This is a genomic window from Nioella nitratireducens (assembly GCF_001879715.1).
Lineage (GTDB): Bacteria > Pseudomonadota > Alphaproteobacteria > Rhodobacterales > Rhodobacteraceae > Nioella > Nioella nitratireducens.
In genome coordinates, this window is the sequence record NZ_MNBW01000015.1 from 1 (window position 1) to 57,671 (window position 57,671).

47 protein-coding genes and 2 pseudogenes (1 of these 49 running past the window's edge) are annotated in these 57,671 nt (G+C 62.3%); 31 read left to right on the forward strand and 18 right to left on the reverse strand.

Annotated elements, in window-relative coordinates:
* Positions 1-232: 232 nt before the first annotated feature.
* Complete coding sequence (locus tag BKY27_RS14755) at positions 233-1,501, reverse strand: IS256 family transposase (RefSeq protein ID WP_071675260.1); 1,269 nt, start codon at positions 1,499-1,501, stop codon at positions 233-235.
* 553 nt (positions 1,502-2,054) lie between these two features.
* Between BKY27_RS14755 and BKY27_RS20525 the strand changes: the two genes are divergently transcribed.
* The 8 genes from BKY27_RS20525 (at position 2,055) to BKY27_RS14795 (ending at position 10,372) form a co-directional block, all read left to right on the forward strand.
* Positions 2,055-2,189, forward strand: coding sequence for a hypothetical protein (locus tag BKY27_RS20525; RefSeq protein ID WP_267888894.1), 135 nt, complete (start codon positions 2,055-2,057; stop codon positions 2,187-2,189).
* 270 nt (positions 2,190-2,459) lie between these two features.
* Positions 2,460-6,722, forward strand: coding sequence for a strawberry notch family protein (locus BKY27_RS14765; RefSeq protein WP_071675261.1), 4,263 nt, complete (start codon positions 2,460-2,462; stop codon positions 6,720-6,722).
* A 122-nt stretch (positions 6,723-6,844) separates the two neighbouring features.
* The gene (locus BKY27_RS14770) at positions 6,845-7,231 is read left to right on the forward strand and encodes a DUF6878 family protein (protein ID WP_071675262.1); all 387 of its coding nucleotides are present in this window, start codon (positions 6,845-6,847) and stop codon (positions 7,229-7,231) included.
* A gap of 1 nt (position 7,232) precedes the next feature.
* Positions 7,233-7,694: a DUF6915 family protein gene (locus tag BKY27_RS14775; protein ID WP_071675263.1), complete on the forward strand. Its 462-nt coding sequence runs from the start codon at positions 7,233-7,235 to the stop codon at positions 7,692-7,694.
* Positions 7,695-7,794: 100 nt separating this feature from the next.
* The gene (locus BKY27_RS14780) at positions 7,795-8,097 is read left to right on the forward strand and encodes a hypothetical protein (RefSeq protein ID WP_071675264.1); all 303 of its coding nucleotides are present in this window, start codon (positions 7,795-7,797) and stop codon (positions 8,095-8,097) included.
* 124 nt (positions 8,098-8,221) lie between these two features.
* Positions 8,222-8,950: a DUF736 family protein gene (locus BKY27_RS14785; protein WP_071675265.1), complete on the forward strand. Its 729-nt coding sequence runs from the start codon at positions 8,222-8,224 to the stop codon at positions 8,948-8,950.
* A 284-nt stretch (positions 8,951-9,234) separates the two neighbouring features.
* Positions 9,235-9,642, forward strand: coding sequence for a hypothetical protein (locus tag BKY27_RS14790; RefSeq protein ID WP_071675266.1), 408 nt, complete (start codon positions 9,235-9,237; stop codon positions 9,640-9,642).
* A gap of 130 nt (positions 9,643-9,772) precedes the next feature.
* On the forward strand, positions 9,773-10,372 hold the full coding sequence (locus BKY27_RS14795; RefSeq protein ID WP_233491851.1) for a rhomboid family intramembrane serine protease: 600 nt from the start codon (positions 9,773-9,775) through the stop codon (positions 10,370-10,372).
* 221 nt (positions 10,373-10,593) lie between these two features.
* Here the strand turns inward: BKY27_RS14795 and BKY27_RS14800 are convergent, their stop codons facing one another.
* Positions 10,594-11,205 (reverse strand): recombinase family protein, encoded by a 612-nt coding sequence (locus tag BKY27_RS14800; RefSeq protein WP_036563082.1) that lies wholly within the window; start codon positions 11,203-11,205, stop codon positions 10,594-10,596.
* A 120-nt stretch (positions 11,206-11,325) separates the two neighbouring features.
* Between BKY27_RS14800 and BKY27_RS14805 the strand changes: the two genes are divergently transcribed.
* On the forward strand, positions 11,326-14,208 hold the full coding sequence (locus BKY27_RS14805) for a Tn3 family transposase (protein ID WP_071675267.1): 2,883 nt from the start codon (positions 11,326-11,328) through the stop codon (positions 14,206-14,208).
* Between the two features lie 44 nt (positions 14,209-14,252).
* Positions 14,253-14,663: pseudogene (locus BKY27_RS19775) on the forward strand (ISKra4 family transposase); the annotation flags it as partial.
* A gap of 541 nt (positions 14,664-15,204) precedes the next feature.
* Here the strand turns inward: BKY27_RS19775 and BKY27_RS14815 are convergent.
* The 8 genes and pseudogenes from BKY27_RS14815 to BKY27_RS14850 form a co-directional block, all read right to left on the reverse strand.
* Positions 15,205-16,290 (reverse strand): annotated as a pseudogene (locus BKY27_RS14815) (IS110 family RNA-guided transposase).
* Between the two features lie 88 nt (positions 16,291-16,378).
* Positions 16,379-17,545, reverse strand: coding sequence for an acyl-CoA dehydrogenase family protein (locus tag BKY27_RS14820; protein ID WP_071675269.1), 1,167 nt, complete (start codon positions 17,543-17,545; stop codon positions 16,379-16,381).
* Positions 17,542-19,548 (reverse strand): acetyl/propionyl/methylcrotonyl-CoA carboxylase subunit alpha, encoded by a 2,007-nt coding sequence (locus BKY27_RS14825; RefSeq protein ID WP_071675270.1) that lies wholly within the window; start codon positions 19,546-19,548, stop codon positions 17,542-17,544. Before BKY27_RS14825 ends, BKY27_RS14820 begins: the two co-directional genes overlap by 4 nt.
* Positions 19,545-20,339, reverse strand: coding sequence for a crotonase/enoyl-CoA hydratase family protein (locus BKY27_RS14830; protein WP_071675271.1), 795 nt, complete (start codon positions 20,337-20,339; stop codon positions 19,545-19,547). Before BKY27_RS14830 ends, BKY27_RS14825 begins: the two co-directional genes overlap by 4 nt.
* Positions 20,340-20,349: 10 nt before the next feature.
* Positions 20,350-21,948, reverse strand: a complete 1,599-nt coding sequence (locus tag BKY27_RS14835) for an acyl-CoA carboxylase subunit beta (RefSeq protein ID WP_071675272.1) — start codon at positions 21,946-21,948, stop codon at positions 20,350-20,352.
* A gap of 3 nt (positions 21,949-21,951) precedes the next feature.
* Entirely contained in the window at positions 21,952-22,581 is a 630-nt protein-coding gene (locus tag BKY27_RS14840) for a TetR/AcrR family transcriptional regulator (protein WP_071675273.1), read from the reverse strand.
* 181 nt (positions 22,582-22,762) lie between these two features.
* Positions 22,763-23,593: an SDR family NAD(P)-dependent oxidoreductase gene (locus BKY27_RS14845; protein WP_071675274.1), complete on the reverse strand. Its 831-nt coding sequence runs from the start codon at positions 23,591-23,593 to the stop codon at positions 22,763-22,765.
* A gap of 24 nt (positions 23,594-23,617) precedes the next feature.
* Positions 23,618-24,802 (reverse strand): lipid-transfer protein, encoded by a 1,185-nt coding sequence (locus BKY27_RS14850; RefSeq protein WP_071675275.1) that lies wholly within the window; start codon positions 24,800-24,802, stop codon positions 23,618-23,620.
* Between the two features lie 278 nt (positions 24,803-25,080).
* On the opposite strand from BKY27_RS14850, the gene BKY27_RS14855 reads away from it, so the two are divergent.
* Positions 25,081-25,692 (forward strand): acyltransferase, encoded by a 612-nt coding sequence (locus tag BKY27_RS14855; protein WP_071675276.1) that lies wholly within the window; start codon positions 25,081-25,083, stop codon positions 25,690-25,692.
* 118 nt (positions 25,693-25,810) lie between these two features.
* On the opposite strand, the gene BKY27_RS14860 is transcribed toward BKY27_RS14855, so the two are convergent.
* From BKY27_RS14860 to BKY27_RS14880, 5 genes are read right to left on the reverse strand one after another with little or no spacing between them, the layout of a single operon-like run.
* On the reverse strand, positions 25,811-27,418 hold the full coding sequence (locus tag BKY27_RS14860; protein WP_071675277.1) for an acyl-CoA carboxylase subunit beta: 1,608 nt from the start codon (positions 27,416-27,418) through the stop codon (positions 25,811-25,813).
* 2 nt (positions 27,419-27,420) lie between these two features.
* Positions 27,421-27,924, reverse strand: a complete 504-nt coding sequence (locus BKY27_RS14865; protein ID WP_199559111.1) for a biotin/lipoyl-containing protein — start codon at positions 27,922-27,924, stop codon at positions 27,421-27,423.
* Entirely contained in the window at positions 27,924-29,393 is a 1,470-nt protein-coding gene (locus BKY27_RS14870; RefSeq protein WP_071675279.1) for an acetyl-CoA carboxylase biotin carboxylase subunit, read from the reverse strand. Before BKY27_RS14870 ends, BKY27_RS14865 begins: the two co-directional genes overlap by 1 nt.
* Complete coding sequence (locus BKY27_RS14875; RefSeq protein ID WP_071675280.1) at positions 29,390-31,204, reverse strand: acyclic terpene utilization AtuA family protein; 1,815 nt, start codon at positions 31,202-31,204, stop codon at positions 29,390-29,392. The genes BKY27_RS14870 and BKY27_RS14875 overlap by 4 nt, the downstream gene beginning before the upstream one ends.
* Before the next feature lie 21 nt (positions 31,205-31,225).
* Positions 31,226-32,011, reverse strand: a complete 786-nt coding sequence (locus BKY27_RS14880; RefSeq protein ID WP_071675281.1) for an enoyl-CoA hydratase-related protein — start codon at positions 32,009-32,011, stop codon at positions 31,226-31,228.
* Between the two features lie 136 nt (positions 32,012-32,147).
* Here BKY27_RS14880 and BKY27_RS14885 point away from each other — a divergent pair, with 136 nt between their 5' ends.
* From BKY27_RS14885 to BKY27_RS14910, 6 genes are read left to right on the forward strand one after another with little or no spacing between them, the layout of a single operon-like run.
* Positions 32,148-33,362, forward strand: coding sequence for an acyl-CoA dehydrogenase family protein (locus tag BKY27_RS14885; protein WP_071675282.1), 1,215 nt, complete (start codon positions 32,148-32,150; stop codon positions 33,360-33,362).
* 14 nt (positions 33,363-33,376) lie between these two features.
* Positions 33,377-34,576: an acyl-CoA dehydrogenase family protein gene (locus BKY27_RS14890; protein WP_071675283.1), complete on the forward strand. Its 1,200-nt coding sequence runs from the start codon at positions 33,377-33,379 to the stop codon at positions 34,574-34,576.
* 11 nt (positions 34,577-34,587) lie between these two features.
* On the forward strand, positions 34,588-35,442 hold the full coding sequence (locus tag BKY27_RS14895; RefSeq protein WP_071675284.1) for an SDR family NAD(P)-dependent oxidoreductase: 855 nt from the start codon (positions 34,588-34,590) through the stop codon (positions 35,440-35,442).
* Complete coding sequence (locus BKY27_RS14900; RefSeq protein WP_071675285.1) at positions 35,435-36,238, forward strand: enoyl-CoA hydratase-related protein; 804 nt, start codon at positions 35,435-35,437, stop codon at positions 36,236-36,238. Before BKY27_RS14895 ends, BKY27_RS14900 begins: the two co-directional genes overlap by 8 nt.
* 11 nt (positions 36,239-36,249) lie before the next feature.
* The gene (locus tag BKY27_RS14905) at positions 36,250-36,732 is read left to right on the forward strand and encodes a PaaI family thioesterase (RefSeq protein ID WP_071675286.1); all 483 of its coding nucleotides are present in this window, start codon (positions 36,250-36,252) and stop codon (positions 36,730-36,732) included.
* A complete protein-coding gene (locus BKY27_RS14910; RefSeq protein WP_071675287.1) occupies positions 36,732-37,133 on the forward strand; it encodes a PaaI family thioesterase in 402 nt (133 codons plus the stop codon). The genes BKY27_RS14905 and BKY27_RS14910 overlap by 1 nt, the downstream gene beginning before the upstream one ends.
* Positions 37,134-37,151: 18 nt before the next feature.
* Here BKY27_RS14910 and BKY27_RS14915 read toward each other — a convergent pair whose 3' ends face one another.
* Positions 37,152-38,522, reverse strand: a complete 1,371-nt coding sequence (locus BKY27_RS14915) for a TetR/AcrR family transcriptional regulator (RefSeq protein ID WP_233491852.1) — start codon at positions 38,520-38,522, stop codon at positions 37,152-37,154.
* A 91-nt stretch (positions 38,523-38,613) separates the two neighbouring features.
* On the opposite strand from BKY27_RS14915, the gene BKY27_RS14920 reads away from it, so the two are divergent.
* The 5 genes from BKY27_RS14920 (at position 38,614) to BKY27_RS14940 (ending at position 43,461) form a co-directional block, all read left to right on the forward strand.
* Positions 38,614-39,375 (forward strand): glucose 1-dehydrogenase, encoded by a 762-nt coding sequence (locus BKY27_RS14920; protein ID WP_071675289.1) that lies wholly within the window; start codon positions 38,614-38,616, stop codon positions 39,373-39,375.
* Positions 39,376-39,486: 111 nt separating this feature from the next.
* Positions 39,487-41,424, forward strand: coding sequence for an AMP-binding protein (locus BKY27_RS14925; protein WP_071675290.1), 1,938 nt, complete (start codon positions 39,487-39,489; stop codon positions 41,422-41,424).
* Positions 41,421-42,275: an SDR family oxidoreductase gene (locus BKY27_RS14930; protein ID WP_071675291.1), complete on the forward strand. Its 855-nt coding sequence runs from the start codon at positions 41,421-41,423 to the stop codon at positions 42,273-42,275. Before BKY27_RS14925 ends, BKY27_RS14930 begins: the two co-directional genes overlap by 4 nt.
* Positions 42,259-42,984, forward strand: coding sequence for a helix-turn-helix domain-containing protein (locus BKY27_RS14935; RefSeq protein ID WP_071675292.1), 726 nt, complete (start codon positions 42,259-42,261; stop codon positions 42,982-42,984). The genes BKY27_RS14930 and BKY27_RS14935 overlap by 17 nt, the downstream gene beginning before the upstream one ends.
* A 21-nt stretch (positions 42,985-43,005) precedes the next feature.
* Complete coding sequence (locus tag BKY27_RS14940) at positions 43,006-43,461, forward strand: PaaI family thioesterase (protein ID WP_071675293.1); 456 nt, start codon at positions 43,006-43,008, stop codon at positions 43,459-43,461.
* Between the two features lie 27 nt (positions 43,462-43,488).
* Here the strand turns inward: BKY27_RS14940 and BKY27_RS14945 are convergent, their stop codons facing one another.
* On the reverse strand, positions 43,489-45,009 hold the full coding sequence (locus BKY27_RS14945; protein ID WP_071675294.1) for a class I adenylate-forming enzyme family protein: 1,521 nt from the start codon (positions 45,007-45,009) through the stop codon (positions 43,489-43,491).
* Between the two features lie 22 nt (positions 45,010-45,031).
* A complete protein-coding gene (locus BKY27_RS14950; protein ID WP_071675295.1) occupies positions 45,032-47,065 on the reverse strand; it encodes an NADPH-dependent 2,4-dienoyl-CoA reductase in 2,034 nt (677 codons plus the stop codon).
* A 94-nt stretch (positions 47,066-47,159) separates the two neighbouring features.
* On the opposite strand from BKY27_RS14950, the gene BKY27_RS14955 reads away from it, so the two are divergent.
* The 9 genes in view from BKY27_RS14955 to BKY27_RS14995 are tightly spaced (at most 26 nt apart) and all read left to right on the forward strand, a layout consistent with a single transcriptional unit that may run on beyond the window.
* Positions 47,160-48,341: an acyl-CoA dehydrogenase family protein gene (locus tag BKY27_RS14955; RefSeq protein ID WP_071675296.1), complete on the forward strand. Its 1,182-nt coding sequence runs from the start codon at positions 47,160-47,162 to the stop codon at positions 48,339-48,341.
* On the forward strand, positions 48,338-49,117 hold the full coding sequence (locus BKY27_RS14960) for an enoyl-CoA hydratase/isomerase family protein (protein WP_071675297.1): 780 nt from the start codon (positions 48,338-48,340) through the stop codon (positions 49,115-49,117). Before BKY27_RS14955 ends, BKY27_RS14960 begins: the two co-directional genes overlap by 4 nt.
* A gap of 7 nt (positions 49,118-49,124) precedes the next feature.
* Positions 49,125-50,285 (forward strand): acyl-CoA dehydrogenase family protein, encoded by a 1,161-nt coding sequence (locus BKY27_RS14965; protein ID WP_071675298.1) that lies wholly within the window; start codon positions 49,125-49,127, stop codon positions 50,283-50,285.
* Positions 50,286-50,311: 26 nt separating this feature from the next.
* On the forward strand, positions 50,312-51,703 hold the full coding sequence (locus tag BKY27_RS14970; protein ID WP_071675299.1) for a phenylacetate--CoA ligase family protein: 1,392 nt from the start codon (positions 50,312-50,314) through the stop codon (positions 51,701-51,703).
* The gene (locus BKY27_RS14975) at positions 51,700-53,307 is read left to right on the forward strand and encodes an acyl-CoA carboxylase subunit beta (RefSeq protein ID WP_071675300.1); all 1,608 of its coding nucleotides are present in this window, start codon (positions 51,700-51,702) and stop codon (positions 53,305-53,307) included. The genes BKY27_RS14970 and BKY27_RS14975 overlap by 4 nt, the downstream gene beginning before the upstream one ends.
* 10 nt (positions 53,308-53,317) lie before the next feature.
* A complete protein-coding gene (locus BKY27_RS14980) occupies positions 53,318-55,327 on the forward strand; it encodes an acetyl/propionyl/methylcrotonyl-CoA carboxylase subunit alpha (RefSeq protein ID WP_071675301.1) in 2,010 nt (669 codons plus the stop codon).
* 1 nt (position 55,328) lies between these two features.
* A complete protein-coding gene (locus BKY27_RS14985; protein ID WP_071675302.1) occupies positions 55,329-56,288 on the forward strand; it encodes a hydroxymethylglutaryl-CoA lyase in 960 nt (319 codons plus the stop codon).
* Between the two features lie 12 nt (positions 56,289-56,300).
* Positions 56,301-57,215 (forward strand): SDR family NAD(P)-dependent oxidoreductase, encoded by a 915-nt coding sequence (locus tag BKY27_RS14990; RefSeq protein ID WP_084667988.1) that lies wholly within the window; start codon positions 56,301-56,303, stop codon positions 57,213-57,215.
* Positions 57,215-57,671 carry the 5' portion of a citryl-CoA lyase gene (locus BKY27_RS14995; protein WP_071675304.1) on the forward strand. 338 nt of this gene lie beyond the right edge of the window, so only the first 457 of its 795 coding nucleotides appear in the window; the start codon lies at positions 57,215-57,217; the stop codon falls past the right edge of the window. The genes BKY27_RS14990 and BKY27_RS14995 overlap by 1 nt, the downstream gene beginning before the upstream one ends.

Sequence of the window (57,671 nt, forward strand, 5' to 3'; positions counted from 1 at the left end):
CCTCCGAACAGTGTTGAAGCTTGGTAACTCCAACCAACTCGGTCAGGATCGAATGGACAACCTGTTGAAAGCTCACACCTAGAGCGCCAATTTAGGGTGTGTACCTGCGCGCTGTTGAAAGCATTTAGCTGCTCCAATTTTGCAGCGGTCTGAACGGTCTTTGGTACGGCGAGCCATGAATTCGCCCCCGGCTTCTTGCGAGCTATGCGGGATTTTGGGTGATGCGGCCTGATCAGGCGGCGCGGTTTTCAGTGTCGTTTGTGGCAACACCGTCAGTGAATGTGACGCCTTTGATGACCAAAGGCAACTGGTTTGCGCCCTTCAGGCGCCGCCATGTCTTGGCTGCGGCCTGAACGAGCTTGAAGACCATCAGCTTCGCCGTCTTCTGCGACAATGCTCCCTTGGTGCGCACGGTCCGATGTCGGACGGTGGCGAAGACGCTCTCGATCGGGTTGCCCGTGCGCAGGTGATCCCAGTGTTCGCCCGGGAAGTCGTAGAAGGCGAGAAGCGCCTCGCGGTCCTTGGTCAGGCATGTGACCGCCTTGTCGTATTTGGCTCCGTATTTCTCGGCGAAAGTGTCCATGGCGGTTTCCGCTGCGGCACGTGTGTCGGCCTGCCAGATTTCCCGCAGATCGGCCTTCACCGCCGGCTGCATGGATTTCGGGAACTTGTTGAGCACGTTGGCGATCTTGTGGACCCAGCATCTTTGATGGCGCGTGCCCGGGAAGACCTCGTCGAGCGCCTTCCAGAACCCCATGGCCCCGTCGCCGACCGCGATCTCGGGAGGCACCGCGAGGCCGCGCGCCTTGATGTCGACCAAGAGCTCCCGCCAGCTCTGGGCACTTTCTCGCAGGCCGACCTGGAAGCCGACGAGTTCCTTCTTGCCTTCCGGTGTCGCCCCGAGAATGACCAGCATGCACTCGGCCTGCGGCTCCATCCGGGCCTGCAGATACACGCCATCCGCCCAGATGTAGACGTATCGACGGGCCGAGAGGTCGCGGCGCTGCCAGCGGTCATAGTCCTGCTGCCACTCCCCGGTCAGCCGCGAGATCACGCTCGGCGACAGGTTCGGTGCATCCTTCCCCAGGAGTGCGGCCAGAGCCTCCTGGAAGTCGCCTGTCGAGATGCCGCGCAGATACAGGACCGGCAGCAGCGCATCGAGGCTACGAGAGCGGCGCGCCCATTTGGGCAGGATTGCCGAGGTGAACCGGATCTTCTGGTCAACTGGCACGTCGGTGGCGCGGTCGCGCACCTTCGGGCGCTGGACGTCGAGCGCCCCGATCCCCGTTTGGATGCTGCGCTCCGGCCCGTAACCATGTCGCACAACGCGCTGGCGGCCGTCCGGCAGGAGGTCTTCTGCGAACTCCGCAACGAAGGCGTCGGCCTCTGCCCGCAGCGCGGCAGCCAGCATGCGGCGCGCACCATCACGGGCAATCTCGGTCAGCGGGTCATCGACAGATTCAGGCTGACGAAGGGCGATGATGTCTGTAATCTTCTCCATGGCGTATCGTTCCTCTTGGAAGTTCTGGCAGGCTTCAGCACCCGCCACGATACGCCACCCTCTCAAACCCCGTCACCCAGTTTCCTGCATAGCTCGCTTCTTGCAGCGACCAGAATGAGTGACCGGTTCTCCCGCTGCACTGCGGCACAAGCATTTTTGCTCGTGCAACATTTTTCACGCTGCGAGCGCGCGCAGCGAAAACTAAAGACTTCTGCAATGGGCTCGTTTGAGACCTTCGCGGCATCCCGCCTTAACGTCGGCAATGGCGTGAAAGGGCGTCTGTGCGCAGATGTTTTGGTCATCCCCATAATGTAGAGATCTCAAGAGTCTTATCGTCCGGGAAGTTTTGCTGTAACGTTCGATCGTCGCGTGAACGGGGACTCTGAGTTGAAACAACCTTCAGATCGTAAACAGGCCTGCGACAAAGTCGATCTGTCCAAGGTCCATTCCTCCGACAGCCGATCTCGGGTCGCTCTGAGTGTTGCCGATATGCCTAGAGACCTAGGCGAGCTGCTGGATAGGGGCCTTGAGGACCATTTCCGTGACCGCTGACATGAAATCTCATTATGCCTGGTTTCGGTCCAAGGTGGAGGAGGCGCTGAATGACCAGCAGGCCGCGACACCTCATTCCAACGTAATGAATCTTGTGCAGGCGGTGATTGATGAGAAGCGCCGCCAACAGTCTTGAACAGTGCGTTCTGGTCTTACCTGGTACCTTCGTGCGTTTCGGGGTGTTTTGGTGGGTTGCCGCCGCTTCTTCTGTCAAAAAAAGTGTTTGCCGATCGGCTGCGTGACTTAGCCTTTGATTCGGACAAGGGCGGGTCGCGCTCGTAATCTGAAATTCTGCACTCACTCTCGTTGCCCAACCTCCGTCATAGCTTTCGGCGGAAACCCCAAAAAGTGTAGAGCGGGCTTTTTGTCCTTTGGAACTCAGACCCTGATCCAAAGGAAAATCCCCATGTCCAAACCCAGAACGGCCAACCCGGCTCTCGCAATCTCCGAAGCCGATCTCGCCTCTGCGCTAGCGCTTATCGGCACAGAGATCCACCACCAACCCCTGCGCAGCTCAGCGCTCGCGCGCGTCATGCGCGAGACGTTTCATGGCAGCGATGCCGGCGGTGCCTGGGACTGGCGTATGGCATATGACCTGATGCAGGCCGCGGCTGTCCAGGTGCTGCTGCGTGGGGACGGCGTGGCAGGTGATGTCGCCGCTGCAAAGCTGCTTGCCTCGCGGCTGCTGACGGAAACCCGCCGCTCCGAGCAGCAGATCCGGCTACAGCAGTTTTCCACGCCGCTGCCAATTGCGGCGCTGGTCTTGCGGGCCACGGCGATCCGCAAGGGCGAGACCGTTCTGGAGCCCTCGGCTGGCACCGGTGCCCTGGCCGCTTTCGCCGCCCGGGCCGGTGCCACGCTTTTGCTCAATGACATCGACCCCTTTCGCCAGCGTCTCCTGCGCGCGGTTTTCGGCGGCGAGGTCACAGGCCATGACGGCGAGCATATCGATGATCTGCTGCAGACCCCGGTTCTACCCGACGTCGTGGTGATGAACCCGCCCTTCGCTTCCTCGGTCGACCGCTCCCGGGACAGGCACATCGCTGCCAAACATCTTATCGCGGCTGCAAAGCGCCTGGCACCAGGTGGGCGGCTGGTGGCGATCATGCCGCCGGGATTCACACCCGAACGCGATGCCGCGCATTGGTCACGCGCCTGCGGTCTCCTGACGCCGCGCTTGGCGTTGACGATGCCGGGGCAGGTCTACCGCAAGCTCGGCACATCTGTCGAAACCCAGCTGATGGTCTTCGACAAGGTGCAGGAGGACGGCGAAATGATCCGCGTCCCTGTGCGGGATCTGGATGAAGCCTTGGCATATGTCGATGCCGTGGCCGCAACACGGACCGAGATGCGCCCGGCCCAACGGGTTGAAGCGATCCCTCACGGGCGGCCGGTTCGTCCAGTAGCTGCCCCACGCAAGACCGCCGGTGCGCCTTTCGCCGCCTCCAAACCCCGCGCCAATGCTGCCATCCCGCTCAGCTTCACAAGCTTCGATGTCCCGCGCGACAACACGCCTGTCTCGGACATCTATGCGCGCTACCGTCCGCAGCGGATCGAGATCGCGGGTGCGCAGGAACATCCCACGCCGCTGGTCGAGAGCATCGCCATGGCCTCTGTCGCGCCGCCGGTGCCCTCAGGCGCGGCCAGTGCGGAATTGCGCCTGCCCGCACGGTTGATCGAGGAGGGACATCTCTCCGAGGCGCAGCTGGAAACCATCATCATGGCGCATGACGCCCATCGGCGCGACCTGCCCGGTCGGTTCGCGATCGATGACGACCAGACCAAGCTGACGCGCGCCGATGATGACCCGGATGCACGAGCCTATCGCCTTGGCTATTTCCTCGGCGACGGCACCGGTTGCGGCAAGGGGCGCGAATGCGCGGGCCTCATCCTTGTCAACTGGCTGGCCGGACGCAGAAAGGCGATCTGGGTCTCCAAATCCGCCACGCTCATCGAGGACGCGATCCGCGACTGGACTGATCTCGGCGGCTCGCCAGCCGACATTCAGCCGCTCTCAAAATGGAAACCCGACCAGCCCATCCCGATGGGCAACGGGATCCTCTTCGTGACCTACGCCACGCTGCGGTCCGCGGGCAAATGCGGCACCACACGGCTGAGCCAGATCCTCGACTGGATGGGCGAAGACTTCGACGGCGTGCTGGCTTTTGATGAGGCCCATGCCATGCAGAATGCGGCGGGGTCTGAGCAGGGCAGGGGGGTCAAACCCTCCCAGCAGGGCCTTGCTGGCCTCCGGCTGCAACTGGCAGCACCCCGCGCTCGCGTCTTCTACATCTCGGCCACGGGTGCGACGAGCGTCCACAACCTCGCCTATGCCGCGCGGCTGGGGCTCTGGGGGCAGGGCCCCGAATACCCTTTCCCGAGCCGCGAGAGCTTTGTGTCGGCGATGGAAGCCGGCGGTGTCGCCGCCATGGAGGTGGTCGCGCGCGATCTAAAGACGCTCGGGCTTTACACAGCGCGTGCCCTCAGCTTCGACGGTGTTGAATACGATGTGCTGGAACACGCGCTGACCCCGGCCCAGATCGAGGTCTATGACGCCTACGCCGGAGCGTTTCGCACCATCCACCACAATCTCGAAGCCGCGCTGATAGCGACCGGCGTCAACGACTCCTCGGGAGAGACCAATGCCTCGGCCGCACGCGCCTCGGCCAAGTCCCGCTTCGAAAGCACGAAACAGCGCTTCTTCAACCATCTCCTGTTGGGCATGAAGGCCCCGACCATCATCCGCGCAATCAAGGACGATCTGGCGGCGGGCAAGGCTTGCGTCATCCAGGTGGTCTCGACGGGTGAGAGCCTGTTGAAGCGTCGGCTTGAGACGATGGACCCGGAGGATGAACTCGTCGAGGGTGCCTTGACGCCGCGCGACTACGTGCTGGGCTACCTCGAACAGGCTTTCCCGATCCATGCCCAAAAGCTCGTGGAGATCGACGGCAATATGGTGGCAGAACCTTTGCGGGATGAGACTGGGGTGCTGGTCGTCTCGCGCGAAGCGCTCGCTTTGCGTGATGCGGCGATGATGGAGTTGATGACGCTGGCGCCGATCCCCTCTGCGCTCGACCAGATCCTCTGGGCCTTTGGCGACGAGGCCGTTGCTGAAGTCACGGGGCGGTCCGTCCGCCCTTTGAAGGCCGAGGATGGTCATCTCTTCATCGAGAAGCGCTCCGCCAGCAGCAATTCCTCCGAGACCCAAGCCTTCATGGACGGCGAGAAGGATATCCTTATCTTCTCCGATGCGGGCGGCACGGGACGGTCCTATCACGCGGCGCAAACGGCGAAGAACCAGAAACGGCGGCGACACTACCTGCTGGAGCCCGGCTGGCGCGCGGATGCGGCCATCCAGGGGCTGGGCCGTACGCATCGCTCAGCTCAGGTCAGCGCGCCCTTCTTCCGCGTCTGCACCTCGGATGTGCATGGCGAGAAACGCTTCACGTCAACTATAGCCAAACGCCTCGACCAGCTGGGGGCCCTGACCAAGGGTCAGCGCGAGACCGGCTCGCAGGGCATGTTCCGCGAGGAGGACAATCTCGAAAGCCCGATCGCGCGGGCGGCACTGCGTGGGTATTTCGCCGATCTTGCCGCCGGGCGCGCTGAGGCGATGAGCTACGAGAGCTTCACCGACTGGACGGCCCTGCGGCTGATCGACAAGGACGGGGTGCTCCTTGAGGAGCTTCCCCCGATCCAGCGGTTTCTCAACCGGGTGCTTGCCCTGCCCATCCACATGCAGAACGCGCTCTTTGCGGAATTCATGAGGCGGATCGCTGATCAGTCTGAGCGGGCGCGGGCGGCGGGCACGCTCGATCTCGGCGTCGAAACCCTGCGTGGCGAAAAGATCGAACAGGTCTCCACAGAGGATCTCTGGACCTGCCCGAAATCCGGCGCCGTGACGCGGATCATCGGGCTCGAGGTGACGGACCCAGTCCATGTCCTGGGCGCCGAAGAGGCCATAGCGCGCAATCCGGACAAGCTGCCGATGGTTAATCGCGCCTCCGGTCGCACGGCGCTCATCTCGGCGCGCCCTATGCAGATGTATGACGAGGACATTGTCACGCTGATGCGCAAGGTGGTGAGGCCAAACGGGTCCAGCTATCTGGAGGAGACGCGGTTTGAGTCTTCTGCCTGGGAAGACATCGGAAGGCCCGAGTTTGCAAGGCTTTGGGATGCCGAGGCAGCGTCCCTGCCAAAAACCACCACGACCAAGCTCTACCTGCTGACCGGGCTGCTGCTGCCCATTTGGAAGGACATTCCGACCACCAATGAGCGCATCTACCGGGTCACGCCCGATGGGGCGACCGCCATGATCGGGCGCACGCTGAGCGAGGAAGGGGCGGCCGCGCTGCGCGCCCGCTTCCTCGTCTCCAACCCGCAAACACCGCAGGAGATGTTGACCGCCGCCCTCGGCACCACCGCGCCTGTCGATCTGGGACGGGGTCTCACCCTGACCCGTCGCCGTGTCGCAGGCGAGATGCGCCTTGAGTTGTGCGGCGTGGACAGGGGCATGATTGATGGCCTCAAGGCCCTCGGCTGCTTCACCGAGATCATCGCCTTCCAGCTACGGGTGTTCCTGCCGCATGGGGACGGGATCGACACGGGAAGCATTCTGGCTCGGATCGTCGGGCAGGGAACCACCAAAGCGGCAGAACAAGCCGCCTGAAAAGTCAAAGCGGGCTTCCGGTCGGGCGTCGCGGATCTGGGTTTCACCAGTCTGCGCTTTCCGGGCGCGCGCAGACCAATGCCACGCCCGGCCCCCCCAACTTCAGACAAGAGGACAGACCCATGACCAATCCCCAGATCGATTATGCCGTAATGGCGGCTCAGTGGCGCGCGGAGCGTGAAACCACCTTGAAGGCATCCCGAGTGGAGCTGCTCGCGCAACTACGTGCGCTTGGCATCAACGAGGTCGCTGCCGAATACGAAGGCTATGGCGACTCCGGCAATGTCGAGGATGTGACGGTGCAGCCTGCAGAGATCCAACTGCCGGAGCCGCTTGCCACAGAGGTTGGCGACTTCGCCTGGTCGCTCGCCTATCACCATCACCCGGGGTTCGAAAACAACGAGGGCGGCTACGGCACGCTGACATGGGACATAGCACTAGACAGCATCATCCTCGATCACGCGGACCGCTATGTCGAATGCTCGCACAGCTATGTCGAGGGGCTGTGAGATGGCCCATCCGCTTCATCATGCTGAAAGCTCTGCCCAGAAATTCGGCGGGGTGCCATCTGACTATCAGTCTGTGCACGATTGGTTTGACGCCTCGAAAGAGCACCTCGCGCTCTTCACGCACCGAGCCATGCGCCACCATGCACAAGGCCTGTTCGAGGCCGAACGTGTCTTCGGCTTGACCCTGACCAATAGCGCGGGTCGGGACATACCCGTGCGCTGGATCGGCGAGCAGCATATCCGCGAAGACTGTCAGGGCCGTATCCCGAGCATGGCGGACTGGCTGCGACGGATCCAGCCCGAGCCATGGATGGCCAATGGCCATATCGACCGGCATTCTGGCGATGAGCCCTGCGGCGACCGAAGGGTCGCCTGGGCCTCCGAGGTTGCCGCCGGACGAACGGTTCTTGGCCTGAAAGATTGGATGGCGGCGCGCGCGACGCGGGCCACGCAAAGCGCCTGACAGCTCTCGGCCGTTTGCCAAACGAATACTGTATGGAAGCCCGGTTGGAAGATCGGGCTTCTTGCGTCGTTTCCCCACCATTCTTCTTGAGGAGGATCGCATGACACTCAATGATATCAAGGCGGCCGTCGATGCGGGCCAGACCGTGCATTGGGCCAATACCGGCTACATTGTCCACAAGGACAGGCTCGGTCAGTACCTGATCACCTATCAGCCGAACGGTAGCTGCATCGGCCTGACCGACCGGAGCGGGCACCGGTTGAACGGAAAAGAAACGGAGTTCTTCATCGCGCGATCGAAGGACAGCGCGGAAAATCCGGGCAGCCAATCAAGACAAGACGGGCAGGGGAGGGGCGCAGCACCCGGAGGCGCGGTTGCACACCCACTCGGAGGGCGGCCCTGACCCGCGGGCGGGGCTGAAAGGAAAGCAGGCTTTCTGATTTGTGATCCCACGAGGGGTCGAGAAAGCAATCCCGGATGCGCTGGCAAGGACGTCAGACACCGGCCAATCCAAAAGGAACCATCCCATGTTCGCAGGAACCATCACCCGCAATGTCGAGACCGCAGCCGCTCAGTACACCGGCATGATCCACTCGACGCGCTTTGACATCGCCATCCAGCTTGAAACCCGCCCGAAGATGTCCGCGCGCAGCCCGGATTTTGACGTGACGGCGATCAACAAATCAGGCCGCAAGGTGCGCATCGGCACGGCCTGGAACGAGACCGGCAATATCAGCGGCAACCCCTACATCTCGATGCAGATCGATGTCGGCTTGGGCCCGTTCCGGGTCAACGCGGTCCAGACGAAAGAGGCGCGCGCGGCCCAGAGCAGCGAGTTCGAGATCATCCCGCTGGTCTCGAACGGCCTGATGAAATCCGGCTCGATCTCAGGCGAGCTCACCGCCATGGACGCCGACAACGCGTTCACCGGCTACATCGCCAACATGATGTTCGATCTGGAGTTCATGCTGATCGAGAACAGCTACAAATCCGAGGAGACCCACCCGGATTACCGGATCGAGGTCAGCTCGCCCCGGGGTAAACCAATCCGCGTCGGCTCGGCGTGGATGGCCAAAAGCAGCCGCACGGGCAATGACTACCTGTCGCTGCTGATCAACACGCCCGATGGCGACCTGCGCGTCAACGCCGTGCAGAACGAAGAACAGCGCGGCGGGCAGACCTTCTCGATCATCCCGTTCATCGACAGCGGTGAGCAGCCGCAGGACGCGGGCGCGGGGCTCTCCTTGGTCGCCTAATCGGCGCGCGAGGGGAGACGATCTGAATCGAAAGGGGAGCCGTGGGATCACGGTTCCCCTTTTTCCATGTCCGTTTGCGTAAAGGACGTCACCCGCTTGCGATCTGGTGTAAATGCGATACAATAATATATTAACGCAATATCGAGGGCGAGCGCGTGGCGGCTAGATCAGGGACGGTTCCATGGTTCGAGAGCTTTGATGTTGAGGCAGAGGTTGCAGAACTCCTTGCTCATATCGAGCGCTGCACTGGATTTTCGCTACCCGCCCGAAAGCGTGAAGTCATCATGACCCATGCAAGGGCGAAGCTCGACAGGACAAGGCAGGCATATCAGGAGGCCAAGCCGGTGGGAAAGTCGGTGTCCACCTCGCGGCGTGCGTATCTGACCGACCTGCAGGACACGATCTTCATGGCGATCCCGGAAGAGAACCTCGCGCTGATGCCGCTAAGCCAACAGGTCCTGAACGACCCTTCATTTTACGCGGACGCCATGCATAGCGCCGCCGCGATCAGCGAGGATGAGCTCTTCATGGCGTTGTCCTCATCGCTGAACGATATGACGGTCCAAGACGCTCGGGCGTTTGTCTCGAAGCTGTGGCACAGCACGATCGATGACAATGCCCGCAAATACGCCGAAGCCCTGAAGCGCCCCGAGCGTGAAATCATGCCGCTGCGGCCTGGGAACACTGTGTAAGATCGAAGCGATTCTCCTGGCTTGAGCCGTACCGAGGTTGGCCGCCTCAAACCCCCTTTCTCGGAAGGGGCACCCTGTGCAGCGCGCGAAAGCTGTTGAAGGCGCTGTGGGGACGTCTACTGTCGCGAACATGATGAAACGGGATCACATGCGCGCTTTCTTGCGGCGCGCCGCAACGCTTGCCGCTTTTGTCGCGCTGCTCTGGGCGGTTCAGGTCGTCAATTGGATCACCGGCTACGGTTTGAACCCGGCCTTCGGCCTGATCCCCAGGCAGCTCGATGGTTTGGATGGCGTTGTCGCCATGCCGCTGATGCACGGAAGCTTCGCGCATCTGATGGCCAATACGCCGCCTCTCCTGGTGATGGGTGGGCTGCTGGTTGCCACGACCACGCGAGCCTTGCTGCCGGTGAACGCAGTGGTGATCGGCCTCGGCGGCGGACTCGTCTGGCTGTTCGGAAGCTCCGCCATCCATATCGGTGCGTCAGGGTTGGTCTTCGGCTGGTTTGGCTTCCTCGTCGCGCGCGGCTTCGTGGATCGCTCCCCGATCACGCTGGGCGCGGCACTACTGGTCGGTGTCCTCTATAGCTCCATTCTCTGGGGCGTTCTTCCGGGCCAACCCGGCGTCTCGTGGGAGGCGCATCTCTTCGGCGCCATCGCGGGCGCTGTCGCTGCATCCCTTGTCCGGACGCATGTCCATGTGCCGCGCCTCGGCGGTGTCGATTTGGACTGAAGCAGTACACCCTACGTTGTCGGCCCATAGCTGCCGCTCGGCGAGCTGTCCGGCGCTGGAGCGCAGCTGCACTAGAACGGTCATTTGCATCGGCGGCAGAATTTTCAATGGGTAAGCATCAGCAGACTGGGATAAAATGCCATTTCGCTGCGGTTAATCGACCGACTTGGCTTTACTCTCAACTCAAAGGGGTCTGATGCCGGAGAGTGCAGAATCCTACGCTAAGCGGTGAGAACCCGTTTCCCGTAATCGCGCAGATTGCCGTTCGGGTCGACATATCGGTAGAGTGTGACCGGTTTGACCCCCAATTCCTTACAAAGTTCTGAAACCGATGTGTCGCGGCTGGCCATAGCGGCCTGCGCCATTCGCACCTGCGCTTTTGTCAGAGCAAATTTCCTTCCACCTTTCCGGCCGCGGGCGCGGGCGGCTTGTAACCCCGCCATTGTGCGTTCGCGTATCAACTCGCTTTCAAATTCGGCGAGAGCGGCAAAGATGCCGAATGAAAGCCGTCCTGCGGCAGTTGTCGTGTCGATTTGCGCCCCTTGCCCAGTGAGAACCTTGAGGCCGACGCCGCGCTCGGACAGCATGTTGACGGTTTTGACAAGGTGGCGGAGGCTGCGCCCCAAGCGGTCGAGCTTCCACACAACCAGCACATCGCCGTCACGCAATGCTTTGAGGCAGGCCTGCAAACCGGATCGGTCATCCTTCTTGCCGGACGCCAGGTCTGAGTAAATCTGTTCTTCTTCTACAGCTGCACCGATCAGGGCATCCCGCTGCAGGTCTAGGGACTGGCTGCCGTCGGTTTTTGAGACGCGGGCATAGCCGATCAGCATGTTTCACAAACGTTCGTTTGAGACGACCTGGAAAACGACGCGCTTTCAGCCATCCGAACAATTCCTTATTCAGTATCTTAATCATCAATACGCAAACCATATGCAGAAAGCAAAAGGAACATGGCGCATCGTACTATCCTCACCGAGCGTCAGCGCTCAGTACTTTTTGATCTTCCGACCGATGAAACGGCGATGTTGCGCCACTACACCCTTGCGGACGACGATCTGGAAATCATCCGCGCCCGCCGCCGCCCCCACAATCGTTTTGGGTTTGCTCTCCAGCTTTGCGCATTGCGCTATCCCGGTCGGTTGTTGACCCCGGGCGAGGTCATTCCAATGGAGATCACGCGCTTCCTGGCTGCGCAGCTTGGGCTGAAGTCAGACGATCTGGCTGGATATGCAAGCCGCGAAGAAACGCGTCATGAACATCTGGCGGCCCTGCGGGAACTCTATAGCTACAAGATGTTCACTGGCCGAGGATCGCGCGACCTGAAGGCCTGGCTGGAGAGAACAGCCGAAAATGCCCGGTCGAACGAGGACTTGGCGCGGCGTTTCGTGGAACAATGCCGGGCGACCCAGACCATTCTACCGGGGATCACGGTTATCGAACGCCTTTGCGCGGATGCACTCGTTGCTGCAGAGCGACGGATCGACGCTCGGATTGCCGACCGGCTGGACGATGAGATGTGCAGCCGACTTGACGCGTTACTGACGGAAACGGCGGACGGCTCTGTCACCCGCTTTGTCTGGCTGCGCCAGTTTGAGGTGGGCCAGAACTCGGCCGACATGAACCGGCTGCTCGGCCGGTTGGAATTCTTGCAGACCATGGCCGTGGACCGAACCGTCCTGTCGGGTGTGCCGCCCCACCGTATCGCGCGCCTCCGACGGCAAGGTGAACGTTACTTCGCCGGAGATCTGCGGGATATCTCCGGCGACCGTCGCCTTGCCATCCTCGCGGTCTGCGCTCTGGAATGGCGCAGTGCCATTGCCGATGCCGTGGTTGAAAGCCATGACCGGATTGTGGGGAAGACGTGGCGCGAGGCGAAACGCGTATGCGATGCTCGGGCAGATGACGCCAAGGCTGCTTTGAAAGACACCTTGCAGGGCTTCTCAAATTTTGGATCAGCTCTGCTGGAAGCACATGAAGATCAGGCCTCCCTTAGCGACGCGGTTCAAAACGCCGGAGGCTGGTCATCGCTGAGGGGGCTTGTTTCCACCGCCGCCCAACTGACCGACACATTGGCGGCTGATCCACTGGCACATGTTGTTCACGGGTATCATCGCTTCCGACGCTATGCGCCGCGCATGCTGCGGGCGCTCGATATTCAGGCGGCGCCGGTGGCCGAACCGTTGCTTGCCGCCGCCGACATCGTCGCGGGTACGGAAACGACGACTACCCGGCCACTGACCTTTCTGCGCCGGGCTTCGAAATGGCATCGACACTTGAATCACGACGATGGGAACCGGCTTTGGGAGGTGGCGGTCCTGTGCCACCTGCGCGACGCATTCCGTGCCGGCGACATCTGGCTCACACATTCCCGCCGATATGGCGATCTCAAGGACGCGCTGGTTCCGACAGAAGTTGCCACGGCCACGCCAAAACTGGCCATGCCGTTTGAACCGGAGCTCTGGCTCGCGGATCGAAAATCTCGCCTGGCAGATGGCTTGGAACGACTGGCCCGCGCCGCCAGGGCGGGTGCCATTCCGGGAGGTTCTATCGAAGGTGGCGTGCTCAAGATCGACCGTCTGACGGCGGCTGTCCCCGATGAGGCCGATGCCATGGTGCTCGATCTTTACAACCGCCTGCCGGAGATCAGGATCACAGACCTCCTGCTCGAAGTGGATGACGAGATCGGCTTTACCGAGGCCTTCACCCATCTGCGCACCGGCGTTCCATGCAAAGACAGGGTCGGCATGTTGAACGTGCTGCTGGCTGAAGGGCTGAACCTTGGCCTCAGCAAAATGGCTGGGGCCACGAACACCCATGATTATTTCCAGCTCTCGCGCCTGTCGCGCTGGCATGTGGAAAGCGAGGCGATGGCACGCGCCCTGGCCATGGTGATCGAAGGTCAATCTGCCTTGCCGATGGCCCGGTTCTGGGGCGCAGGGCAGACCGCTTCGAGTGACGGGCAATTCTTCCCGACCACGCGCCAGGGCGAGGCGATGAACCTGATCAACGCCAAATACGGCCATGAACCCGGTCTGAAAGCCTATACCCATGTCTCCGACCAGTTCGGCCCTTTCGCCACCCAGACCATCCCGGCCACGGTGAACGAGGCCCCTTACATCCTGGACGGCCTGTTGATGACAGACGCAGGCCAGAAAATCCGCGAACAGTATGCCGACACGGGCGGCTTCACCGACCACGTCTTCGCCGTCACCGCCCTTCTGGGCTTTCAGTTCATCCCCCGCATCCGGGATCTGCCATCCAAGCGCCTCTACCTCTTCAATCCGGCATCCTGCCCGAAAGAGCTGACGGGCTTGATAGGCGGCAAGGTCAGGGAACCTGTCATCAGCTCGAACTGGCCCGACCTCCTACGCGCAGCGGCCACCATGGTTGCGGGCGCGATGCCGCCAAGCCAACTCTTGCGAAAATTCGCTGCATATCCCCGACAGCATGAACTTGCGGTAGCATTGCGCGAAATCGGCCGGATCGAACGGACGCTGTTCATCATCGATTGGCTGCTGGATGCCGACATGCAGCGCCGTGCCCAAATCGGCCTGAATAAGGGCGAAGCGCATCATGCGCTGAAAAACGCCCTGCGCATTGGTCGCCAAGGTGAAATCCGTGACCGAACAGCCCAAGGCCAGCACTTCCGAATGGCCGGGCTGAACCTGCTCGCCGCTATCATCATTTACTGGAACACCAAGCACCTTGGCCAAGCTGTCACGGCGCGCCAACGCGACCGTCTGGATTGTTCACCAGATCTGCTAGCGCACATCTCGCCACTCGGATGGGCCCACATCCTTCTCACCGGTGAATACAGGTGGTCAAAAAAGTGATCAAATCGCCTTAGCGTAGGATTCTGCACTCTCCGGCATCAGACCCCGTGCTGTTCCAGCGACCCGCGAAAAGCCTCCGCTGGTGGCTTTGGCATGGCAGAGCACGGGTCGCGGAAACATATCTGAAGGGGCTCATGCACGATTGCACCCGCCTTGCGGAAGAACCACTGGCTGTCCGCACCGCTGCCGCTCGTGTGCGGGCCCGATGCGAGACACTGTACACCTATCTCGCGAACAACATGGAATCCCTCGTCGACTATGGCCGACGATACCGTAACGGGCTGCCCATCTCGTCATCTCGTGCCGAAGGATCAGTCGATGATATTGCCAATGCCCGCATGGGAAAGCGCAGAAGGATGCGGTGGTCGCCCAAAGGGGCTCACAGAGCAGCCGTCACAAGGGCCGCAGTTCTCGATGGTCGGCTGACCGTCGCAAACAGAAAACGCGCTGCATGACCCCCATGTTTTGTCCACTCCCCCCTTTGATTTTGTTGATTTTCCTATACTGCATTTAAGGGCTACGCGACACTCACAAAACTATCTTCACGGGACGAATCACCATTGATGAAGACTCCCGCGAGTTCCAGAACCGCTGGCCCGCCTTGATCCGCGCCGCCAAGGCGGCCCTGCCCTGCTGGGACATCGACCCAAGCCACATCTGGGAGCGATTCATCGCCTTCAACCGGGCGCGCGGGAATACCCATGTTCCGGCCGGGTATCTGCTGGGATTCATGCGAAAGTGGCGGACGGCGGCGCGGTCGATACCGGCGGAAGCGAAACCTGTGGAGGAACCAGTGGCCTTGGACACTGAAGAACGCGTGCTCCTCGCCCTCACTCGCGCCGCACCCGTTGCAAACCGGCAGTTCCATGCTGCCGACCTTGTCCGCAAGATCGGGGCCCAAGGCTACGAGGCCCGGGTGGCGGAGATCATCCGGCAGCAGCGCCAAACGGCTCCTTGCCCCCATCCGCTCCGACGCCCTCGCGACCGAGGGTCGGCTTATGCCGCCGTGGCCGGAGACTGGTAGACGCCGCCCCGGGCCATCAGGGCCCAGACGATGCGCGCCATCTTGTTGGCCAGCGCCACCCGCACCAGCATCGGTGGCTTGCGCGTCAGCATCCCGCCCAGCCATGTGCCAGGCCGGGCCGCAGCATGGGTGTACCGTTTGATGATAACGCTGTTGGCCCCGATGATCAGGAGGCGTCTCAGGGATCGTTCGCCCATCCTGGTCGTGGCCCCAAGGCGCTGCTTGCCGCCGGTCGAATGCTGCCGCGGCACGAGACCCAGCCAGGCCGCAAAATCGCGTGCCTTGCGGAAAGTCTCGGGAGGCGGGGCCAAGACCGCGATGGCTGTGGCGATCAGGGGGCCGATCCCGGGCACAGTCATCAGCCGCCGTGCCACATCATTCGCTTTTGCCCGGCGGGTGATCTCGGCATCAAGCTTTCCGATCTCCGCCTCCAGTTGGGACAGCGTCGCGATCAGCACCTTCAAGGTGGCGATCGCATCTGCGGGCAAGCTGCCGTCCGGGTCCTCGGCGATGCCGATCAGCCGCGTGGCGTTGGCCGCACCTTGCGGCACGATCTGCCCGAACTCGGTCAGATGGCCACGCAGGGCATTGATGGCCTGCGTCCTCTGCCGGATCAACATCTCGCGCACGCGGAAGACCATTGCCGCCCCTTGAGTCTCTTCGCTCTTCACGGGCACGAAGCGCGTTCTGCGCCTTTGAACGATTCCCCGGATCGTTCAATCCGCTGGCGCGGACCAGCTTGCACTCGGGCGCTGCGCAGCTTCGCAAATGGCCTCGGCATCGGCGGCATCATTCTTCTGGCGTTTGACGAATGGCTTCACGTAGGCGGGTGGGATGAGCCGCACGTCATGACCCAGCTTGCCGATCTCACGGCCCCAGAAATGAGCGCCACCGCATGCCTCCATCGCGACGACACAAGATGGTAACTGGCTGAAGAACTCCAGCGCCTGCGCTTGCCGCAGTTTCTTGCGCAAGACCGCTCGACCAGCGCCGTCGGCTCCATGAACCTGAAACACATTCTTCGCCAGATCGAGCCCGACCGTGGTAATCTCCGACATGACCGTCCTCCTTTGTGGATCATTGCAGACCCACCTTGGCACATCGATGCCGTCGGGGCGCGGTCACATTATCAGAGCCATAGTGAGGTCACATCCGCTTGGCGACCTCTTCGAGCATGACCTCGGTGGCGCCGCCGCCAATGGCCTGAACGCGGGCATCGCGCGACATGCGTTCGACGGGGGTTTCACGCATGTAGCCCATGCCGCCGTGGAACTGGACGCAGTCATAGAGCACGCTGTTCACCAACTCACCGCAATAGGCTTTGACCATCGATACTTCCTTGACGCAATCGCGGCCCGCGGCATCCAGTGACGCGGCGTGATAGGTAAGCTGGCGTCCCGCCTCGATCCGGGTCTGGCAATCAGCCAACCGCTGGCGCACTGCCTGCTTGTCCCACAGCACACCACCGAAAGCCTTGCGCTGCTTGACATAATCCACAGTCATGTCCAGTGCGGACTGCGCCTCGGCGCAGGCCATGGCGCCCAGCACGATCCGTTCGTTCTGGAAGTTCTTCATCACCGAGTAGAAGCCCCGGTTCACCTCTCCCAGCACGTTCTCTGCCGGGATGCGCACATCCTCGAAAATCAGTTCGGCGGTGTCCGAGCACAGCCAGCCGGTCTTGTTCAGCGCCCGGCCGACCGAAAAGCCCGGTGTACCTTTTTCGACCGTGAACATGGTGATCCCGCGAGAGCCCTTGGCGTCCGGGTCGGTCTTGGCGCCGACGAAATAGATGTCGCCATGCACGCCATTGGTGATGAACATCTTGGTGCCGTTGATCACCCAGTCCGATCCGTCCTGCACCGCTCGGGTGCGCATCCCCGCCACGTCAGACCCGGCGCCGGGTTCGGTCACGGCCACCGCAGCGATCTTTTCGCCCGAGGTGATCAAGGGCATCCAGCGCGCCTTTTGTTCGGGCGTACCGGCGTTTTCAAGATGCGGCGAGGCCATGTCGGTATGGACCAGAACGGTGGCCGAAAAGCCGCCGAAGGTGGAACGCCCCACCTCTTCGGCCAGCATCACGCTGGACATCACGTTCAGCCCCGAGCCGCCATATTGCTCGTCATAGCGCATGCCCAGCACGCCCAGATCGCCCATCCGGCGCAGCACGTCACGCGGCACCATGCCATCCTTTTCCCAAGCGTCGGCCTTGGCCGTCACTTCGGTTTCGATGAAGCGGCGCAGCTGCGCGCGGATCATGTTCAGGTCTTCACTGAACGGGCTTGTGGCCGCATCAGTCGTGTCATGCTTGGTCATTGGATTTCCTCCGGATCGAGTTTTACAAGGGGTGCTTGCCCGGCGATGGTATCGCCGGCGGCGCAGTAGATTTCGGCCACGATGCCCGCAACCGGGGCGACCAGGCTTTGTAGGAGCTTCATCGCCTCAAGCACCACCAGTGTATCGCCCGCCTCGACCCGATCGCCGGGCGCGACGCGCAGTTCGACCACTGCACCGGGCATCGGCGCGACAAGCAAATCTGCCCCGCCGGCCTGTCCCGCAGCGCGTTGCAGGTGCCTGTCCTCCAGCGTTTCAATGGCAAACCCGGCCATACCATCCGGCGTGGATAGAAACACCTGCCAGTGATCTTTCGTGCGGCGCAGGTGGGCGGCGCGGGTAAAGGGCACGCCGCCGATACGGCCTGTCAGGCGATTGGCGGTCAGGTCGGGCGATTCAACGGCCAAACGGGCGCCGTCGGGCAATACCATCGCCAGTTGCGTTGCATCGCCCGCCACGCGGGTCGGATCGTCATCGTCCGAGGCCCAATAATGTGCCGCACCCGGCCGACCCGCGGGCGCGGTCAGGCGCCATGCGCTCAGCGTTTGCCACGGGGTGTTGCCGGTCTTTGGCGCCAGATGCAGATGCAGAGCCAGCGCGGCCAGCGCGCGGCTTTGCGCATCTGGTTTGGGGGGTGTCCAGCCGTTCGCAAACATCTCGCCAAGCCCGGTGGTGTGATGCCGGATCGCGGCAAAATCGGGATGCATCAACAAGGCGCGCTGAAACGCCAGGTTCAGCCCCACCCCGCCCACTGCAAAGCCGTCGATCGCAGCCACGCTGTCACGGATCGCCTGTGCCCGGTCTGGGGCATGGATGATCAGCTTGGCCAGCATGGAATCGTAGTGATGGCCGACAATTGAGCCTTGCCCGACCCCAGTATCGAGCCGCACGCCCGAGGGCGGTGCCCAAAGCGTGATCGTGCCGGTTTCTGGGCGGTAGTTTTCAGCCGGGTTTTCGGCGGCGATGCGCACTTCGATGGCGTGGCCTTTGAACCGCACGTCGGATTGCTGGAATGTCAGCGCCTCGCCCCGCGCGATGCGCAATTGCCATTCCACCAGATCAATCCCGGTGATCGCCTCGGTCACGGGATGTTCGACCTGAAGGCGGGTGTTCATCTCAAGGAAGTAATAGGCGCGTCGCTCGGGGTCAAAAAGATACTCAACCGTTCCGACAGAACGGTATCCGATCGCCTGCGCAAGCCGCACGGCGGCGGCGCGCATGTCGTCGCGCAGATCGCCGGGCAGATCGGGCGCGGGGGCCTCTTCGATCAGCTTCTGGTGATTGCGTTGCAGCGAACAGTCCCGGTCGCCGAGATGCACCAGGTTGCCATGGGTGTCGCCCAGAACCTGCACCTCGACATGGCGCGCGCGCGAGGCATAGCGTTCCAGGAACACCGCCGGATCGCCGAACGCGCCCTGCGCCTCGGCCCGGGCAGAGGCGATGGCCTCGGGCGCGGCGGCGATGTCGGTGACAAGCCGCATCCCGCGCCCGCCACCGCCGGCGCTGGCCTTGACCAGGAATGGCGTGCCGAGCGCCTTGGCCTCTTGCAGCAGGCGCGCGTCCGATTGATCGGAGCCGCGGTAACCGGGCAGCACCGGCACCCCTGCGGCCTCGGCGGCGGCCTTCGCCGCGATCTTGGACCCCATCTGAGCAATTGCGTCGGGTGCCGGCCCGATAAAGACCAGACCTGCGGCCTCGACCGCTGCCGCAAAATCGGCGTTCTCGGACAGAAAGCCATAACCGGGATGCACGGCACCCGCGCCTGTGGCGCGCGCGGCCGCCAGAATGGCCGCGACGTTCAGATAGCTGGCGGCAGCGGCGGCGGGGCCGATGCAGACGGCGTGATCGGCCTCGGCCACAATGGGAGCGTCGCGGTCGGCCTCGGAAAAGACCGCAACCGTTTCCAGCCCCAGCTTGCGGCACCCACGCTGGATGCGCCGGGCGATCTCGCCCCGGTTGGCGATCAGGACGCGGGTGAAACTCATTTCACCCTCCACGAAGGCAAGCTCTTGTTGAGAAAGCTGTTGATGCCTTCAATGCCTTCCTCGGTTTCCCAGGCATCGGCCAGACGGTCGGCGGTGTAGATCATGTTGGTTTCCAGATCGTGACTGGCGACATAAGCGATCAGTGCCTTGGTATCCGCCACCGCGCCGGGTGCTGCCTGAAGGTGATTGTGCACCACCCTTTCAACGGCGGCATCCAATGCGTCGGCGGTGACGACCTCGGTGAGGAGCCCGATCCTTTCAGCGCGCGCGCTGTCGAAGAGCGCGCCCGACAGCATGGTTTCACGCGAGTGCACCTTGCCGATGCGGGCCACAACGTAGGGCGAGATATTGGCGGGCAGCAGACCCAGTTTCACTTCGGTCAGGCCATAGCGTGCGCCTTGGGCGCCGATGGTATAGTCGCAGACCGAAATCATGCCGACGCCACCGCCATATGCCGGCCCATTGATCCGCCCGATCAGGGGCTTTCGCAGCGTGTCCAGTCGGCGCAGCAGATGCGCCAGCGTGGCGCTTTGTTCGACCCGCCCGGCGCGGGATTTTTCGACGTTTGAGGCGAACCAGTTGAAGTCCCCTCCAGCGCAAAAGCTTTTGCCGGCACCGGTCAGGATCACGATGCGCACCTTGTCATCTGAGGCCAGATCCTCGACCGCGTGAAAAAGCTCGGCGATCAGATCGCCGTTCAGGGCATTGTGTTTGTCAGGGCGGTTGAGCGTTACCGTGGCAACGCCACGTGCATCGGTTTCGACAAGGATGGTTTCATAAGTTGTTGTCATGACATCGGCCTCACATTCTGAAGACGGGCGTGTGGCGCCCTTTCTCGGGAACCAAAGAGACAATGGCCAGACACAGGCCCAGAATATCGCGGGTCTGCCCGGGCTCGATCAGCCCGTCATCCCAGAGCCGCGAAGTGGCGTAATACGGATCGGACTGTTCGCCATATTGGGCACGCACCTGCGCCTCGATCTGCGCAAGATCAGTCTCCATCCTTTCAGGCTCGCCGCCTTTCTGGCGACGCAGTTCCAGCATCACGTTGCTCGCGATGTCCGCGGACATGGTGGCCAACTCTGCCGTTGGCCAGGCAAAGAGGAAATTCGGAGCAAATCCGCGGCCGCACATGCCGTAATTGCCCGCGCCATAGGATCCGCCAAGCAGGACCGACAGGCGCGGCACCTTGGCGACGGACATGGCATAGACCAGCTTGGCGCTGTTCTTGGCGATGCCGCCGCGCTCCGCCTCGGTCCCTACCATGAAACCCGCGATGTTGTGCAGGAACAGTAGCGGGATATTGCGCTGATCGCACATCGAGACGAACTGCGCGCCCTTCAGCGAACTGTCCGACATCAGCGCGCCGTTGTTGGCCAGGATACCGACCCGATAGCCGTGGATCCGCGCGGTGCCGCAAACCAGCGTCTCGCCCCAGCCGGGCTTGAATTCGCGGAACTCGCCCGCGTCGATCATGCGCAGCAGAACTTCGCGCATGTCATAGGGCTGCTTGCGGTCGGCGCTGATGATGCCGAGCAATTCTGACGGGTCATGCGCGGGCGGCGCGGGGGCTGCGTCGGGCTGCATCGGGCGCGATGGACCAAGTTCTGCCACGATGTCGCGCATCAACGCCAGCGCATGGTATTCGTCCTCGGCCAGATGGTCGGACACGCCCGAGACGCGCGTGTGCATTTCGGCCCCGCCCAGGGTTTCGCCATCGGCCACTTCGTTGATCGCCACCTTAACGATCGAGGGGCCGCCCAGATGGATGCGCGCGTTGCCGCGCACCATGATGACCTCGTCCGACAGCGCGGGAATATAGGCCCCGCCTGCCGTGCAGCCGCCGAACACGGCCGAGATCTGCGGCAAGCCGCTGGCCGACATGTTGGTCTGGCGATAGAAGGAATTGCCGAAATGGCGGGCATCGGGAAAGACCCGGTCCTGCTCGGGCAGATAGGCCCCGCCGCAATCCACCAGATAAAGGCAAGGCAGCCGGTTTTCCGCCGCGATTTCCTGGGCGCGGATGTGCTTTTGCACCGTCTCGTGGTAAAAAGAGCCGCCCTTGACCGTCGCATCATTGGCGATGATCATGCAGGGTAGGCCATGAACGATGCCGATGCCGGTCACGATCCCCGCACCGGGCACCTCGCCGCCGTATTGCCCGTAGGCCGCGAGCGACGACAGTTCCAGAAACGCCGTGCCCGGATCCGCCAGCAAGTCGATCCTCTCGCGGACCAGCAGCTTGCCGCGCTTGCGGTGGCGCTCGACCATATCGGGGCGCCCGCCCGAGGTGGCCTCGGCAATCCGCGCGCGCAGCGTCTCGACCCGCGCGCTTTGCGCCTGGTGATTGCGTGCGTAGATCTCTGATGCGGTCAGCACTGCTGTTTCAAGGCGCGCCATGTGTCAGGTCTCCTGTCTTTCAAGTATTCCGTTGAGGAACACATCGGCATAGGTGCGTGACAGCGCCTCTGCGCTGCCGCGGTGCGGATCGAACCATTCCAGCGTGGCGTTCAGCGCACCGATCAACATCAGGCGCAGGCGGCGGATGTCCACGTCGCTTTTCAGCGCGCCGTCTGCCTGAAGCCGGGACAACAGGTTGTCCCATTCGGCCTCATAGGCCCGGCGCGTGTGCAGATTGGCATCGCGGACGGATTGCGGCACCTGCCCGAAAATGCGCACATTGGCCGAGGAATAATCGCTGACGTCCAGAAGCGCGCGCAGATGCGCCCCGATCGCTGCCCGCAGGATCGCCTCGGCGCCGGCGCCCTCGGGCAAGGCGGAAACGGCTTGGCGCATGCTCTCGTGAACGACCTGAATGCCTGCATCCAGAACGCCCGCGACGATCTCGTCCTTGGAGCCGAAATGGTAATATATGCTGCCCGCCTTGATCCCTGCGGCCTCGGCGATTTTTCTGAGTGACACGGACCCATAGCCCTGTTCGCGGAAGAGCCGCGCCGCAATATCCAGCACGCCATCACGCCCGACCGCCCTCCGGGGGATCTCGTTGAGCTTGCGCGCTGTGGTATTCGCCATGGGGTCTCTTTACGGTACACTGCCTAACTAACACCTGTTAGGTGATTGGTGCCGATGAGTCAATCGTCCCGAACGTATTGGATTGGAATTTGTGGCAAATCCCGTCCGGGTAATCGTCATACGGCCGCCGGAAATGCCGGTCGCCAGCCAAGGCCCGAATACGTGGTTTGGCTGGCGTGGGTCAGATCGTGAAGCCGCCGCCGCAAATGATGTGCTGACCCGAAATGAAGTTCGATTCGGGCGTACAGAACAAATAGACCGCACCGGCGGCCTCTTCCGGAGTGCCGACCCGACCCAGCGGAATCATGCGCTCCATCTGGGACAAGAGATCGGGGTTCACACCAACCTTGATCTCTTTGTCTTCCACCTTGATTGTGCTGTCGCCTTTGGCGCTGCCCTCGGTCAGCCGCGTGCGGATCGGGCCAAAGGCCACCGCGTTGACATTGACCTTGTAACGGCCCCATTCCTTGGCCATCGTCCGGGTGACACCCAAGATACCGGCCTTTGCGGCGGCATAGTTGATCTGGCCGGCATTACCGCCGGTCCCCGCGATGGATGAGATATTCACCACCTTGCGGAACACCTCCTGCCCTGCGGCAGCCTCTTCCTTGGCCTTGGCGCTGATCACCGGCTGGGCGGCGCGCAGAATCCTGAAGGGCGCGGTCAGGTGAACGTCGATGATCGCCTGCCACTGTTCGTCGGTCATCTTCTGAACGACGCTGTCCCAAGTATAGCCGGCATTGTTCACGATGATGTCCAGCCCGCCAAAGCTGTCCACGCCCGTCTTGATGAAACGTTCGGCGAAACCGTCTTCTGTCACGCTGCCGGCGCAGACCACGGCCTCGCCGCCAACCGCACGAATGGCCTCGGCGGTCTCATTGGCCGGGTCGGCATCCAGATCGTTGACCACCACGCGCGCCCCTTCAGAGGCCAGCTTGAGCGCGATCTCGCGACCGATACCCCGGCCCGAACCGGAAACCAGCGCAACGCGCCCGTCAAGTTTTCCAGTCATGTTTTCTCCTCCCGATTGGTGCTGTCACGCTTTTTCATAGAGCGTGGTCACACAAGCCCCGCCAAGACCCAGATTATGCTGGAGCGCCAGCCGCGCGCCTTCCACCTGCCGGGCATCTGCCTGCCCGCGCAACTGCTGAACCAGTTCGGTGCATTGCGCCAGGCCGGTCGCCCCCAGCGGATGCCCCTTGGACAACAGCCCGCCCGACGGATTGGTCACGAATTTGCCGCCATAGGTGTTGTCGCCGTCATCGACGAATTTTGCCGCATCACCGCGGCGGCAAAGCCCAAGCGCCTCGTAGGTGATCAGCTCGTTATGGGCGAAACAGTCATGCAGTTCGACCACGTCCACATCCTGAGGGCCGATGCCCGCCGCCTCATAGACCTGATCGGCGGCGCGTTTGGCCATCGAATAGCCGACGACCTCGCGCATGTCATGCGCGCCGAAGGTTTCTGGGCCGTCCGTCGTCATGGCCTGAGCGGCAATGCGCACCGAGCTGTCCAGACCGTGCTTGTCGGCGAAGGCCTTGGAGCACACGATTGCCGCAGCCGCGCCACAGGTCGGTGGGCAAGCCATCAGCTTTGTCATGACGCCGGGCCAGACGACCTGTGCCGCCATCACTTCTTCCGGCGTCACCTCCTGCCGGAACAGCGCCACCGGGTTCCTGGACGCATGCCGACTGGCTTTGGCGCGGATTTTCGCGAAGGTTTCCAGCGTAGTGCCGAACTCTTCCATATGCGCTTTGCCCGCGCCGCCGAAATAGCGCAGCGCCAGCGGAATCTCCGTGTTGCCCACCAGCACGTCGGTCTCGGCGTCGAAGGACGTGAAGGGGCTGACCCGATCGTGGAACATCGCGCCGATTGCGCCAGGCTGCATCTGCTCGAAGCCAAGCGCCAAAGCACATTCCACTGCACCGCTTTCAACTGCCTGACGGGCCAGGAACAGGGCCGACGAACCGGTCGAGCAGTTGTTGTTCACATTCAAAACCGGTATCCCGGTCATGCCGACGTGATACAAGGCCCGCTGGCCGCTGGTGCTGTCTCCATAGACATATCCCACATAGGCCTGCTGAACCTTGTCATAATCCAGCCCCGCATCGGCAAGCGCGGCACGGGTGGCCGCAGCAGCCATAACATCATAGCTTTCGGATTTTCCCGGCTTCTGAAATGGGACCATCCCGACGCCGACGACATAGGCTTTGTCTTTCATTTCTCTCTCTCCCATGCTTGGCCCGGCCATCGTGAACGGTAAGCCATGTCAATTTCTAACACATGTTTGATTTTAGCGCTCAGCCTTGATAACTGTCAACATAGCTAAACCGTGATGTAGGGAGCTTGCGTCACTTGCCAACACATGACTGATTTTCCTGACCGCGCGTTCCGCAAGCCAGCACCATTCAGGCGTTCGGGTCCCGGCATGACTGTCGATAAACGTCTGACGTCTGGTTCCGGTAACCAGTGGTACCCAACCCACCAAAAGGAGAGATAATGGCGTATTGTTACGAATTCAAAGGGTTCGTGCCCGTTGTGCCCGAGGATACATATGTCCATCCTCAGGCGGTTCTGATCGGAAATGTCATCCTGGGTCATGGATGCTATATCGGACCCGGAGCAAGCCTGCGGGGCGACTTCGGCAGGATCGTGATTGGCGACGGGGCCAATGTGCAGGACAATTGTATCATCCATTCCTTTCCCGGTCGCGACGCGATCGTTGAATCCGACGGTCATATCGGCCACGGCGCGATCCTGCACGGTTGCACAGTGGGTCGGAACGCCCTGGTCGGGATGAATGCCGTCATCATGGATGGCGTAGAGCTTGGTGCGGAATCAATCGTCGGCGCGCAGGCGTTCGTGCGGGGCGAAACGATGGTTCCACCGCGCTCGATGGTGGTCGGATCGCCGGCAAGGGTAATCCGCGACGTCACCGAGAAGGAAGTCGCTTGGAAAACACGCGGAACTGCCGAGTATCAGCAACTCGCGCGCGACTGTCTGGCCGGATTGAAGCCCGTCGAGCCGCTGAAGGCGGTAGAGACCGACAGGCCGCATATGGCCGCCTCCGACGTCGTATCCATTCAGGAGGCGCGGCAGAAGCCATCCTGACCTGTCCGGCAAACCGGACAGGTCAGGGTTCCCGCGTGCCTCAAAAGCCCCCGTTGGCATCGCCTTGACGCGGGACGGCAACTCCGTAATCCAGTGTGCCGCCCTGCCCTTCAAGCCGTCACAGCCGGAATATCCCGTAATGCGGATCGTCGATCGGCGCGTTCAGCGCAGCCGAGATCGACATGCCGAGCGCGTTGCGCGTGTCCGCCGGGTCGAGAATGCCGTCATCCCACAATTCCGAGGTCGAGGTATAGGCCTCGACATCGCGCCGGAACTTCTCCAGCACCGGGTCACGGATCGCGGCGATTTCCACTTCGGTCAGTTGCTTGCCTTCGCGTTCAAGCTGCCGGATCTTGACGTCGGCCATGGTGTTGGCGGCCTGATCCGCCCCCATTACGCCGATTTCCGCCTGCGGCCACATGAACAGCGTGCGCGCATCCCAGGCCCGCCCGCACATGCCGTAATTGCCGGCCCCGTAGGACGCATTGGCAATCACGGTGAACTTGGGCACGACCGAGCCGCCCTGCGCCATCAGCATCTTGGCGCCGTCCTTGGCGATGCCGCGTTCCTCGTATTCGCGGCCGACCATGTAGCCGGTGATGTTCTGAAAAAAGACCAGTGGCGTACGGTTCTGGTTGCATAGCTGCATGAAATGCGCGGCCTTCAGCGAGCTGTCGTTGAACAGCACCCCGTTATTGGCGAGGATCCCCACTTTGAAACCCCAGATATGGGCAAAACCACAGACCATCGTGGTGCCATAATCGGGCTGATATTCGTGAAAGCGCGAACCGTCCACGATTCGGGCAAGAACCTCGCGCATGTCGAACTGGGTCTTCCGGTCCTTGGGGATGATCCCGTAAAGTTCCTTGGTATCGTAATAGGGGTCTTCGAAGGCCGCCGTTTCGATGATGGTTTTTGGCATGCGCTTCCACTGGCTGACAATCTCGCGTGCCAGTGCAAAGGCGTGCAGTTCTGTGGCGGCGCGATAATCGCCCGTCCCCGAGACAGAGGTGTGCATCACCGCGCCGCCAAGTTCCTGCACGCCGACCTCTTCGCCGGTGGCCGCCTTGACCAGTGGCGGACCGCCCAGAAAGATCGCCCCGGTGCCCTCGATGATGATGTTGTAATCGCTCAGCGTCGGCACATAGGCGCCGCCCGCGGTGCAATGCCCGCCAACGATGGCAATCTGCGGGATACTGGCCTGGCTCAGCTTGACCTGGTTGCGAAACACCCGCCCGCCCAGATAGCGGTCGGGAAACACGCCGTGTTGCAGCGGTAGGAAGCCCCCGGCGCTATCGCAGATATGGACGACCGGCAAATGGTTCTCAAGCGCGACATCCAGAAGCCGCACGATCTTTTTGACGGTATGCGGATACCAGGCACCACCCTTGACGCTCGCATCGTTGGCGTGGATGGCCACCTCGCGGCCCTGCACGATGCCGATGCCCGTCACCACGGCGGCACCGGGCACGGCGCCATCATATTCGCGGCAGGCGGCCAGCGTCGAGAATTCAAGAAACGGCGTGCCCGGATCGAGCAGCAGCTTCAACCGCTCGCGCACGCCCAGTTTGTTCTGGCGTGCCAAGCGGTCGATGTCCCGTTGGGGCCGCTCGAAACGCGCCGCGTGCTGGCGAGCGTGAAACTCCTTCAGCCGTTCGGACATGGCGGCAAAATTGGCCTTGTAGTCGGCGGCATTGGTGTCGATGTGGCTTTCGATCCGGCGCATTGTCACTCCTCCTGCGGGGTCAGCTGGGCAAGGACGGCCTTTAGGCCGAAACTGTCACCCGCGGTAAAAGGCATTTCGGCAACCACACCGTCGCGCGGCGCGGTCAGGGTGGTTTCAAGCTTCATGCTTTCGATGACCAGAAGCGGCTGGCCTTCTGTAACGGCGTCTCCGGGCTTGACCGCCACCGAAACAACGACTCCCGGCATCGGCGCCAACAGTCGATCACCCCCTGCGGTGCCCTCCCTGCCGGCAAGCCGGTCGTCGGGATTGACCCTCCCAACCTCGAAAGTGCTCCCGTTCAAATGTATGAAGGTAGATTCCGGCCCGACCGCCAGCCGCAACTCATGCGCCCGCCCCCCGGTCCGCAGCACATAAGCGCCCGGCGCGCCAGTCGGGACCAGTTGGCAGGGAACCGCGCCATCTGGCATGTTCAGGACAAAGCGGCTGCCATCATGGGTCAGCCAGCATTCGGCCTCATGGCCGGCGATCATGAATATTCTGCGCATCAGTTTCTCCACCCGCCCATCTTGCGGTGCATTTCGGGTATCTGCATCACGTCAGTCACCAGCCGTTGATCAGACAGGGCCGCCGCCGCCATAAGCAGGGTGGAAACATCCTCGCCCGGTGCGGTCAGCACATCCGCCTGTTCGGCTAAAAACCCGGTTGAAACGTCACCCGAGGCAAAATCTGGATGTGCAAGGATCGCATCCAGGTATCCGGTGTTGGTCGTCACCCCGAGAATCACATAGTTTTGCACCGCGTTCCGGGCACGGGCGATGGCCTGTGCGCGATCCGGGCCATGCACGATCAGCTTTGACAACATCGGGTCGAAATCGGTCGTGACCTTGCCGCTGTCCCGAATGCCACTGTCCACACGGATACCCTCACCGTGGGGTTCGTCCAGCAGCAGGATATCCCCGATCGCGGGGCGGAAATCGGCCGTCGCGTCCTCGGCACAGATGCGCAGCTCAATCGAATGGCCGGTCTGCGGAATATCGGCCTGCGCCGCGCTCAGCCCCTCGCCCGCCGCGATACGCAACTGCTCGGCGACCAGATCGAAACCCGTGACCATCTCGGTCACCGGATGTTCGACCTGAAGGCGGGTGTTCATTTCGAGAAAGTAGAAGGCCCCGTCCTGCGCATAGATGAACTCGACGGTTCCGGCACCCCGATAGTTGACGGCGCGCGCAATTCCGGCGGCGGTTTCGCAGATCTCGTCCCGTTGTTCGGGCGAAAGCGCGGGCGAGGGCGTTTCCTCGATGATCTTCTGGAACCGGCGCTGGATCGAGCATTCGCGCTCCCAGAAATGGACCACGTTGCCCTGCCCGTCGCCCATCACCTGCACCTCGATATGGCGCGGACGTTCGATATAGCGTTCGACGAAGAGACGACCGTCGCCGAAATACCGCTGGCCTTCGCGGTGGGCGGTTTCGATCTCGGTTTCCAACGTGCTGTCCTCGCGCACGATGCGCATGCCCTTGCCGCCGCCCCCCGCCGAGGGCTTGATCAGCAGCGGATAGCCCAGGGTGCGGGCGCGTTCGACGAATGTCGCCGGGTCGTCATCCTCGATCGCCGAGGGGGCGACGGGAAAGCCGCGCTTTTCAACAAAGGCGCGCGCGCGGACCTTGTCGCCCATCAGGTCGATGACCTCGGAGGTCGGGCCGACAAATGTCACACCGGCCTCTTCCAGCGCCGCGACGAAACCGGCATTCTCCGACAGAAAGCCGTAGCCGGGATGCACCGCATCAGCGTCGATCTTTTTTGCGGTCGCAACGATCTGCGGAATATCGAGATAGGCCGCTACAGGCGTCGGGCCGTCGATCATCACAACCTCATCCGCGATCAGATGGGCCGGCCCCTCTTGTTCAGCGACGTGGCGCAACACAGCCGTCGCAAGGCCGCGGGCCTTGGCGGTGCGCACCACGCGCGCCGCGATTTCACCCCGATTGGCGACCAGGAGTTTTGAAATAGTCATGGTATTACTCTCTTGTTCGGGTCCGGGGCGTTCAGCCCGTCGCGCGCGACCAGGTCGGCCGGCACGGGAATTTCGATATCCAGCAGCATCTGGGCAAACCCCTTGCCTTGCGGATCGATGCGGACCGAGGCGATGCCGCCCCCGCCCAGCGATTCATGCAGCAGGAAATTCAGCGAATGGCTTCCCGGCAGGTCGAACCGCTCGACCTTGCCTTCGCAGACATGGGCGAAATAGTCCTTTACCACCGCCTCACTGAGAGCCGACCGGATATACGGCAGGTATTCCGGCTTGCGCGCCAGGATGCCGATATTGGCGATATCCCCCTTGTCGCCCGACCGTCCCCAGGCCAGATCGACGAGGCGCACCATGACCGCGTCGGGGCCGACGTCGCGGCTTTCCACTGGCGGCGCGGCGCGCGGATCGAGCCGCACCGCCCCGGCCGCGATGGTTACGGGCACATCCCTGCCGTCAACCTCGACTGCGACGGGGGTCGCGGCCTTGTCCTGCAGAAACGAGAACAGCCGCACCACCGGCTGCACCTTGGGCCGCCCGGCGAAGAACCCGGTCAGCCCCTGCGCCGTCGAGATGGCCATCGGTGCGATCTCGCCCGCGAAGATGTTGAGCGCGGCGCGGTCGTCATGCGTCACGCCGATCTTGATCACCACCTCGCGGGTCTGCGCCCGCGCGTTGGCGCCGTAAGCCGCCTCTGCCCCCAGCACTTCGACGCTGACCTGCCGGAAATCGCCCAGGTTGCGGTCGCGGAAAATCCGGCGGCAGCGGGTCAGGATCGCCTCGGCCACGCGCTTGCCCTTGGCGGGCGCGTCGATTGCCGCCAGAGTCAGGGTGGAGATCGCGCGCCAGCCATCGGCATGGGTCGCCGACACCTTGTAGCTGCCGGTACGCCCCAGCCCCTTGCCGCCCTTGACCAGCACCCGATCCGGCCCGACCTGGTCCAGCGTGACCTGCGACCAGTCGCAGATCACGTCGGGCAGCAGGTAAGCGCGCGGATCGCCGATTTCATAGAGCATCTGTTCACCGACCGAACCCGGCACAACCAGCCCGCCGGTATCCGGCGTCTTGGTCATGACAAAACTGCCGTCCGCGGAGACCTCGACGATGGGCATCCCCATGTTGTCCCAGCCCGAAACGTCCTGCCAGTCGGTGAAATTGCCGCCGGTCCCCTGGGGGCCGCACTCGATCAAATGGCCCGCCAGCGATCCCTGGCTGAGCTTGTCCCAATCATCGTCGCCCCAGCCGAATTCATGCATCAGCGGGCCGAGCGCCACCGCGCTGTCCGCACAGCGCCCGGTGATCACGATGTCGGCTCCGGCATCCAGCGCCGCCGCGATGGGGCGGGCGCCCAGATAGGCGTTCATGCTCCAGACATCGTCGGGAAACGCGACGCCCGAGAACATCTCCGTCTGACCACCGGCGCGAATGTCGTCGGCCCGCGCCGACAGATCATCGCCCAGCACCACACCGATGGAAAGATCGATTCCGGCCTCGGCGGCGGCCTTGGCCAGCGCATCGCGGCAGCCGCGCGGGTTCACACCCCCGGCATTGGCAACGACCTTGATCCCCTTGCGTTTGATCTCGACCAGCCAGGGTGCCAGCGCCTTGACGAAATCCGGCGCATAACCCGCATCGGGCGACTTGGCGCGGGCTCGCGCCATCAGCGACATCGTCACCTCGGCCAGATAGTCGAACACCAGGTAATCAATCTCGCCCTTTGAGACCAGTTGCCCGATCGCCTCGGGCGTATCGCCCCAGAATCCCGATGCGCATCCGATGCGCAGTTTTCGATCCGACATGTGCTTCTCCTCTCCGCTTGATCAGCGGCCTGTCCATTCAGGTTTGCGTTTCGCAATGAAGGCGGCAAAGCCCTCGCGCGCATCTTCTGTCTGCGCAACCCGTGGCAACAGGGTTTCGGCAAAGCGCATCTGCTGCGCATAGGTCATGTCTTCCATCGCGTGGCAGGCGTATTTTCCCAGCCGGATCGCGGTAGGCGACTGCGCGGCAATCTGCGCGACCAACTCCGCAACCTTGTCGTCCAGCCCGGCGGCATCTGTCACATGGTTGACCAGATCATAGCGCAAGGACTCCTCGGCGGTAAGAGGAACGCCGGTGATGAACATCTCCATCAATCTGCGCCGGGGCAACATGCGGATCATCGGCGGAATGATGGTCATCGGAAACAGACCCACCTTCACTTCAGGCGTTCCGATTCGGGCATGATCGACCATCACGGCCAGATCGCAGGCACAGATGATGCCCGCGCCCGCGCCCATGGCCACACCGTTGATGCGCGCGATGGTTGGTTTTCGGCAGGCTTGTATGGTTTCGAACAATTGCCCGGCGAAATGGTCCGGATAGGCCGGGTCCTGAACAAATGGGCCACCTTCGGCACCCGCCTTGATGTCGCCGCCAGCGCAGAAGGCACGCTCGCCCTCGCCGGTCAGGACGATCACCCGGCACTCCGTGTCGGCCTCGGCCGCCAGAATTGCGGCAATCAGACCCTCTGCCACTTTGCGGTTAAGGGCATTTCGACTGTCAGGGCGGCAGATCGTGATGCGCACCTCATACCCCCGCGACTGCGAACGAACGACATTCTCCACCATTTCCAAGATATCCCCCGTTTTCTGGCCGAACTTGCCTGCAACGTCAGGTCGCGAAAAGCTTGCCTTGATCTAATTTCTAACATGTGTTTGATTTTGGTCAACGCTGCAGATGACATTTTGTTCGGGAGGAAAATGCATGACCAGTCAGAATGAACTTGCCATGACTGATCTGGCGGCCATCAGGGCGAACTATTCGCTGAACGATGAGCAGCGCCAGATCGTCGATCATGTGGATCGGGTGTCGCGCGAGGTGCTTCACCCGCTACAGGCACGCATGGACCAAGAGGATTGGTGGCCTGACGATCTTTTCAAGCAGATGGGCGAACTTGGTCTTCTGGGGATCACGGCCCCGGAGGCTTTGGGCGGATCGGGCCAGAACGAGTTTACCCAGGCGTTGGTGTCTGAGGTGATTTCGAAGTGGAACCCCGCCGTCGGCCTGTCGCATGGCGCACATGACAACCTGTGCCTGAACAACCTGCTGCGCAACGGCTCCGAAGCGCAGGTGAAAAAATATGTGCCGGGGTTGTGTTCGGGCGATCTGGTCGGCGGGCTGGGGCTGACCGAGCCCGGCGCGGGATCCGATGCGCTTGGCTCCATGGCCACCACCGCCCGGCGCGACGGCGACGACTATGTCATCAACGGCTCGAAGATCTACATCACCAACGGTCCCATTGCCGATGTGATCCTGCTCTATGCCAAGACCGACAAATCCAAAGGCGCCAAGGGCATTTCGGCCTTCATCATCGAAACCGACAATCCCGGGTTCAAGGTGGCGCAGAAACTGGACAAGATGGGTTTTCGCGGCTCACCTACGGGCGAGCTGGTTTTCGAGGATTGCCGCGTTCCGGCATCAGCCATGTTGGGGGTCGAAAACTCTGGCGTTGCAGTGGTGATGAGCGGGCTTGATCTGGAACGCGCGATGGTCGCTTCGGTCTGCGTCGGTATGGCCGAACGTGCGCTTGAACTGGGTCTGGAATACGCGAAGATGCGCGAACAATTCGGCAAGCCGATCGCCAGCTTCCAGATGATGCAGTCGAAACTGGCCGAGATCTACACCGAGGTCGAAACCGCTCGCGCCTTCAGTTATCGCGCGCTCGCGGCCTGTGTCGGCTTGCCGAAAGGTGCTGGGGGGCGCGGCGAGATCCACAAGCTGACGGCGGCCGCCTGCCTTTACGCAGCAGAGGCCTTTAACAAGGCCGTCACCGAAGCCTGCCACATCCACGGCGGCTCGGGCTACATGCAGGACACCGAGATCAACCGGCTGTTCCGCGCCAACAAGTTGCTGGAGATCGGCGCGGGCACCAGCGAAGTGCGCAAGATCATCATCGCCGAAGAACTTTTGCGTGCCTGAGGGGGGACGAGACCATGAACAAGCAACTGCGCAACGACATCAATCTTCCGACACATTTCATGACGGACGAACAGCAGGCCCTGGCCGACCAGGCTGGCAAGTTCTTCATGTCCGAGTTCCACCACCTGAACGCGGAAATGGACGACACCGACGACCTGCCGCCTTCGGTCTTTCCCAAGCTGGGCGAGATGGGCTATCTCGGCCTCAACGTGCCGCCGGAATTCGGCGGCGCGGGGCTCGACTTCACCTCGGCCTGCATCATCACCGAACAGCTGTCGCGCGCCTCGGCGGCCATCGGGTTGACCCATGTCGCGCATGACAACCTGTGCGTCAACAACATCTACCGAAACGCCAATGACGATCTGCGCCGCAAGTATCTGCCCGGCCTGTGCAACGGCACGCTGGTGGGCGCGCTTGGCCTGACCGAACCGGGCGCCGGGTCGGATGCGCTCGGCTCGATGCGGACCACGGCGAAGAAGGATGGCGATGACTATATCCTGAACGGCACCAAGATATATATCACCAACGGGCCGATTGCCGACTTGGTGCTGGTCTATGCCAAGACCTCGCCCGAAAAGGGCGCCAAGGGCATTTCCGCCTTCATCGTCGAAACCGACACGCCCGGCTTCAAGGTGGCGCAGAAGCTCAACAAGATGGGTTTTCGCGGCTCGCCCACTGGCGAGCTGGTGTTCGAGGATTGCCGGGTGCCCGCGAAGAACTTGGTCGGCAAGCTGGACGGCGGCGTTGCGGTGACAATGTCGGGGCTGGATCTGGAGCGCGCCATCGTCTGCTTCAATGCCCTGGGGATTGCGCAGCGGGCGCTGGATATTTCCATCGATTACGCCAAGACGCGCCAGCAGTTCGGTAAACCGATCGCCAGTTTCCAGATGGTGCAGGCGATGCTGGCCGACATGTATACCCAGATCGAGGCGGCGCGCAGCCTATCGCTGAAGACGGCCGCCATGTGCGAGGGGCTGGAAGAGGGCGAAGGCGGGCGCGGCGAAATTCACAAGCTGACCGCTGCGGCGATCTTCAAGACCGCCGCGGCGACATCCTTCGTGCTGGACAAGGCGGTGCAGATCCACGGGGGCTCGGGCTACATGCGTGATACCGAAGTGAACCGCCTCTACCGCACCGGACGTGTGCTGGAGGTCGGCGCAGGCACCCAGGAGGTGCGCAAGCTGATCATCGCCGGCGAACTGCTTAAAAACTGAGGGGGCAGAACATGAGCGAAGAAAAAGCACGGCGTTACGCGCCGGATCTCATGGCGGGCCAGGTGGCTCTGGTCACCGGATCCGGCTCAGGGATGGGCCGGGCAACGGCGCTGGAAATGGCCTCCTGCGGCGCTAGGCTGGCCCTGTTCGCGCGCCGCGAAGGGCCGCTGGAGGAGACCGCCGAGATGATCCGCGCGGCGGGTGGCGAGGCCTTTGTCGTGCCAGGCGACACCCGTGACGCGGACAGTATCGAAATAGCGATGGGGCGCATCAAGGACCATTACGGGCGGCTTGATGTTCTGGTGAACAACGCGGGCGGCCAGTATATCGCTGCCGCGCGCGACATCACCAACAAGGGCTTCGAGGCTGTGATCCGCAACAACTTGATCGGATCGTGGCAGATGACACGCGCCGTGGCCGATCATTTCATGTATGAGAACGGCGGCTCCATCGTCTTCGTGACTGCGATTTCAGCGCGCACCGCGCTCACCGGGTTCACCCATACCGTCGCCGCGCGAGCCGGCGTGACGGGCATGATGAAGACTTTGGCCGCCGAATGGGGCGAATACGGGATCCGTCTGAACTGCGTCGCGCCGGGAACGATCAAGACAGAGGCGCTTGGCCGCTATCCCATTCCGCCGGAGCGCTGGAAACAGCTCAACCGCTCGGTCCTGAACCGGATGGGCGCGGCGGAGGACATCGCCGGGACGATCATTTTCCTCGCATCCAAATTGGGGGGTTTCATGACCGGCGAAGACATCTATGTAGACGGCGGGGAAACCCTGCACATGGGTCACGATGCACGTGACATGATCAACCCCGACATGTTCGAGAAACGCGAACGAGGAGACGGAAAAAATGAGTAACCCCCCCGTCCTTCTGGAAATTTCCGACAGGATCGCCACGGTCACGCTGAACGATCCGGAACGTCGTAATCCGATCACCGGAAACGACATGATCGCCGCGCTTCTGGACGCGTTTGCAAAAGTGCAGGCCGACCCGCAGGTCAGCGTCATGATCCTGACCGGTGCCGGTCCGGCCTTCTGCGCCGGCGGCGACATCAAGGAGATGAACGATCCCGACAGCATCTTTCGCAAGGAACCGCTTGCGGCGGCGCAGAGCTATGTCGATGGGGTGCAGCGGCTGCCTCTGGCGCTCTACAATCTCGACGTTCCGACCATCGCCGCGGTCAACGGCGCGGCGGTCGGCGCGGGATGCGACCTGACGATGATGTGCGACATGCGCGTCGCCTCGGACAAGGCGCGGTTCGGCGAAGTCTTTTTGAACCTCGGAATCATTCCGGGCGATGCGGGCAGCTGGTTCATGCTGCGCCGTCTGGGCCATCAGAAAGCTGCCGATCTGACCTTCTCGGGCCGCATGATCGATGCCGCCGAGGCACTGGAAATGGGAATGGTGCTGGAGGTCGTGCCGCATGAGAAATTGATGGACCGCACCCGCGAACGCGCCACCGTCATCGCATCGAAGCCGCCGCGCGCGGTGCGGATCGCAAAGCGTCTGATGCGCAATGCTGAACGGATGGATCTACCAGATTTCCTGAATTCCGCGGCGGCCTATCAAGCGCTCATGCATCAGACTGAAGACCACCACGAGGCGGTCGCTGCCTTTATCGAAAACCGAAAACCGAATTTCACGGGTCGCTAAAGGAAGATCATATGTCCGATATCACCAAGAAGAAGATGGAGCAGATCGCGCAGATGTGGAATGCGCGCGGCAAGGGTCTGATAAAGCATATGGCACTCCAGATCGAAGAGGTCTCGACCGAAGGCGTTCGGGTTCGGATGCCGTTCAATCCGGAATTTTGCGTCGATGCGGATCAAACGCTGCTTCATGGTGGTATCCTGACGGCTCTGCTGGACAGTGTGTTCGGTCTTGCAAACTTTGTGGCAATCGAGGGCGTCAGCACCATGGCCACTCTTGACCTCAGGGTTGATTACCTGCGGCCCGCTCGATCGCGCGCGGACGTCATTGTTCGCGCGCATTGTTTTCGGGAGACCCGCCATATCGCCTTCAATTCCGGCAGCGTCTGGTTCGAGGGCCATGAGGCTGCTGAAATAGCCCGTGGAACCGCCTCGTTTGCATTGACGCGCGGCAACACCAGCCTGTTTGACGCGATGACAAAAGGAAAAGCCTCGTGATGGATGTGCTATCAGCCAATGCCAACGTATCCCGGGTGCCGTTCTTCCGATTTCTCAATTTTGAGATCCGAAGCTTGGACAGTCTCCATGCCGAGGCGGAAATGACCTTTGATGAACGCCTTATCGGTAACCCGGTCATGGAGTACTACCATGGCGGGATCATCGCGAGCTTCATGGAAGCGACTGCCGCTATCGCAGTTCATCCCGATTTCGCGGACGTCCCGGCCAAGCCGATCAATCTGACCGTCGATTACCTTCGCCCTGGTGTGAAGGGTCCGCTTTATGCCCGCGCTAAATTGACCCGCAAGGGCAAGCGGATGGCGAGCGTCAGCGTGATCACATGGCAGACGGACCGGGAAAAGGCGGTTGCGGAAGGGCTGTACCACTTCCTTCTGGTTTGATCGCAATGGCCGCGCTCATCAGGCTCGCGCTTGTTCCGCGCGCGCGACATTCTCCCTGTCGCGGATCCCTTCAAGTAACAGCTTGATGAGCATGCCAGAGAACTCAGACAATGAAAGATACCCCGGGTTTCCCCCCTTGTTGGGATCAAACCATTCCACCGTCCAGTTCAAGGCGCCCAACATCACCTGGCGCAGAGGGACAATCTTGATGTCAGATCTAATGGCGTCGTCTTCCTGCGCTTCGCGGAGGATCCTGTCCCAGAGTTTTCCGTACTCATGACGAATTCCCCCGTGACGCTCCCTGAAATGCATGGGAAGCATCCCATAGCTTCTGATGTTTGCAGACGTGAATACGCTTGCCTTGAAGAGAAAATGCAAGTGCGTCCAGATTGCAGTTGCGATCCTGGCATGGTGGTCATATGGCGCATGAAATTCTTGGACTGCTGCGGTGACCCCAGATAGCAAATCGCTCAAGCCGGCGTTCAGAACCTCGTCCACGATTGCGTCTTTGGATTTGAAATGGTAGTAGACGCTGCCCGCCTTCATATCCGCTTCATCCGCGATCTGTCTTAGCGTGGTCGCCTTGTACCCTTTGTCTCTAAGAACCCGCGCCGCAGCCCCCAGGATTTCGGCGCGGGTTTTTGCGGCCTTGCCGATGGTGTCTTGCTCTTCAACAGAAGCGGCTACGTCGCCCGTCTTCTGGCCGTCTGTGTTAGCTCGGTGACTGGGACACATGCCGTCAAGTATCAGTTTGCTCATACGTTCCGACAGGATATGCACCGGATACCGATCCACATTATACCATTCGACGGTCCAGTTCATGGCGCCCAATATGAACTGCCGGATCGCCGTAACGGAAATGTCGTTTCTGAGCCGGCCAGAGTCTTTGGCGTCCTTCAGAAAGCTGCTCCAGACCCCGGCATAGGAGGCCCGCAAATCTCGATGCGGGGCGCGCGCTTCATCCGACAGCATCGGATAGTTCCGGATATTGGCGGAAGTGAAGTCGCTGTCGGTCAGGAGATAGGTCAGGTGGGTTTCGATAAGCAAAGCGAAGGTCTTGCGAAAATCCTCGGGGCGTTGTTTCGCCGCGTGGACGATTTCGCATACCTTCTCGTAAAGCTGCCGCACACCAAGTTCGAGAACCTCGCTCAAAATCTGGTCCTTGGACTGGAAATAATAGTAGATGCTTCCGGCTTCTATGCCGGATTCATGGGCGATGTCGCGCATTGTCGTCGCGTAATAGCCATCGTGCCGAAAAAGTCGGGCAGACGCAGCGAGGATGTCCCCGCGCGTCCTTTCGGACTTGCTCAGCTCATCTTCTGTTTTATTGACCACATCAAGCCGTTGTATCATCCGCTTTCGATAATTGTCGTCCACACGGATGTCCATTGCAAAAAATCTAACAGGCGTTAGAATACACGAAAGAACGCCTCGAATCAAGTTCTTTGCCAAGGTGTTAGCAGAAGAGGAGGAGATCCATATGCGCGGGTTGAATGGAAAACGTGTCATCGTGACTGGTGGCGGCAGCGGAATCGGGCGCGCGGTGTGCGAACGGTTCGGCGAAGAAGGCGCCGAGGTTGCGATCTTCGACATGAATGAAGGCGGCGCGCAGGAAACGGCCCGTCTGATCCAGAGCGCCGGAGGAAAGGCCCAGGGCTTCAAGGTGGACATCACCGATCGCGCCCAGGTGGACAAGGCCGTGGTCGCGTTCGAGGCCGGTGGCCCGATCAACGTGCTGGTGAACAACGCCGGCTGGGACGAAAGTAGGCTGTTCGTCGACACCGATGCCGAACTTTGGAAGAAGGTCATCGACATCAACCTCTATGGCCCGCTGAACATGCACCACGCTGTGCTGCCGGGCATGATAAAGAACGGCGGCGGCCGTGTGGTCAATATAGCGTCCGACGCGGGTCGTGTCGGGTCATCGGGCGAGGCCGTCTATTCGGCCTGCAAGGGCGGCATCATTTCCTTTACAAAGACCGTAGCTCGAGAACTAGCGCGCAAGGGGATTCAGTTGAACGCAGTCGCGCCCGGCCCTACGGACACACCATTGTTCGCTGAATTCGCGCAAGGTGAGGCAGGCGAAAAGATTACCGAGGGTCTCAAGCGGGCGATCCCGATGAAGCGCCTGGGGCAACCTTCGGACTATCCCGGCATCATCTGTTTTCTTTCTTCCGACGACGCCGGTTTCATCACCGGCCAGGTGATCTCGGTTTCCGGTGGCTTGTCCATGCACGGCTGACCGTGGGCGGCAATGCCTGTGACAAGGTATTGCCGCCACGCTGTTTCCAGGGTTACCTCCCCGACTGGCCGTGCCTGATGTGCGGCCCTTTTCGTTGTAGAAAGGTGGCGGATGTTTCAGCCAGACTCTGACATTCAGCGGTCAAGCACGCTGACCGCTTTTCTGAATGACTGCGGCATTGGCAGTTACGAGGATCTCGCCCGTCGCGCCAATGAGGAGCCGGACTGGTTCTGGGGCCGGATCATCAACCATGCCGGTATACGGTTCAGCAAGCCGCACACGGTGCTGCGGGATATTTCCGATGGGCCTGAATCGATCAGATGGGCCATCGGAGCCACTTTAAATCTGACGGAAACCTGTCTCGACGCACGAATTCACGAAGGTCTTGGCGAAAAAACTGCGATTGACTGGGTCGGCGAAGACGGAAGCCGCCGCCGCTGGAGCTATTGCGAACTTGCCGCCGAAGCCGCCCGCGTTGCCTCGGCCCTTGACGCGCGCGGGGTGCAGCCGGGTCAGGCGGTGGGTATCTACATGCCGATGATCCCCGAAATCGAGGCCGCTCTGCTGGGTATTGCCCGGTTGGGCGCGGTCGCGGTGCCGCTGTTTTCCGGCTTTGCGCCGCATGCGATCATTTCGCGCCTGAAGGATGCGGGTGCCGTGGCGGTGCTGACGGCGGATGCCACACCCAGACGGGGCAAGCCGGTCTGGATGGAGGCGATGCTGGCCGAAGCCCTGACCGAGGTGCCTTCCGTTCATACCGTGTTCAGCCTGCGGCGGTTCGGCGGCGCGGTGGCCGATCCGGCCCGCGATCTCGACTGGACCGAAACCGTGGGTGCCGCCGACCCGGATTTCGCAGCGGTTGCCGTCAAGGCCAAGGACCCCTTTCTCATCGCCTATACCTCGGGCACGACAGGCCGGCCCAAGGGCGTTGTGCATACCCATCTCGGGGTGCAGGCCAAGGCAACGGCGGATATCCTGCTGTGCCTCGACATAAAACGCGATGACCGCCACCTGTGGATGACCGACATGGGCTGGGTGATGGGGCCGCTTACCCTGCTGTCGGTGCTGCTGTCAGGCGCCACGCTGGTGCTGGCCGAGGGCGCGCCCTCTATGCCGGGCGATCCCTTCAGGCTTTTGCGCATTGCGTCCGAGATGCAGGTGACCCACATCGGCGTTGCCCCCACGCTGGTGCGGCAATTCATGACGCAAAGCCCCGAGCCACTTTCGGCCTATGACCTGGCACCCCTGCGCATCGTCGCCTCGACCGGCGAGCCCTGGACGGAAGATGCCTGGCTCTGGCAACTCGACCATATCTGCCGACGCCGCGCTGTGCCGCTGAACATTTCCGGCGGAACCGAACTGTTCGGCGCGATCCTGACCTCAACTGTGCTGCACGACATCAAGCCGGGCGGCTTTTCGGCCCAGGCCCTGGGTGTGGGCGCGCGCGTTCTGCGCGGGGATGGCCTTGAGGCCGCGCCGGGCGAGGTGGGCGAACTGGTCGTGACCCAGCCGCCTCTGGGGCTGACCCCGGCGATCTGGGGCGACCGCGAGCGGTATCTCGAAACCTACTGGTCCACCTATCCCGGCATCTGGCGGCACGGCGACTGGGTGCGCCGCGACCCTGACGGCACCTGGTATATCCTCGGCCGCTCGGACGACACGCTGAACATCGCCGGCAAACGCATCGGCCCGCCCGAGATCGAGGCGGCGCTGACCGGGACCGGCGAGGTGGTGGACGCCGCCGCCATCGCCGCGCCCGACGATATCAAGGGGGTGGCCGTGGTCTGTATCTGCGTCGCGGCACCAGGGGTGTCGCCCAATGCGACGCTTGTCGAACGGCTCAAGGACCGGGTGGGCGAGGCCGTGTCGAAACCCTTCCGCCCGCGCGAGATCCATTTCGTCGAGGCATTGCCCAAGACCCGCACCATGAAGACGATGCGCCGGATCGTGCGCGCGGCCTTCCTGGGCGAGGATCCGGGCGATCTGTCGTCGATCAGCAACCCCGAAACGATCCAGCCCATTGCAGACCTGCGAAAGGATAAGACATGATCACCGTTTTCGGAGCAACCGGCAACACCGGCTCCCCTCTTGTCGACACGCTTCTGGCCAAGGGGGCGACCGTGCGCGCTGTCACCAGCAACCCCGCAAGGCTGGACGCGCTGAAGGCCAAGGGATGCGAGGCCGTCACCGCCAATTTCACCGACCCCGCCGCGCTGGCGCGGGCCTGTGACGGGACAGAAAAGATATACCTGGTCACGCCCGCCCATCTGGACATGCGCCAGTGGAAGGCGAACGTGATCGAGGCCGCCAAGGCCGCGGGCGTGCGCCATGTCGTTCTGGCCACCGGGCTGGGTGCGTCGCCCAAGGCGGGGCTGACCTTTGGAAAATGGCACTCCGAAACCCAGGAGCTGCTGAAGGAAAGCGGGCTTGACTGGACCTTCGTCCAGCCGACCTATTTCATGCAGAACCTGCTCTGGCAGGCCAGCAACATTGCCAAGAACGGGGTGTACTACGATGATCTGGGCGGCCCCGTAGCCTGGATCGACGCCCGCGACATCGCGGATGTCGCCGCCGAGACACTGACCGCCCCGGGATTTGAGGGCAAGGGGCTTGGGCTGACCGGCCCCGAAGCGCTGACCGGCGTGGATATCGCGGCCCTTTTGTCCGAAGTGACAGGGCGAAATGTCACCTGTGCCCCCCTGTCGGCCGAGGATGCGAGAGCGGCCATGGTGGCCGGCGGGATGCAGGATGAGGTCGCCGGAGCCATGGTCGAACTGGCCTCGATCGCGCCCAAGGGCTACCTTGCCGGCATCGAAACAACGGTCAGCGATGTGTTGGGCCGCCCGGCCCGTCGATTTACCGATTTCGTCGCTGAGAACCGGGATGCGTTCGTCCAGTGACCTGGCGGCGGCGCCGCTTTATCTTGAAATGGCGCCGCCCCTGAACGCAGCTTCCCAGATCAACCATCTTTTTGTGTTCCGCGATATGGGTGTACTGAGCGGACGTGGAAGCGGGCGGTTCGCGTCCGACCTCTTTACCCTTTCGATAACGTGCGACGACAGCGGCGGGGCGCGCGGATCGCTGGCACCACCGCGCCCGGGTTTCACGCCCCGCCGAATGCCATTCCATGGTGTCATGGCCGGGCTACGGCTGTCGTCAAGACCGGAGCGTTTGCCCGAGGCCGAGGAACTGAAACCGTTGGCTTCAGCTCTGGCGCGCGTTCAGCAGAGCGACGAGGCGCTGCCTTTGCTGGTCACTATGCTCGACGAACTTGCAAAGAGTCTGCGTTTTGCCGCGTCACCCGGGCTGTGCAGCGCCCGGACGGAACGACGTAAGGTCCGAGAGGAAACCGGCGTGTCACGGCGGCGACTCGTTGCCTCACGGCGCTTTCGGAGGTTGCTTGGACAACTCGCGACGCAGACCGTGCCCCTGACAGATCTGGCGCTGGATGCCGGATATTACGATCAACCTCATATGTCCGCCGCCTGCCGTGCCTTTGCAGGAAAACCACCCCGCGCACTTCGCTTACAGGCGGCACAGTGCGGTTTTGGCCGTTCCCTACAAGATGCGCGCCTCAAGGATCGGCTAATCTTGGTCATCAATGAATGAAATTCAGGAGGGCAGCACGCCATGACGCCATTCGAACCGAAAAATCCTGCCTATGACGCACGCGTGCGCGACAGTTTCAATCGACAGAATGTGATGCACACGCTGGGGATCAGGATTGCCGATCTTACCCCCGGACATATCGTCCTGGAGATGGCCCACAGTGCTGATTTCACCCAACAGCATGGGTTTCTTCATGCCGGGATCGTATCGACCGCGCTGGACAGTGCGTGCGGCTATGCAGCCTTCTCGCTGATGCCCGCCGAAGCTGCGGTGTTGACGGTGGAATTCAAGATCAACCTGCTCAACCCGGCGGATGGCGAACGGTTTCGCTTCGTTGCCGATGTGGTGAAACCGGGAAGGAACCTGACCATCTGCGAGGCACGCGCCTATGCCACCAAGGGCGGACAGGAAAAGCTGGTCGCGACGATGACCGGAACGCTGATGGCGCTGGTGGGGCGGACGGGCGTGGCGGGGTGACGACCGGGGCCGGGCACTGGGCGAGGGTCAGACCTTCAACCGGGCTTCGAGGACATGCCGCTGGACCTTTCCGCTTGTCGATCTGGGGAAATCGTCGAATGCGATGAAATGCAGCTCGCGCGGGCGTTTGTAGCCTGCCAGACTTTCGCGGCACAAATTCATCAGCGCATCCGCATCCGGCCGGTCATTGCCGCAGGCGACAAAGGCCACCGGGGCTTCGCCCCATTTCGCGTCGAACGCCCGCACCACCGCCGCTTCGACAACAGACGGATGCGCCAGAAGCACGCGCTCGATTTCCGCCGGATAGACGTTCTCGCCGCCGGTCTTGATCAGGTATTTCACCCTGTCCACAAAGTCGATCGTGCCATCGGGATTGCGCCGGAACAGATCGCCCATGTGAAAGAACCCGTTGCGAAAGTCTCGGGCATTGGTGGCGTCGGCGTTCCAGTAGCCAGAGAACAGCGTCGGGCCGCGCATCGCCATTTCACCGGGCGTTCCGTCGGGAACGTCGCGGTCTTCAGGGTCAACCAGCCGGACCTCGCAGAATGCGCTGATCCGTTTGGACAGTTTTTCGGGTATGACACCGGGCGCGATCAGACCTGCGGTGCCAGGCGGCAAGCCGGTTTCGGTCGCCCCGAAGGAATTCAGGAAGGGCGTGTCCAGAAGGCTGGTCAACTCCGCGATCTGATGTGGAGGCACCAGATCGGCCATCGCGCCGCAGACCTTGATCCCTTTCACCGGCAGCGGGTTGGCGCGCCGCTCGGCGATGAAGGCATCCAACGCGCCCGGCATCATCACGAACCAGCCGATCCTGTGGCGTGACAGCGCCTCATTGATGACGGCAGGTTGCAACCCGTCCACCATCACCACCGTGCCGCCGCGCAAGATCGTCGCCAGCGCATGATCGGTGGACGCCATGTGAAACATGGGCGCCCAGGCGATGAAGCCGTCGCCGGGATCGAGCGCCAGTTGTGCCGCGAAGACCATGGATCTCGCGATATGGGCGCGGTGGCTGATCAGCGCCCCCTTGGGTCGGCCTGTCGTCCCCGATGTGTAAAGGATTGTCAGCCCGGCCTCGGGATCCTCCACCAGGGTTCCGGTGCGCGGATCTGGTTTGGCCCCAGCGATGGCCGCGTCCAGATCCGGCCCGATCTCCAAGCATCGGGTAGCGGAGACCGCATGATACGCGCCGCGCAGGCCGGGTTCGACCAGCGCCAGAACCGGCTCGACCAGGTCGATGCAATGCCGCAGTTCATCCGGCGCAAGCCGCCAGTTCAGGCAGGCGACGATTGCGCCGATCCCCGCAGCGGCCAGTTCGGTTTCAAGATATTCCGCCCGGTTGTGCGACAGGATCGCGATCCTGTCTCCAGGCATGACGCCTCTCGCCAGAAAGACGGCGGCCAGACGATCAACCCGCTCCAGCAACTCGGCGTAGGTCTGCCGTTTGCGACCGTCCTCGACGGCAAGAACCCTGGCACTGCCCTGCGCTCGGCTTCGAAAGATCGAATACAGATCGGCGCGTCCTGCGCGAAAAACCTCTGGCAGCATCGCATCCTCCCCTCACGCCAATTCAGAGACCCTGCGCTAAACGCACCCCTTCATCAATGGCGCGCAGCGCGTCAAGCTCCGCCGCCTCTTTTGCCCCGCCGATCATCGTGACGGTGACGCCCCGCGCCGAGAGGGCCTCGGCCAGCGCCCGCTCTGGCTCCTGCCCGGTGCACAGCACGATCGTATCGGCGGCGATGACCTTTGGCTTTCCGTCGATGAGGATATGCAGCCCCGCGTCGTCGATGCGGCCATAGACCACGCCGCCCATGGCCTCGACCCCGTGTTTGCGCAGCGCGTTGCGCAGGATCCAGCCTGTGGAGACGCCAAGCCCCGCCCCCGGTTTCGAGGTTTTTCGCTGAAGCATGATCACCTTGCGCCGCGAAGGTTTCGGTGCCAGCGGATCGCCCGCAAGACCGCCCGGCGCGGCGAATGTCGGGTCTACGCCCCATGTCTCGCAGAATGCGTTGGTGTCGTGGACCTCTGCCGATCCGGTCACGAGGAATTCGGCCACGTCATGGCCGATGCCGCCCGCCCCCATCACCACGACACTGTCGCCCGCCACACGTTCGCCGGACAGGATCTCGGCATAGGTGGCAACGCTCGGATGGTCCACGCCCGGCAGATCGGGAATGCGCGGCTTGACCCCGGTGGCGATCACCACATGGTCGAAACCGGTCAGATCGTCCAGACCGGCCCGCTGCCCCAGGTGCAGCGTGACGCCGTGCCTGTTCATCTGGCCGGAATAATAGCGCAGGGTTTCGTCGAACTCGTCCTTGCCCGGCGCCGCACGCGCCAGGTTCAGTTGCCCGCCCAGCCTGTCATGAGCTTCGAACAGGGTGACGACATGGCCCAGCCGTGCCGCCTCGGCCGCCGTGGCCATGCCCGCAGCACCGCCGCCGACAACCGCCACCTTCTTGGGCGAATCCGTCGGCGTGTCGCGGAATTCGGTTTCGCGGCCCGCCCGCGGGTTGACCAAACAGCTCACCGGCCGGTCGGAAAAGATGAAATCCAGACAGGCCTGGTTGCAGGCGATGCAGGTATTGATCTCGTCCGCGCGGCCCTCGCGCACCTTCTTGACGAAATGCGGGTCGGCGAGGAACGGCCGGGCCATCGAGATCATGTCCGCCCCGCCAGAAGCAAGGATGTCCTCGGCCATTGCGGGCGTGTTGATCCGGTTCGAGGCGACCACGGGAATGGACACCGCAGCCTTCACATTGGCCGCCGCCTGCCGCCAGGCACCGCGCGGAACCGGATAGGCAATCGTCGGCACGCGCGCTTCGTGCCAGCCGATGCCGGTGTTCAGAATATCCGCCCCCGCCGCCTCGATCTTGCGCGCCAGTGCCGCAATTTCATCGGCGGGCGCGCCGCCCTCGACCAGATCAGCCGCCGAAATCCGGTAGATGACTAGGAAATCCGGCCCGCAACGCTCCCGCACCGCGCGCACGGTCTCGACTGCAAAGCGGTGGCGGTTCTCGGCGCTGCCGCCCCAGTCGTCTTCACGCTTGTTGGTATGCGTGACAGTGAATTCGTTGATCAGATAGCCCTCGGACCCCATGATCTCGACGCCGTCGAACCCGGCGGCCTGCGCATTGGCGGCGGCTTTGGCGAAGTCTTCAATGGTGCGGCGGATGTCGGCATCGGTCATCTCACGCGGGATGAAACGGTTGATCAGCGCGCGAATCGGTGATGGCGCAACGCAGCCCTCGATCTTTGCGTAGCGCCCGGCATGAAGAAGCTGCGCGCAGATCAGGCTGCCCTCGGCCTGGACTGCCTCGCAGATCGGTCGCAGATGCAGCGCCTTATCCGGGTCATCCATGCGCGGTCCTTCCTGGTCGAACACGCCCTCGGCATTTGGCGAAAACCCGCCCGTGACCAGAATCGCCGCCTCGCCGCGCGCTCGTTCCGCGTAAAAGGCGATCTGTTTGGCCAGGCTGTCCGGCTCGTTTTCCAGCCGGGTGTGCATCGACCCCATGATGATCCGGTTCCGCAACGTGCGTCGGCCCGCGCGGATCGGCGAAAGCATGGTTTCGAAGCTTTCCCTTTGCGTGTTTCCCATTGTGAACATCCCCCTCAAAACTATGCTTGATCTATATTCTAACATTTGTTAGATTTTTGGGAAGAAGAATTTTCGGTCACAGGGAGGAGCACCGATGCAGTTTCAGCCAACAGATGATCAAAGGGCGTTTCGTGAAACCGCCAAGCGGTTCGCCACTGAAAAACTGGCACCCAGCTACCTCGAGCGCGCAAGCGGCCACACCTTTGATCGTGCGCTGATCAAGGAGATGGGCGCATTGGGTCTGATCGGGGCCGATCTGCCCGAAGAATTCGGCGGGCTTGGCGAAAGCTCTGTCACATCAGGGATGATCGTCGAAGAAATCGCCTATGCCGATTTCAACGCAAGCTATGTCCAGCTCCTCGGCTCTCTCATGGGGGGGATGGTGGCCAAGCACGCCTCTCGCGAGATCGCTTCGGAATGGGTGCCCAAGGTTGTCTCGGGGGATGCTGTCATCGGCCTGGGCCTGACCGAACCGCGCGGCGGATCGGATGCGGCGAACCTCATCCTCAAGGCCACCAAGTCCGGCAACGGCTGGCGGTTGAACGGTGAAAAGACCTCCATGAGCTTTGCGGCCCAGGCCGACGCGGCGGTGGTCTTTGCGCGCACCGGCGACCCCGAAGGCGGCTCGCGAGGGGTCAGCGCCTTTTTCGTTGATCTGAACCAGCCAGGTATCAAGCGCACCCATTTCAACGACATCGGCACCAGGCCGGTCGGACGCGGATCGGTGTTCTTCGACGATGTTTTTGTTCCGGCAGAAAACATGATGGCCGAACAGGACCGCGCCTTTGGCACCATCATGGCCGGGTTCGACTATTCCCGCGCGCTAATCGGACTGGAATGCCTGGGTGCCGCCCAAGCATCGGTGGATGAAACCTGGGCCTATGTCCGCGAGCGCGAAGCGTTCGGCGCACCCATCGTGCAGTATCAGGGCGTAAGCTTCCCGCTGGCAGAGGCCGAAACCCAGCTGACCATGATGCGGCAGCTTTGCTACTACACACTGGACCTGCGCGACCGGGGCCTGCCGCATACGTCCGAGGCGGCGATGTGCAAATGGTACCTGCCAAAAACCGCCTGCGAGATCCTGCACCAGTGTCTGATCCTGCACGGACATTACGGTTACACGACCGACCTGCCCCACCATCAGCGCTATAACGATGTGCTGGGCCTGCAGATCGGCGACGGCACCGCGCAAATCCAGAAACTGGTGATTGCCCGCGAAAAGGTCGGGCGGCTGGCGCTGCAGTATGACAAAAGGGCGAAGGGAGTGTCGAAATGAGTGCTCCCGTCGCCGTAACCATCGAAGGTAGCGTCGGCATCATCGAGCTGGCCCGACCCGAGAAATTCAATTGCCTGTCACTTGACGTGCATGAGCGCATATCTGCCGCGCGCGCGGAATTCGAGGCGAACCCGGATATTCGGGCGATCCTCATCCGGGCGCAGGGCAAGCACTTTTGCACCGGTGCCGATCTGACCGAGGTGAAGGGCAAACTGAACGATCCCGCCGCGCTGGACCATTTCATCGCCTTTGGCATGAAGAACCTGCGTGCGCTCGAAACCTCCTCCCTCCCTGTCGTCGTGGCGGTGCAGGGGTTGTGTCTGGCCGGCGGGATCGAGCTGATGCTGGCTTGCGACGTGTGTTTCGCCGCCGAAACCGCCCAGTTCGGCGATCAGCATGCGCAATTCGGGCTGATCCCCGGTTGGGGCGGCTCGCAGCGGCTGACGCGGTTGATGGGGCAGCGCCGGGCGCTTGACCTGATGTTCTCAGCCCGCTGGCTGAAGGCCGCCGAGGCCAAAGAGGCAGGGCTGGTCAACTACATCGTGCCGGATGCGGATCTGCACAAGTCCGCGCTGGAATACTGCCAAAAAATCGCCACCCGCTCGCGTCCCGGTATCGCCGAGATGAAGCGTCTGGCACGGGAAGGTGCGGACCTGGGCATCGACCAGCAAATGCGGCTGGAGCGTGACGCCGCCGTGCGCGCGCTGCCCAATGATGACGTGGCCGAGGGGCTCGACGCATTCGAGAACCGGCGCGCCCCCGAATTCAAGACTTGAGGAAAACATGGATTTCACCCTGAACGACGAACAGCGCCAGATCTACGAATACGGCGGTCAGTTGGCGCAAAAATTCGACAACGATTATTGGCTGCGGCATGCCCGGAAACATGAATTTCCCAGGGAGATGTTTCAGAAGATCGCCGATGACGGCTTTCTGGGCATCATGGTTCCCGAAGAATACGGCGGTGCCGGGCTTGGCATGACAGAGATGGCCCTGTTCATGGAAGGCACGGCCAATCACGGCATTCCGCTGCTGATGATGGTGGTCGGCCCGACCATGTCGCTGGCCCACCTCGCCAGCCACGGGACCGAGTTCCACAAGAAAGAGCTGCTTCCGGCCGCCTGCCGGGGCGAAATCCAGTTCTGTTTCGCGATCACCGAACCGGGGGCCGGGTCGAACACGATGAAGTCCACCACGCTGGCCAAGCGCCGGGGCAACCGGTTCAGCCTGTCGGGGGAAAAGACCTTCATCACCGGGGCCGATGTGTCCGACTATTGCTTGGTTGTGGCGCGGACCAAGCCGCACACCGAGGTCAGCCGCAAGACCGACGGGTTCACCCTTTTTGCCGTGGACCTGAAAAAGAAGGGCGTCGCGCAACAACGGGTGAAGATCTCGATCCCCCTGCCCGAAGAACAGTGGACCCTGTTCTTCGACGAGGTGGATCTGGGTCCCGAGGACGTGGTCGGCGAGGTGGACAACGGGTTTTCCATCCTGTTCGACAGCCTCAACCCCGAGCGCATCATCCTGGCCGCACTATGCTGCGGCATCGGTCGGTTTGCCCTGAACAAGGGCGTGGCCTATGCGTCCGAGCGCAATGTTTTCGGTCAACCCATCGGGGCGCACCAGGGTGTGCAGCACCCGATGGCCAAGGCGCATACGGCGGTCGAGATGGCCAGCCTGATGACGCGTCGCGCCGCCTGGGAGTTCGACAACAAGCTGCCCGCAGGGGCCTCGTCGAACATGGCCAAATACTTCGCCGCCGAAGCCGGGATCGAAGCGGTGGACGCCGCGCTGCAGGCGCATGGCGGATCGGGTTTCACCGAGGATACGGGACTATACGAGATGTATCCGCTGGTGCGCCTGTTGCGTACGGCGCCCGTGAACCGCGAGCTGTGCCTCAGCTTCATCGGCGAAAAGGTCATGGGCCTGCCGCGATCCTATTGATCGCCCGGCCCGGAATGGAGGTAAGTATGCAATTTGGAATGCGCTTCCGGCGGGAGGATGCCGCCGACAAGGTAAACGACCGCTACTGGCACGCGATCGAGGGCACGCCGATCGACGAGGTGCGCCGCATCCAGGAAGAGCGGCTGCGCGATCAAATGGCCTATCTCAAGGCGAACTCGACCTTCTATCAGGAGAAGTTCGCCGAGGCCGGTGTGGAATTCGGCGATATCCGCACCATCGAAGACCTGCAAAAGCTGCCCTATACCTACAAGACAGAGATCCGCGAAAGCCTCGCGGCAGAGCCGCCCTTCGGCAAGCACCGCGCCGCGCCGATGGCCGACATTATCCAGATGCAGGCCTCGTCGGGCACCACCGGCAGCCCGTCCTATATCGCGCTGACCGAGGCCGACGCCGAGATGTGGCACGAGATGACGGCGCGCTGTTTCTTTGCCAACGGCGTGCGGCCCGGCGACATGGTGCTGCACGCGTTTTCGCTGGCCAAGGGCTTTGTCGGCGGTATCCCTGTGGTGCAGGGCCTGCAATACATGGGCGCGATCGACGTGCCGGTGGGGGCGGATGGCGGCGTGGAACGGCTGTTGCGCGCCTGTGCGGACACGCGCCCGCGCTGTATCGTCGGCGCACCTAACTTCGTTCTGCATCTGGCCGAAAAGGCTCCGGAAGTGCTTGGCTGCAAGGCCAGCGAGCTGGGCGTCGAACGGGTGATCGTGGGCGGCGAACCGGGCGGCGGCATCCCGGCGATCCGTGCCAAGATCGAAGCGGCCTGGGGTGCCAAATGCACCGAGATGCTGGGCGGCACCGATCTGGGCGTGACCTATTGGGCCGAATGCGACGCGCAATCGGGCATGCATATGGTCAACATGGACTACATCATCACCGAGTTGCTCGATCCCGAAAGCGGCAAGATCATTCCTTGGGAAAAGGGTGCCGAGGGCGAAATGATCTATACCGCGATCGGCCGGCGGGCAAGCCCGCTGGCGCGGTTCCGGTCGGGCGATTATATTGAGGTCATCGACACAGAGTGCTCTTGCGGGCGCACCGGCCCCAAGATCCGTTGCACCGGTCGGACCGATGACATGCTGATCGTGCGCGGGGCCAACGTCTTTCCTTCCGCCATCAACAGCGTCATCACCGAAATGGTGCCGGACACCAACGGCGTCATGCGTATCGTGGCGGATTTCCAGGGCCACACCACGCAGGGCGCGCTGACAGTGATCGTCGAACGCGGTCCCGCCCGTGATCCGGCGGATGACGCTGCCCTCAAGAAGAAGATCGAGCAGCGCTTGCGCGATGCCCTCGTCTTCAAGGCCGACGTTCGCCTGGTCGCGCCGGATACGTTTGAAAAGCCCGGCGCAGCCAAGGTCGCCTTTGTCCTCAGAAAGTTCCCGAACCTGCCATGACGAAAATGAAATCCCTTCTCGACACCGGGTCCGACGACTTTCGGAAAAACGACGCGCTTTACCGGGAAAAGGTCGGCGAACTGCATGCGCTTCGGCTGCTACAACGCGTCGGCGGCCCCGAAAATGCGCGGGAACGGCATGTCAGCAAAGGCAAGATCCTGCCGCGCGAACGGGTCGAGCGGTTGATCGACCCGGGCACGCCCTTTCTTGAAATCGGAGAACTCGCCGGGCTGAACAAATATGAAGGCGTGCCACCCGGTGCAGGGATCATCACCGGCATCGGCGTGATCGAGGGACGTCAGTGCATGATAATCGCCAATGACGCTACCGTGAAGGGCGGCACCTATTTCGGCATGACCTGCCGCAAACACGTCCGGGCGCAGAAAATCGCCTGGAAAAACCGTCTTCCGGTGATCACCCTGGTCGATTCCGGCGGGGCGTTTCTGCCGGAACAGGCGAGTATCTTTCCCGATGAGGGGCAGTTCGGCTCAATCTTCCATCAACAGATCGGCATGTCGGGCGATGGCGTACCGCAGATCGCCGTGGTCATGGGGCCCTGCACCGCGGGCGGGGCCTATATTCCCGCGCTTTGCGACGAGGTGGTGATCGTGCGCGGTCAGGGCTTCATGTATCTGGGCGGGCCGGAGTTGACCTTTGCTGCGACCGGCGAAAAGGTGGATGCGGAATCCCTGGGCGGCGGCAAGATGCATTCCTCCGTTTCCGGCGTGACAGACCATCTTGCCGAGGATGACGCGCACGCGCTGGCCATCACCCGCGAAATCGTCAGCCACCTGGGCGAAAAGCCGCAGCCGCGCAAGACGCCGACGTCGCCGCGCCGCCCGGCCTATCCGGTCGAGGAGATCTATGGCGTCGTCAGCCGAGACCCAAGGGTGCCGACCGACAACCGCGAGATTGTCGCGCGCCTTGTGGACGACAGCGATTTTCACGAGTTCAAGCCGCTTTTCGGCGACACCATCATGACCGGCTGGGGCCGAATCCATGGCCACGAGGTCGGCATCCTGGCCAATACCGGCGTGCTCTTTGTCGAGGCCGCGCTGAAGGCTACGCATTTCATCAATCTCTGCGTCCAGCGCGATATCCCGCTGCTGTTCCTCGCGGATGTGAACGGCTTCATGGTCGGCCGCGACGTCGAGCAGATGGGCATTGCCAAGGCGGGCGCCAAGATGATCACCGCCATGTCTTCGGCGCGGGTGCCGAAGTTCACCATCATCACCGGCGGCTCTTACGGGGCGGGTTACCTGGCCATGCTTGGCCGCCCGTTCCAGCCGGATGCGATGTTCGCCTGGCCCACGGGCCGGTCCGCGATCATGGGGCCGGAACAGGCCGCCAGCGTGCTAGCGCAGGTGCGCGCCCAGATCAACGAACGCGAAGGCAAAAAATGGACACCCGAGGAGGAGGAAGCCTTCAAGGCACCAATCCGCAAGGAATACGAGGATTTCCAGGGGGCCTACAATTTCGCCTCCAACCTCTGGATCGACAGCGTGATCGAGCCTGCCGAGACCCGGGACGTCATGGCGCTGATGCTGGACATCGCTTCGCGCAGGCCCAAGGTCGAAACGCATTTCGGCGTGTTCAGGATGTGAGGCGCAAATCATGAAAATCAAAACGCTTCTTATCGCCAATCGCGGCGAAATCGCCTGCCGAATCGCGCGCACCGCGCGGGCCAGCGGCATCACCCCTGTTGGCGTGCATTCGCAGGCCGACGCCAACGCCCTTCACGTCCGTGAGATCGGCAAATCTGTCTGCATCGGTGCCGGTCCCGCATCCGAGAGCTATCTGAAGATCGACGCAGTCATCGCCGCCGCCAGATCCGTCGGCGCCGATGCGATCCATCCCGGTTACGGCTTTCTGGCAGAGAACGCAGATTTCGCCCGCGCGGTCGAAGCCGCAGGCATGATCTTCATGGGGCCGACACCGGAAACGCTGGAACGCTTCGGCGACAAGGCCAGCGCCAAGGACGCGGCGGTTGCTGCCGGCATTCCGGTTGTCTCGGGCGCCCAGGGCGCGCGCTCCAACCTGCAGGAAATCGCACAGGAAGTGCGCAAGATGGGCCTACCGGTGCTGCTCAAGGCGGTCGGCGGCGGCGGCGGGCGCGGGCAGCGGCTCGTGACAGATGAAGCCACGCTTGTGGAGGACATCGAGGGCGCGCTGCGCGAAGCAAAGTCCACCTTTGGCTCCGAGGGCCTTCTGCTGGAACGCTTTCTGCCCGAGGCCCGTCATGTCGAGGTGCAGATCGCGGGCGACGGCAAGGGCCATGTGGTGCACCTGTTCGAGCGCGACTGCACGCTTCAGCGCCGCCACCAGAAGGTCATCGAAGAGGCCCCGGCCTGGGGCCTGCCCCGCGCGCTTCTGGACGAGATCGCGCATGACGCGGTGCGCCTGGGCGAAACGCTCGATTATCGCGGTCTGGGCACGGTGGAGTTTCTGGTTGCGGGGGACGAGTATTTCTTTCTGGAGGTGAACCCGCGCATCCAGGTGGAACACCCCGTAACAGAGGCGATCACCGGGCTGGACCTGGTCGCGTTGCACCTGCGCATTGCCGAGGGCGCGGGCCTGGGGCTTGTGCAGGGTGATCTGCGGATCAACGGCCACGCCGTCGAGGCGCGGCTTTACGCCGAAGACCCGGCCATGCAATTCGCCCCCTCGACGGGCACGCTGACCACGCTCAGCCTGCCCAGCGGTCTGCGGATCGACAGCGGTGTCGAAGAAGGTGACGCGGTGACGCCCTATTACGACCCGATGATCGCCAAGCTGATCGTGCACGCGCCCGACCGGGAAACCGCCCTGGCGCGGCTGGCGACGGCGCTGGACCATGTCGCGGTGGAGGGCGTGGAAACCAACCGTGCCTTTCTGACGGCGCTGGCGCGAAACCCCGAATTCGGGCAGATGCAGGTTCATACGCGCTGGATCGACGGTCGGCTTGACGCGCTGACAAAGCCGACCCAGCTTTCCCGCCCCGAGCGGTGGAAGGCAGCCGCCGCAATTCTGTTCGTGGCAACGTCGCGCCGCGATGCGGATGCCGATCCCTGGACCAACCGCGATACCTTCACTGGCTGGCGGCTTGGCCTGGGTGGCGATGCGGTTGAGGCGGGACAGCGCGTGACGCTCACCGATTCCGCCGGTGCATCCGAAGAATTGCGCGTCGGCCCGGTCAAACCTGGTGACAAATACACCGTCATTTCGGAAAACGGCAATGCGACCATGTTGACCGCGTGTGAAATCACGCCGGGTCGATGGCGCCTGAGCGAGGGCGATACCGTCCTTCTGATCGACGCACGGCTGCACGCCGGGGTGATTGAGATGGACACGCCCGAAGGTCGGCTAATCTTTCGCCCGGCCACGCCGCTGGCCTTTGCCGGCGGCGATGCGGCAGCGGATCGCGCCGTGGTCTCGCCGCTAACCGGCATGATCGTCGAGATCAAGGTGACCGACGGTCAACCCGTCGCCGCAGGCGACGTGATTGCGGTCATGGAGTCCATGAAAATGGAAATCTCGATCCGCGCTGCCGCAGCCGGGATTGCCAGCAATATTTCCGTCTCGAATGGGGACATGGTCGATCGCGGCCAGGTCATCGCCGAGATACTGCCATCTGAGGAGCAATGAAATGAGCGACTTTCCCAAATTCGTCGAATTTCGTGAGGAAGGCCCGCGCGAGGGCTTTCAGATCGAAAAGAAGATCTACCCGATCGAACAGCGGATCGAACTGATCGATATGCTTAGCGAAACCGGTCTGAAGCGCATTCAGGTCGGCAGCTTTGTCAGCCCGAAATACGTGCCGCAGATGGCGGACACCGGGGAGTTGTTCCAGCGTATCAAGCGCAAGCCGGGCGTGAATTACACGTCACTATGGCTGAACGACAAAGGGTTTCGCAAGGCCCTGACGGCGCATGAGGTCGATATCGACCCGCGCCTGCTGTTATATCCTTCCGAGGCGTTTGCCCAATCGAACAACAATTGTTCCTCCGCGGAAATGCGGGAAAAACAACGCGACTGGGTTCGTCTTTACAAGGAAGAGGGATATACGATCGACGCGGCCTATGTGATGACGGCCTTCGGCTGCAACCTCGAAGGCCCCATCCCGCAAGAGCGCATCTTGGACGATTTCCGCTTCATTCTTCAGCTGTGCGAAGAAGAGGACATCCCCGTACCGATCCTTGTGATCGCCGATACAATGGGCTGGGGCAACCCCGAGGCGGTCAAACGAATGATTGGCGCGCTGCGGGAACTGGCACCCGGTGCCCGCATCGGGATGCATATTCACGACACGCGCGGCCTTGGCATCGCCAATCTTTACGCGGCCCTGTCGATGGGGGTGGACATGTTCGAAAGCTCGGTCGCCGGTCTTGGCGGCTGTCCCTTCGCGGGCCACGGCCATGCCCGCGCCGCAGGAAATGTCTGCACTGAGGATGCGGTGTTCCTGTGCCACGAGCTTGGCATCGAAACCGGGATCGACCTGGACAAGCTGATCGCTGCGGCGGTTAAGGCGGAAGAAATCATCGGCGCACCACTGATGGGCCGGGTCATGCATACCGGCGGGCTCGACAAGTACCGCAAGGCAAACTGAAGAGGAATGAATATGGCAAAGGCACTTGACGGAAAAGTGGTTCTGGTCACCGGCGCGGGTGGCGGTATCGGCCGCGATATCGCGCTGATGGCGGCGTCCGAAGGGGCGGCGGTGGTGGTCAATGATCTGGGGGCGTCCCTGAAAGGCACCGGCCAGACCGAAAGCGCCGCTCAGGCTGTCGTCGCAGAGATCAAAGCCGCCGGAGGTGATGCGATCGCCGATGGCGGTTCGGTCAACGACCCCGAGGCCGCGCGTGCGATGATCGAGGCCGGTGTCAAGGAATTCGGTCGCATTGACGCTGTGGTCAACAACGCAGGCATCCTGCGCGACGGGTTCTTTCACAAGATGAGCTATGAGGATTTCGATGCGGTGGTGAAGGTCCATCTTTATGGTGCCTTCAATACCAGCCGCGCTGCCGCCGATTATTTCCGCGAACAGGAAGGCGGCGCCCTGGTTCACATGACCTCGACCTCGGGTCTGATCGGCAATCTGGCGCAAGCGAACTATTCGGCCGCAAAGCTGGGTATCGCGGCGTTCTCGAAATCGGTCGCGCTCGACATGAAGCGGTGGAACGTGCGGTCGAACTGCATCGCGCCCTTCGCCTGGAGCAGGATGATCTCGTCGATCAAGACCGAAACGCCCGATCAGATGGCGCGGGTTGCAAAGCTCAAACAGATGACCCCTGCAAAGGTGGCACCCATGGCCTGTTTCCTCATGTCCGACAAGGCCGATGGCGTCAGCGGGCAGATCTTTGCCGTTCGCAACAATGAGATCTTCCTCTTCAACCAGCCCCGCCCGGTGCGGTCGGTTCATTCCGGCCATGGCTGGACAGCAGATGAAATCGCCGAGCGCGCCATTCCCGCGCTAAGATCGCAGTTCACACCACTCGAGGTGTCGGCGGATGTCTTTTCGTGGGATCCGGTCTGATGGGGAAGCGCAAGGAAAAGATCACTTCGAACATCGGCTGGAGCACCCCTGACAAGATCTGCGTGCGGGGCCTTGACCTGCCGAACGAGATCCTGGGCCACATGAACCTGGGCGATCTCGCCTTTCTGCAACTGACGGGCCGCAAGGCCACGCCAGAGGAAAGCCGGGTCTTCAACGCCATTGTCATTACCCTGGTGGAACATGGCATCACGCCCTCGGCCCTTGCCGCACGCATGACCTATATGGGCGCGCCGGAATCGCTTCAGGCGGCGGTGGCGGCCGGTCTGTGCGGGCTGGGCACGGTCTTTGTCGGCTCGATGGAGGGCGCGTCGAAGATGCTTTACGAGGCGCTGCCGCAGGACAAGCTGGGAACCGGTGTCGATCTGGATGCGCTTGCCGTCGAGACGGTCGAAAAGTTCCGCGCCCGCAAGGCCATCGTGCCGGGGCTTGGCCATC

What these genes read in the sequence shown, in the direction of transcription:
- BKY27_RS14755 (WP_071675260.1), bottom strand. Translation starts at nt 1,501, where the DNA reads ATGGAGAAGATTACAGACATCATCGCCCTTCGTCAGCCTGAATCTGTC.
- BKY27_RS20525 (WP_267888894.1), top strand. Translation starts at nt 2,055, where the DNA reads ATGAAATCTCATTATGCCTGGTTTCGGTCCAAGGTGGAGGAGGCGCTG.
- BKY27_RS14765 (WP_071675261.1), top strand. Translation starts at nt 2,460, where the DNA reads ATGTCCAAACCCAGAACGGCCAACCCGGCTCTCGCAATCTCCGAAGCC.
- BKY27_RS14770 (WP_071675262.1), top strand. Translation starts at nt 6,845, where the DNA reads ATGACCAATCCCCAGATCGATTATGCCGTAATGGCGGCTCAGTGGCGC.
- BKY27_RS14775 (WP_071675263.1), top strand. Translation starts at nt 7,233, where the DNA reads ATGGCCCATCCGCTTCATCATGCTGAAAGCTCTGCCCAGAAATTCGGC.
- BKY27_RS14780 (WP_071675264.1), top strand. Translation starts at nt 7,795, where the DNA reads ATGACACTCAATGATATCAAGGCGGCCGTCGATGCGGGCCAGACCGTG.
- BKY27_RS14785 (WP_071675265.1), top strand. Translation starts at nt 8,222, where the DNA reads ATGTTCGCAGGAACCATCACCCGCAATGTCGAGACCGCAGCCGCTCAG.
- BKY27_RS14790 (WP_071675266.1), top strand. Translation starts at nt 9,235, where the DNA reads ATGACCCATGCAAGGGCGAAGCTCGACAGGACAAGGCAGGCATATCAG.
- BKY27_RS14795 (WP_233491851.1), top strand. Translation starts at nt 9,773, where the DNA reads ATGATGAAACGGGATCACATGCGCGCTTTCTTGCGGCGCGCCGCAACG.
- BKY27_RS14800 (WP_036563082.1), bottom strand. Translation starts at nt 11,205, where the DNA reads ATGCTGATCGGCTATGCCCGCGTCTCAAAAACCGACGGCAGCCAGTCC.
- BKY27_RS14805 (WP_071675267.1), top strand. Translation starts at nt 11,326, where the DNA reads ATGGCGCATCGTACTATCCTCACCGAGCGTCAGCGCTCAGTACTTTTT.
- BKY27_RS14820 (WP_071675269.1), bottom strand. Translation starts at nt 17,545, where the DNA reads ATGACCAAGCATGACACGACTGATGCGGCCACAAGCCCGTTCAGTGAA.
- BKY27_RS14825 (WP_071675270.1), bottom strand. Translation starts at nt 19,548, where the DNA reads ATGAGTTTCACCCGCGTCCTGATCGCCAACCGGGGCGAGATCGCCCGG.
- BKY27_RS14830 (WP_071675271.1), bottom strand. Translation starts at nt 20,339, where the DNA reads ATGACAACAACTTATGAAACCATCCTTGTCGAAACCGATGCACGTGGC.
- BKY27_RS14835 (WP_071675272.1), bottom strand. Translation starts at nt 21,948, where the DNA reads ATGGCGCGCCTTGAAACAGCAGTGCTGACCGCATCAGAGATCTACGCA.
- BKY27_RS14840 (WP_071675273.1), bottom strand. Translation starts at nt 22,581, where the DNA reads ATGGCGAATACCACAGCGCGCAAGCTCAACGAGATCCCCCGGAGGGCG.
- BKY27_RS14845 (WP_071675274.1), bottom strand. Translation starts at nt 23,593, where the DNA reads ATGACTGGAAAACTTGACGGGCGCGTTGCGCTGGTTTCCGGTTCGGGC.
- BKY27_RS14850 (WP_071675275.1), bottom strand. Translation starts at nt 24,802, where the DNA reads ATGAAAGACAAAGCCTATGTCGTCGGCGTCGGGATGGTCCCATTTCAG.
- BKY27_RS14855 (WP_071675276.1), top strand. Translation starts at nt 25,081, where the DNA reads ATGGCGTATTGTTACGAATTCAAAGGGTTCGTGCCCGTTGTGCCCGAG.
- BKY27_RS14860 (WP_071675277.1), bottom strand. Translation starts at nt 27,418, where the DNA reads ATGCGCCGGATCGAAAGCCACATCGACACCAATGCCGCCGACTACAAG.
- BKY27_RS14865 (WP_199559111.1), bottom strand. Translation starts at nt 27,924, where the DNA reads ATGCGCAGAATATTCATGATCGCCGGCCATGAGGCCGAATGCTGGCTG.
- BKY27_RS14870 (WP_071675279.1), bottom strand. Translation starts at nt 29,393, where the DNA reads ATGACTATTTCAAAACTCCTGGTCGCCAATCGGGGTGAAATCGCGGCG.
- BKY27_RS14875 (WP_071675280.1), bottom strand. Translation starts at nt 31,204, where the DNA reads ATGTCGGATCGAAAACTGCGCATCGGATGCGCATCGGGATTCTGGGGC.
- BKY27_RS14880 (WP_071675281.1), bottom strand. Translation starts at nt 32,011, where the DNA reads ATGGTGGAGAATGTCGTTCGTTCGCAGTCGCGGGGGTATGAGGTGCGC.
- BKY27_RS14885 (WP_071675282.1), top strand. Translation starts at nt 32,148, where the DNA reads ATGACCAGTCAGAATGAACTTGCCATGACTGATCTGGCGGCCATCAGG.
- BKY27_RS14890 (WP_071675283.1), top strand. Translation starts at nt 33,377, where the DNA reads ATGAACAAGCAACTGCGCAACGACATCAATCTTCCGACACATTTCATG.
- BKY27_RS14895 (WP_071675284.1), top strand. Translation starts at nt 34,588, where the DNA reads ATGAGCGAAGAAAAAGCACGGCGTTACGCGCCGGATCTCATGGCGGGC.
- BKY27_RS14900 (WP_071675285.1), top strand. Translation starts at nt 35,435, where the DNA reads ATGAGTAACCCCCCCGTCCTTCTGGAAATTTCCGACAGGATCGCCACG.
- BKY27_RS14905 (WP_071675286.1), top strand. Translation starts at nt 36,250, where the DNA reads ATGTCCGATATCACCAAGAAGAAGATGGAGCAGATCGCGCAGATGTGG.
- BKY27_RS14910 (WP_071675287.1), top strand. Translation starts at nt 36,732, where the DNA reads ATGGATGTGCTATCAGCCAATGCCAACGTATCCCGGGTGCCGTTCTTC.
- BKY27_RS14915 (WP_233491852.1), bottom strand. Translation starts at nt 38,522, where the DNA reads ATGGACATCCGTGTGGACGACAATTATCGAAAGCGGATGATACAACGG.
- BKY27_RS14920 (WP_071675289.1), top strand. Translation starts at nt 38,614, where the DNA reads ATGCGCGGGTTGAATGGAAAACGTGTCATCGTGACTGGTGGCGGCAGC.
- BKY27_RS14925 (WP_071675290.1), top strand. Translation starts at nt 39,487, where the DNA reads ATGTTTCAGCCAGACTCTGACATTCAGCGGTCAAGCACGCTGACCGCT.
- BKY27_RS14930 (WP_071675291.1), top strand. Translation starts at nt 41,421, where the DNA reads ATGATCACCGTTTTCGGAGCAACCGGCAACACCGGCTCCCCTCTTGTC.
- BKY27_RS14935 (WP_071675292.1), top strand. Translation starts at nt 42,259, where the DNA reads ATGCGTTCGTCCAGTGACCTGGCGGCGGCGCCGCTTTATCTTGAAATG.
- BKY27_RS14940 (WP_071675293.1), top strand. Translation starts at nt 43,006, where the DNA reads ATGACGCCATTCGAACCGAAAAATCCTGCCTATGACGCACGCGTGCGC.
- BKY27_RS14945 (WP_071675294.1), bottom strand. Translation starts at nt 45,009, where the DNA reads ATGCTGCCAGAGGTTTTTCGCGCAGGACGCGCCGATCTGTATTCGATC.
- BKY27_RS14950 (WP_071675295.1), bottom strand. Translation starts at nt 47,065, where the DNA reads ATGGGAAACACGCAAAGGGAAAGCTTCGAAACCATGCTTTCGCCGATC.
- BKY27_RS14955 (WP_071675296.1), top strand. Translation starts at nt 47,160, where the DNA reads ATGCAGTTTCAGCCAACAGATGATCAAAGGGCGTTTCGTGAAACCGCC.
- BKY27_RS14960 (WP_071675297.1), top strand. Translation starts at nt 48,338, where the DNA reads ATGAGTGCTCCCGTCGCCGTAACCATCGAAGGTAGCGTCGGCATCATC.
- BKY27_RS14965 (WP_071675298.1), top strand. Translation starts at nt 49,125, where the DNA reads ATGGATTTCACCCTGAACGACGAACAGCGCCAGATCTACGAATACGGC.
- BKY27_RS14970 (WP_071675299.1), top strand. Translation starts at nt 50,312, where the DNA reads ATGCAATTTGGAATGCGCTTCCGGCGGGAGGATGCCGCCGACAAGGTA.
- BKY27_RS14975 (WP_071675300.1), top strand. Translation starts at nt 51,700, where the DNA reads ATGACGAAAATGAAATCCCTTCTCGACACCGGGTCCGACGACTTTCGG.
- BKY27_RS14980 (WP_071675301.1), top strand. Translation starts at nt 53,318, where the DNA reads ATGAAAATCAAAACGCTTCTTATCGCCAATCGCGGCGAAATCGCCTGC.
- BKY27_RS14985 (WP_071675302.1), top strand. Translation starts at nt 55,329, where the DNA reads ATGAGCGACTTTCCCAAATTCGTCGAATTTCGTGAGGAAGGCCCGCGC.
- BKY27_RS14990 (WP_084667988.1), top strand. Translation starts at nt 56,301, where the DNA reads ATGGCAAAGGCACTTGACGGAAAAGTGGTTCTGGTCACCGGCGCGGGT.